Source organism: Paenibacillus sp. P4_A9, assembly GCF_056402415.1.
Map to the genome: position 1 here is coordinate 1 of NZ_JBFUHL010000002.1, position 57671 is coordinate 57671.

General features: G+C 44.0%; 55 protein-coding genes, 1 tRNA gene, 1 rRNA gene and 1 riboswitch. Of the genes, 42 read left to right on the forward strand and 15 right to left on the reverse strand.

Going from position 1 to position 57671, the window contains the following annotated elements:
* From AC1DVJ_RS02295 to dnaA, 9 genes are all read right to left on the reverse strand, one after another.
* A 16S ribosomal RNA gene (locus tag AC1DVJ_RS02295) occupies positions 1–246 on the reverse strand; the annotation flags it as partial.
* Positions 247–620: 374 nt separating this feature from the next.
* A complete protein-coding gene (locus AC1DVJ_RS02300) occupies positions 621–1688 on the reverse strand; it encodes an HD-GYP domain-containing protein (protein ID WP_477588479.1) in 1068 nt (355 codons plus the stop codon).
* 89 nt (positions 1689–1777) lie between these two features.
* Positions 1778–4270: a DNA gyrase subunit A gene (gene gyrA / locus AC1DVJ_RS02305; protein ID WP_477588063.1), complete on the reverse strand. Its 2493-nt coding sequence runs from the start codon at positions 4268–4270 to the stop codon at positions 1778–1780.
* Positions 4271–4318: 48 nt separating this feature from the next.
* Positions 4319–6235, reverse strand: a complete 1917-nt coding sequence (gyrB, locus tag AC1DVJ_RS02310) for a DNA topoisomerase (ATP-hydrolyzing) subunit B (protein ID WP_477588065.1) — start codon at positions 6233–6235, stop codon at positions 4319–4321.
* A 35-nt stretch (positions 6236–6270) separates the two neighbouring features.
* Positions 6271–6519 (reverse strand): extracellular matrix regulator RemB, encoded by a 249-nt coding sequence (remB, locus tag AC1DVJ_RS02315; protein ID WP_477588066.1) that lies wholly within the window; start codon positions 6517–6519, stop codon positions 6271–6273.
* Between the two features lie 5 nt (positions 6520–6524).
* Entirely contained in the window at positions 6525–7643 is a 1119-nt protein-coding gene (gene recF, locus AC1DVJ_RS02320; protein WP_477588068.1) for a DNA replication/repair protein RecF, read from the reverse strand.
* A 27-nt stretch (positions 7644–7670) separates the two neighbouring features.
* Positions 7671–7886 (reverse strand): S4 domain-containing protein YaaA, encoded by a 216-nt coding sequence (gene yaaA / locus AC1DVJ_RS02325; protein ID WP_477588070.1) that lies wholly within the window; start codon positions 7884–7886, stop codon positions 7671–7673.
* A gap of 14 nt (positions 7887–7900) precedes the next feature.
* Positions 7901–9043, reverse strand: coding sequence for a DNA polymerase III subunit beta (dnaN, locus tag AC1DVJ_RS02330; RefSeq protein ID WP_477588071.1), 1143 nt, complete (start codon positions 9041–9043; stop codon positions 7901–7903).
* Between the two features lie 180 nt (positions 9044–9223).
* A complete protein-coding gene (gene dnaA, locus AC1DVJ_RS02335) occupies positions 9224–10591 on the reverse strand; it encodes a chromosomal replication initiator protein DnaA (protein ID WP_477588073.1) in 1368 nt (455 codons plus the stop codon).
* Between the two features lie 638 nt (positions 10592–11229).
* Between dnaA and rpmH the strand changes: the two genes are divergently transcribed.
* The 12 genes from rpmH to AC1DVJ_RS02395 all read left to right on the forward strand — a co-directional run bounded on the left by rpmH (position 11230) and on the right by AC1DVJ_RS02395 (position 22261).
* Positions 11230–11364 (forward strand): 50S ribosomal protein L34, encoded by a 135-nt coding sequence (gene rpmH, locus AC1DVJ_RS02340; RefSeq protein ID WP_028557239.1) that lies wholly within the window; start codon positions 11230–11232, stop codon positions 11362–11364.
* Positions 11365–11499: 135 nt separating this feature from the next.
* A complete protein-coding gene (gene rnpA / locus AC1DVJ_RS02345) occupies positions 11500–11859 on the forward strand; it encodes a ribonuclease P protein component (protein WP_477588074.1) in 360 nt (119 codons plus the stop codon).
* A 71-nt stretch (positions 11860–11930) separates the two neighbouring features.
* Positions 11931–12704: a membrane protein insertase YidC gene (gene yidC, locus AC1DVJ_RS02350; protein ID WP_477588076.1), complete on the forward strand. Its 774-nt coding sequence runs from the start codon at positions 11931–11933 to the stop codon at positions 12702–12704.
* Positions 12701–13318: an RNA-binding cell elongation regulator Jag/EloR gene (jag, locus tag AC1DVJ_RS02355; protein ID WP_477588077.1), complete on the forward strand. Its 618-nt coding sequence runs from the start codon at positions 12701–12703 to the stop codon at positions 13316–13318. The genes yidC and jag overlap by 4 nt, the downstream gene beginning before the upstream one ends.
* Before the next feature lie 74 nt (positions 13319–13392).
* Positions 13393–14769: a tRNA uridine-5-carboxymethylaminomethyl(34) synthesis GTPase MnmE gene (gene mnmE, locus AC1DVJ_RS02360; RefSeq protein ID WP_477588078.1), complete on the forward strand. Its 1377-nt coding sequence runs from the start codon at positions 13393–13395 to the stop codon at positions 14767–14769.
* Between the two features lie 46 nt (positions 14770–14815).
* A complete protein-coding gene (mnmG, locus tag AC1DVJ_RS02365; protein ID WP_477588079.1) occupies positions 14816–16711 on the forward strand; it encodes a tRNA uridine-5-carboxymethylaminomethyl(34) synthesis enzyme MnmG in 1896 nt (631 codons plus the stop codon).
* Between the two features lie 3 nt (positions 16712–16714).
* A complete protein-coding gene (rsmG, locus tag AC1DVJ_RS02370; protein ID WP_477588081.1) occupies positions 16715–17440 on the forward strand; it encodes a 16S rRNA (guanine(527)-N(7))-methyltransferase RsmG in 726 nt (241 codons plus the stop codon).
* Between the two features lie 460 nt (positions 17441–17900).
* Entirely contained in the window at positions 17901–18716 is an 816-nt protein-coding gene (gene noc, locus AC1DVJ_RS02375) for a nucleoid occlusion protein (RefSeq protein ID WP_477588082.1), read from the forward strand.
* 164 nt (positions 18717–18880) lie between these two features.
* Positions 18881–19639 (forward strand): ParA family protein, encoded by a 759-nt coding sequence (locus tag AC1DVJ_RS02380; RefSeq protein ID WP_056622827.1) that lies wholly within the window; start codon positions 18881–18883, stop codon positions 19637–19639.
* On the forward strand, positions 19636–20508 hold the full coding sequence (locus AC1DVJ_RS02385) for a ParB/RepB/Spo0J family partition protein (RefSeq protein WP_477588083.1): 873 nt from the start codon (positions 19636–19638) through the stop codon (positions 20506–20508). The genes AC1DVJ_RS02380 and AC1DVJ_RS02385 overlap by 4 nt, the downstream gene beginning before the upstream one ends.
* Before the next feature lie 84 nt (positions 20509–20592).
* Complete coding sequence (locus AC1DVJ_RS02390; protein WP_477588085.1) at positions 20593–21753, forward strand: aminotransferase class V-fold PLP-dependent enzyme; 1161 nt, start codon at positions 20593–20595, stop codon at positions 21751–21753.
* 16 nt (positions 21754–21769) lie between these two features.
* Positions 21770–22261 carry a DUF4446 family protein gene (locus AC1DVJ_RS02395; protein ID WP_477588086.1) on the forward strand — a complete coding sequence of 164 codons (492 nt, stop codon included), beginning with the start codon at positions 21770–21772 and terminating at the stop codon, positions 22259–22261.
* On the opposite strand, the gene yyaC is transcribed toward AC1DVJ_RS02395, so the two are convergent.
* A complete protein-coding gene (gene yyaC, locus AC1DVJ_RS02400; protein WP_477588087.1) occupies positions 22236–22859 on the reverse strand; it encodes a spore protease YyaC in 624 nt (207 codons plus the stop codon). The genes AC1DVJ_RS02395 and yyaC overlap by 26 nt on opposite strands.
* Before the next feature lie 95 nt (positions 22860–22954).
* On the opposite strand from yyaC, the gene AC1DVJ_RS02405 reads away from it, so the two are divergent.
* The 5 genes from AC1DVJ_RS02405 (at position 22955) to AC1DVJ_RS02425 (ending at position 25066) form a co-directional block, all read left to right on the forward strand.
* Positions 22955–23197 (forward strand): putative Se/S carrier protein, encoded by a 243-nt coding sequence (locus AC1DVJ_RS02405; RefSeq protein WP_477588088.1) that lies wholly within the window; start codon positions 22955–22957, stop codon positions 23195–23197.
* Between the two features lie 12 nt (positions 23198–23209).
* Positions 23210–24097, forward strand: a complete 888-nt coding sequence (locus AC1DVJ_RS02410) for a mechanosensitive ion channel family protein (protein WP_477588089.1) — start codon at positions 23210–23212, stop codon at positions 24095–24097.
* Position 24098: 1 nt separating this feature from the next.
* Entirely contained in the window at positions 24099–24326 is a 228-nt protein-coding gene (locus AC1DVJ_RS02415; protein ID WP_477588091.1) for a DUF951 domain-containing protein, read from the forward strand.
* A gap of 76 nt (positions 24327–24402) precedes the next feature.
* Positions 24403–24490: transfer RNA gene (locus AC1DVJ_RS02420), tRNA-Ser, on the forward strand.
* Positions 24491–24661: 171 nt separating this feature from the next.
* Positions 24662–25066, forward strand: a complete 405-nt coding sequence (locus tag AC1DVJ_RS02425; RefSeq protein ID WP_477588092.1) for a hypothetical protein — start codon at positions 24662–24664, stop codon at positions 25064–25066.
* Between the two features lie 81 nt (positions 25067–25147).
* Here the strand turns inward: AC1DVJ_RS02425 and AC1DVJ_RS02430 are convergent, their stop codons facing one another.
* Complete coding sequence (locus AC1DVJ_RS02430; RefSeq protein ID WP_028557224.1) at positions 25148–25339, reverse strand: YjzC family protein; 192 nt, start codon at positions 25337–25339, stop codon at positions 25148–25150.
* A gap of 243 nt (positions 25340–25582) precedes the next feature.
* Between AC1DVJ_RS02430 and rpsF the strand changes: the two genes are divergently transcribed.
* The 16 genes from rpsF to AC1DVJ_RS02510 all read left to right on the forward strand — a co-directional run bounded on the left by rpsF (position 25583) and on the right by AC1DVJ_RS02510 (position 42324).
* Positions 25583–25870, forward strand: a complete 288-nt coding sequence (gene rpsF / locus AC1DVJ_RS02435; RefSeq protein ID WP_436239400.1) for a 30S ribosomal protein S6 — start codon at positions 25583–25585, stop codon at positions 25868–25870.
* A gap of 34 nt (positions 25871–25904) precedes the next feature.
* On the forward strand, positions 25905–26387 hold the full coding sequence (gene ssb, locus AC1DVJ_RS02440; protein ID WP_477588094.1) for a single-stranded DNA-binding protein: 483 nt from the start codon (positions 25905–25907) through the stop codon (positions 26385–26387).
* A 25-nt stretch (positions 26388–26412) separates the two neighbouring features.
* Positions 26413–26700, forward strand: coding sequence for a 30S ribosomal protein S18 (gene rpsR / locus AC1DVJ_RS02445; protein ID WP_028557221.1), 288 nt, complete (start codon positions 26413–26415; stop codon positions 26698–26700).
* A 151-nt stretch (positions 26701–26851) separates the two neighbouring features.
* On the forward strand, positions 26852–27163 hold the full coding sequence (locus AC1DVJ_RS02450) for a MazG-like family protein (RefSeq protein ID WP_477588095.1): 312 nt from the start codon (positions 26852–26854) through the stop codon (positions 27161–27163).
* A 6-nt stretch (positions 27164–27169) separates the two neighbouring features.
* Entirely contained in the window at positions 27170–28084 is a 915-nt protein-coding gene (locus AC1DVJ_RS02455; protein WP_477588096.1) for a DUF2232 domain-containing protein, read from the forward strand.
* A gap of 18 nt (positions 28085–28102) precedes the next feature.
* Positions 28103–30064, forward strand: a complete 1962-nt coding sequence (locus AC1DVJ_RS02460; RefSeq protein WP_477588098.1) for a DHH family phosphoesterase — start codon at positions 28103–28105, stop codon at positions 30062–30064.
* Positions 30061–30510 (forward strand): 50S ribosomal protein L9, encoded by a 450-nt coding sequence (rplI, locus tag AC1DVJ_RS02465; RefSeq protein WP_477588099.1) that lies wholly within the window; start codon positions 30061–30063, stop codon positions 30508–30510. The genes AC1DVJ_RS02460 and rplI overlap by 4 nt, the downstream gene beginning before the upstream one ends.
* A 128-nt stretch (positions 30511–30638) precedes the next feature.
* Positions 30639–32012, forward strand: coding sequence for a replicative DNA helicase (gene dnaB, locus AC1DVJ_RS02470; RefSeq protein WP_477588101.1), 1374 nt, complete (start codon positions 30639–30641; stop codon positions 32010–32012).
* Positions 32013–32616: 604 nt separating this feature from the next.
* The gene (locus AC1DVJ_RS02475; RefSeq protein WP_477588103.1) at positions 32617–33903 is read left to right on the forward strand and encodes an adenylosuccinate synthase; all 1287 of its coding nucleotides are present in this window, start codon (positions 32617–32619) and stop codon (positions 33901–33903) included.
* A gap of 150 nt (positions 33904–34053) precedes the next feature.
* A complete protein-coding gene (locus tag AC1DVJ_RS02480; RefSeq protein WP_477588105.1) occupies positions 34054–34728 on the forward strand; it encodes a hypothetical protein in 675 nt (224 codons plus the stop codon).
* 333 nt (positions 34729–35061) lie between these two features.
* A complete protein-coding gene (locus AC1DVJ_RS02485) occupies positions 35062–36603 on the forward strand; it encodes a peptidoglycan DD-metalloendopeptidase family protein (protein ID WP_477588106.1) in 1542 nt (513 codons plus the stop codon).
* Positions 36604–36784: 181 nt separating this feature from the next.
* Positions 36785–37504, forward strand: coding sequence for a response regulator YycF (gene yycF, locus AC1DVJ_RS02490; protein WP_477588107.1), 720 nt, complete (start codon positions 36785–36787; stop codon positions 37502–37504).
* A gap of 2 nt (positions 37505–37506) precedes the next feature.
* Complete coding sequence (gene walK, locus AC1DVJ_RS02495; protein ID WP_477588109.1) at positions 37507–39342, forward strand: cell wall metabolism sensor histidine kinase WalK; 1836 nt, start codon at positions 37507–37509, stop codon at positions 39340–39342.
* Complete coding sequence (locus AC1DVJ_RS02500; RefSeq protein ID WP_477588110.1) at positions 39339–40628, forward strand: YycH family regulatory protein; 1290 nt, start codon at positions 39339–39341, stop codon at positions 40626–40628. Before walK ends, AC1DVJ_RS02500 begins: the two co-directional genes overlap by 4 nt.
* Positions 40629–40658: 30 nt before the next feature.
* Positions 40659–41474: a two-component system regulatory protein YycI gene (gene yycI, locus AC1DVJ_RS02505; RefSeq protein WP_477588112.1), complete on the forward strand. Its 816-nt coding sequence runs from the start codon at positions 40659–40661 to the stop codon at positions 41472–41474.
* A gap of 49 nt (positions 41475–41523) precedes the next feature.
* Entirely contained in the window at positions 41524–42324 is an 801-nt protein-coding gene (locus tag AC1DVJ_RS02510; protein WP_477588114.1) for an MBL fold metallo-hydrolase, read from the forward strand.
* Here the strand turns inward: AC1DVJ_RS02510 and AC1DVJ_RS02515 are convergent.
* Positions 42293–42502 carry a hypothetical protein gene (locus tag AC1DVJ_RS02515; protein ID WP_056622608.1) on the reverse strand — a complete coding sequence of 70 codons (210 nt, stop codon included), beginning with the start codon at positions 42500–42502 and terminating at the stop codon, positions 42293–42295. The two genes, AC1DVJ_RS02510 and AC1DVJ_RS02515, sit on opposite strands and share 32 nt — an antisense overlap.
* 329 nt (positions 42503–42831) lie before the next feature.
* Here AC1DVJ_RS02515 and AC1DVJ_RS02520 point away from each other — a divergent pair, with 329 nt between their 5' ends.
* The 3 genes from AC1DVJ_RS02520 to rlmH all read left to right on the forward strand — a co-directional run bounded on the left by AC1DVJ_RS02520 (position 42832) and on the right by rlmH (position 45014).
* Positions 42832–44061, forward strand: a complete 1230-nt coding sequence (locus tag AC1DVJ_RS02520; protein WP_477588116.1) for a S1C family serine protease — start codon at positions 42832–42834, stop codon at positions 44059–44061.
* Between the two features lie 90 nt (positions 44062–44151).
* Positions 44152–44319 carry a CxxH/CxxC protein gene (locus tag AC1DVJ_RS02525; protein WP_063795715.1) on the forward strand — a complete coding sequence of 56 codons (168 nt, stop codon included), beginning with the start codon at positions 44152–44154 and terminating at the stop codon, positions 44317–44319.
* 215 nt (positions 44320–44534) lie between these two features.
* Entirely contained in the window at positions 44535–45014 is a 480-nt protein-coding gene (rlmH, locus tag AC1DVJ_RS02530; RefSeq protein WP_477588118.1) for a 23S rRNA (pseudouridine(1915)-N(3))-methyltransferase RlmH, read from the forward strand.
* 1069 nt (positions 45015–46083) lie between these two features.
* On the opposite strand, the gene AC1DVJ_RS02535 is transcribed toward rlmH, so the two are convergent.
* Positions 46084–46509 carry a DUF2752 domain-containing protein gene (locus AC1DVJ_RS02535; protein ID WP_477588119.1) on the reverse strand — a complete coding sequence of 142 codons (426 nt, stop codon included), beginning with the start codon at positions 46507–46509 and terminating at the stop codon, positions 46084–46086.
* Positions 46472–46810 carry a DUF4234 domain-containing protein gene (locus tag AC1DVJ_RS02540; RefSeq protein ID WP_477588120.1) on the reverse strand — a complete coding sequence of 113 codons (339 nt, stop codon included), beginning with the start codon at positions 46808–46810 and terminating at the stop codon, positions 46472–46474. The genes AC1DVJ_RS02535 and AC1DVJ_RS02540 overlap by 38 nt, the downstream gene beginning before the upstream one ends.
* Positions 46811–47157: 347 nt before the next feature.
* Positions 47158–47244, forward strand: a riboswitch (cyclic di-GMP riboswitch).
* Positions 47245–47337: 93 nt separating this feature from the next.
* Between AC1DVJ_RS02540 and AC1DVJ_RS02545 the strand changes: the two genes are divergently transcribed.
* Positions 47338–50829, forward strand: coding sequence for an OmpL47-type beta-barrel domain-containing protein (locus tag AC1DVJ_RS02545; RefSeq protein ID WP_477588121.1), 3492 nt, complete (start codon positions 47338–47340; stop codon positions 50827–50829).
* A gap of 193 nt (positions 50830–51022) precedes the next feature.
* On the opposite strand, the gene AC1DVJ_RS02550 is transcribed toward AC1DVJ_RS02545, so the two are convergent.
* Entirely contained in the window at positions 51023–52114 is a 1092-nt protein-coding gene (locus AC1DVJ_RS02550) for a substrate-binding domain-containing protein (protein WP_477588123.1), read from the reverse strand.
* 360 nt (positions 52115–52474) lie between these two features.
* On the opposite strand from AC1DVJ_RS02550, the gene AC1DVJ_RS02555 reads away from it, so the two are divergent.
* The 5 genes from AC1DVJ_RS02555 (at position 52475) to AC1DVJ_RS02575 (ending at position 57603) form a co-directional block, all read left to right on the forward strand.
* On the forward strand, positions 52475–54091 hold the full coding sequence (locus AC1DVJ_RS02555) for a xylulokinase (RefSeq protein ID WP_477588480.1): 1617 nt from the start codon (positions 52475–52477) through the stop codon (positions 54089–54091).
* A gap of 3 nt (positions 54092–54094) precedes the next feature.
* The gene (locus tag AC1DVJ_RS02560; protein WP_477588124.1) at positions 54095–54790 is read left to right on the forward strand and encodes an L-ribulose-5-phosphate 4-epimerase; all 696 of its coding nucleotides are present in this window, start codon (positions 54095–54097) and stop codon (positions 54788–54790) included.
* Between the two features lie 42 nt (positions 54791–54832).
* Complete coding sequence (araA, locus tag AC1DVJ_RS02565; RefSeq protein ID WP_477588126.1) at positions 54833–56257, forward strand: L-arabinose isomerase; 1425 nt, start codon at positions 54833–54835, stop codon at positions 56255–56257.
* Positions 56258–56439: 182 nt separating this feature from the next.
* Positions 56440–57051 carry a class I SAM-dependent methyltransferase gene (locus AC1DVJ_RS02570; RefSeq protein WP_477588127.1) on the forward strand — a complete coding sequence of 204 codons (612 nt, stop codon included), beginning with the start codon at positions 56440–56442 and terminating at the stop codon, positions 57049–57051.
* Positions 57052–57141: 90 nt separating this feature from the next.
* Positions 57142–57603, forward strand: a complete 462-nt coding sequence (locus tag AC1DVJ_RS02575; RefSeq protein WP_477588128.1) for a phage tail protein — start codon at positions 57142–57144, stop codon at positions 57601–57603.
* The last annotated feature ends 68 nt before the right edge of the window (positions 57604–57671 follow it).

Consider the following 57671-nt stretch of genomic DNA (forward strand, 5'->3'; position numbering starts at 1 on the left):
TAATGCGCCGCAGGCCCATCTTCAAGCCACAGATTGCTCCGTGTTTTATGATTCTCTCATGCGAGAAAACCAGTTATCCGGTCTTAGCTATCGTTTCCGATAGTTATCCCAGTCTTAAAGGCAGGTTACCTACGTGTTACTCACCCGTCCGCCGCTAGCTTATCCCGAAGGATAAACCCGCTCGACTTGCATGTATTAGGCACGCCGCCAGCGTTCGTCCTGAGCCAGGATCAAACTCTCCATAATAGTTTGGACAATTGCTTGTCCGTATATCTGAAAGCTTAATTGCTCATTTGCGTTGCTAGCGAGATTTTGCAATCTCTTTTTTGAACGATTTCTCGTCCGTGCTTACTCACTCGTTGTTCAGTTTTCAAAGATCAATTATTTCCTTTTTAATCCTTCGCCTCTCAAAGGCGACTTGATTAATATACCACATCGGCCTACTCAATTGCAAGAACTTTTTTGGAATTCTTTCGTTCTTTCGTTCGACCGCCGAAGCGACAAGGAGTAATATAACAAATATCCCATAGGATTGCAAGCTTTATTTTCATACTCATTCGAAAATGTTCTGGGATAAAAGAAACCCTCACTCTAAACGAGTAAGGGCTGATAATATCCTTTTAAATATGGCCAATCACATCTTGAATAAATAGATTTCTTTCGACAGTTAAGTTAACGATTGTACCATTTACATTAACCCATGGTCTTGTAGGATGCGAACGATCGGAGAAAACTATCTCACCCACACGGTTGTCACTTAATTTAACAAGTGTTCCGTTACTAATTTGCGTGGATTTATTCATAAAGACTTGGACGAGAGTAGGATCTACTTTGCCGAAGGATTCGGTCAACAACTGTTCTAATACAACGTAAGGCGATAGAGCAGCTTTGTAGTAGCGTTCATTCGTCATCGCGTTATAGATATCAGCAATGGCTACAATTTTCGCATAGATATGAATTTTATCGGCTTTCACACCTAATGGATAGCCTGAGCCATCCTCACGTTCATGATGTTGAAGAGCTGTTAGTTTCACACCCTCATTGATACCAGACATATTTTTGAGAATTTGATAGCCAATCAGTGTATGCTGTTTAACTTCATCCATTTCTACAGCTGTTAGAGGCTTCTTCTTCTCCAGTAGTGTACGATCCACCTTGCTGATGCCAATATCATGTAGTAAGCCCGCTAGTGCGATTTGAACTAAATCCTTCTGAGGAAGACCTGCCCATCTAGCAAGCGAATAGGAGGTTAAGCTGACTAAAATGCTTTTATGATAGATATATTCATGAAGATTTCGATTTTTGGGCGTGAAGGTGAGCACTTTATAGGCATCAATATGGCGAATAAGCGTTTCGAGGCCTGTCCGAATTTCTAATATAGGAAGCTGTTGTCCGCCATTAGCTAGAAGAAAGACTTTCTTTAGCAGTTTCACCATATTCTGATATTCCACATAAAACGGATGAACCGCCTCAGGTTCTTTCACTTTTGGCTCTTCGCTTGCTTGTTCCACTTCGTTGCTGTTCTTAGATTCAATATAAATAGATGGAATGAGAAATGCTTTCAGAATTTCAAGTTCCCTCTCCTGAATGATCCTTCCTTTATGAAAAAGCGTATTACCCATCCTGGTTATTACGTTATCGCCTAATCTTTCACCATATTTTAATTGCGAAACGGCTACTGTCGGCACGGTCATTCACTCACCTTACTAATTCGTATACTCCATATTGTAAAGTAAAAGGGATGGGTTTGTAAGCCCCCATCCCTACATTTTATATTTTATTCCTCTGACTCTGTAGCTTCAGTTGACTCTTCCCAGTCGCCGTCTTCCTCAGACTCGTTCTGTTCTTCATTCTTCTGAACGCGAGCCAATGTTCCTACTTCATCGTCTTCACGTATGTTAATTAGACGAACACCTTGCGTATTACGTCCCATGACAGAAATACCGTCCATACTCGTACGAATAACTGTTCCCGATGCCGAAATGATCATCAGATCTTCGTCTTCTTGTACCACTTTGAGACCGACAATCGGACCATTTTTCTCCGTGACATTCAAAGTTTTGATACCTTTACCACCACGCGATTGAATCCGATACTCGGAAACAGGTGTCCGTTTACCAAACCCTTTGGACGTTACGATTAGTACGCTATTATCTTCATGGACGACGTCCATATCGATGACAACATCCTCATCATCCAAGTGTATCCCTTTCACTCCCGTAGCCGATCTGCCCATTGAACGTACATCACTCTCTGGGAAGTGAATGGACATTCCTAATTTGGTCCCCATAATTATACCCTGGTTACCGTCCGTTAGTTTAACCCCAATGAGATCATCATCTTCTCGTAAATTGATGGCGATTAACCCACCTTTTCGGATGTTTGAATAATCATCGATTGGCGTCTTCTTCACAACCCCTTGCTTCGTTGCAAAGAATAGATATTGCTCTGTTTCAAAACTTTCAACAGGTATGACCGCATTCACGGTTTCCCCTTGTTCGATTTGAATCAGATTTATAATCGGCGTCCCACGAGCCGTACGGCTCAAATCTGGAATCTCGTAAGCTTTCAATCGATAGACTTTACCTTTATTCGTAAAGAACATCAGATAATGATGTGTATTCGTAACAAACAAATGTTCTACGAAGTCATTATCTTTCGTATCCATACCGACGACACCGCGTCCTCCACGCTTTTGGTTCCGATAGGTCGTAACCGGCAGACGCTTAATGTAGCCTGTATGGGTAATCGTAATTACGACATCTTCACGAGGGATTAGGTCTTCGTCTTCAATGCTTTCTTCACCAACTGTAATTTCAGAACGTCGGTCATCACCGAACTTTTCTTTAATTTCATTTAGTTCTTCGCTAATGATCGCGAGAATCAGCTGCTCATCGGCAAGAATGGCTTTAAGTTCAGCGATTCTCTTCATCAGCTCGGCGTACTCCGCTTCAATTTTCTCACGTTCTAAGCCAGTTAAACGCTGTAGACGCATATCGAGAATGGCTTGTGCTTGATCCAGGCTCAGACTAAATGTCGTTATGAGTCCTTCTCTAGCTTCATCCGTTGTTCGAGATGAACGAATTAATGCGATTACTTGATCCAGGTGATCAAGTGCAATACGCAAACCTTCTAAAATGTGCGCTCTAGCTTCCGCTTTACGCAGATCAAATTCGGTTCTACGGCGAATGACTTCTTGTTGATGCTTAAGATAATAATGCAACATCTCACGAAGATTCAAAACTTTTGGTTCTCCGTTGACGAGAGCGAGCATAATAATTCCAAAATTCGATTGCATAGCCGTCTGTTTGAACAAGTTGTTCAGAACTACATTAGGATTAACATCGCGTCGCAGCTCAATGACTACACGCATCCCGTTACGGTCAGACTCATCTCGAAGATCAGTGATGCCATCAATCTTCTTCTCACGCACAAGCTCAGCAATTTTCTCTACTAATCTTGCTTTATTTACTTGATAAGGCAGCTCATTCACAATGATTCTAGCCTTGTTATTATTTTCTTCGATGACCGTTCTAGCTCTCATCGTAACAGAGCCTCTACCAGTGGTGTAGGCTTGTCTGATGCCTTCGCGTCCAAGAATGAAACCGGCCGTTGGGAAATCAGGTCCTTTGATCGCCTGCATTAACTCCATTGGTGTGATATCTGGATTTTGGATCATCATCTGAATCCCCTCGATAACCTCTCTCAGGTTATGTGGGGGAATATTCGTCGCCATACCTACGGCAATCCCTGAGCTTCCGTTTACGAGTAAGTTCGGGAAACGAGAAGGGAGAACAACAGGTTCGTTTTCTTCGCCATCGTAGTTTGGTTTATAGTCAATTGTCTCTCTGTTAATATCCCGAAGCAGCTCCATAGCAATCTTCGATAAACGAGCTTCGGTATAACGCATTGCTGCTGCCATATCACCGTCGATAGATCCGAAGTTCCCATGTCCATCAACAAGCATATAACGCAGGGAGAAATCTTGTGCCATCCGAACCATGGTCTCGTAAACAGCCGTGTCACCGTGTGGATGATACTTACCGATAACTTCACCAACGATTCTAGCTGATTTCTTATGTGGCTTATCTGGAGACATGCCTAGTTCAGACATCGCAAACAAGATACGACGATGAACCGGCTTTAGACCGTCTCTAACATCTGGCAGTGCGCGACTGACAATGATACTCATCGCATAGTCTAAGAAGGATGTACGCATTTCGGTCGAAATGTCAATTTCTTTGACTTGCGAATGTAATTCTTCGCTCATGAATGTTCCTCCTGAAAGCTTACATCGTTTGCAACGTCTCGGACGACGTTAGATATCTAAATTTTTCACATATTTCGCATGTTCCTCGATAAAATCACGTCTAGGCTCTACATTATCGCCCATCAATGAATCAAAGAGTGTATCTGCTTCTATAGCATCTTCGATCGTTACTTGCAGAAGTGTACGGCTCTCCGGATCCATAGTTGTTTCCCATAGCTGGCCCGGATTCATCTCACCAAGTCCTTTATACCGTTGGACATTGACTTTCGTACCTTCACCAAATTCTTGCATAATGATTTCACGTTGCTTTTCGTTATACGCATATCGAATTGTTTTATTACGCTCAAGCTTAAAGAGTGGTGGTTGTGCAATATACACATAGCCAGTCTCAATTAGTTTTTTCATGTAGCGGTATAAGAAGGTAAGCAGCAAGGTACGAATATGCGCACCATCTACATCGGCATCCGTCATAAGGATAATTTTGTGGTAACGCGCTTTGGCAATATCGAAATCATCGCTAATTCCTGTGCCGAAAGCTGTAATCATGGCACGAATTTCGGTATTGGATAGAATACGATCCAGACGCGCTTTCTCAACATTTAGGATTTTCCCACGCAGAGGCAGAATTGCTTGGAAGTGACGGTCACGTCCTTGCTTAGCTGAACCACCTGCAGAGTCACCTTCTACAATGTAAATCTCACTTATCGAAGCGTCCTTAGAAGAGCAATCTGCTAGTTTACCTGGCAGGGCACTAACTTCAAGTGCGCTTTTGCGGCGAGTCAATTCTCTGGCTTTACGTGCAGCTTCTCTAGCTCTAGCTGCCTGTATCCCTTTTTCAAGGATTTTGCGAGCTACAGCTGGGTTTTCTTCAAGGAACTCTTGCAACTTCTCCGCAAATAGAGATTCCACAATACCACGAACTTCACTGTTTCCAAGTTTCGTTTTGGTTTGACCCTCGAACTGAGGCTCTGGAATTTTCACGGAAATAATCGCAGCAAGCCCCTCACGAACGTCATCCCCAGAAAGATTAGAATCACTTTCCTTGATGGAGTTATTTTTACGGGCATAGTCAWTCAGAATCCGTGTCAGTGCGCTCTTGAAGCCGGACTCGTGCGTTCCGCCCTCATGGGTATTAATATTATTGGCAAAAGAATAAATGTTCTCGGTATAGCTATCGTTGTACTGAAGAGCGATCTCGATCGAAATATTATCCTTTGCTCCCTCAACATAGATAGGCAATTCATTTACAACCTCACGGTTACGGTTTAAATGCTGTACAAAGGACACAATACCACCCTCGTACATATGAGTCGCCACAGTATCCGTACGTTCATCAATTAAGTTAATCTCAATTCCCTTATTCAAGAAAGCAAGCTCTCGAATTCTGGATTGCAATGTATCGAAGTCGTACTCCGTCGTTTCCTTGAAAATCTCTGGATCTGGTTGGAACGTAACTTGCGTACCTGTTTCTTCTGTCTCGCCGATAACCTTTACGTCATACTGAGGCACACCGCGGCGATATTCTTGTTGATGAATTTGGCCTTCACGCTTAACTTGAACCGTAAGCAGCTCTGACAAAGCATTTACAACAGAGATACCAACCCCGTGAAGTCCGCCTGAAACTTTATAACCAGAATCCTCCCCACCGAATTTACCACCAGCATGAAGCACGGTAAGAACAACTTCGAGTGTCGGTCTTTTCAGTTTGGCATTCTCACCAACAGGAATCCCACGTCCGTTATCGATAACGGAAATGCTGTTATTTTTATGAACAATGACATCGATCTTTGTACAAAAACCAGCCAGGGCTTCATCGATACTGTTATCTACAGCTTCCCAAACGAGATGGTGAAGTCCCCGGGCACTGGTTGAACCAATGTACATACCCGGTCTTTTGCGAACGGCTTCTAAACCTTCCAGAACCTGAATCTGACTGTCATCGTACGCATTTTGATTCACAGACATGCTACTCTTCACCTGCTTTTTTATATTAAAAGAAGTTAATTCGTCAATAACTGGTTAGCTCTTTTCTTGAGCGTTGTTGAGGAAATCGGAGAATAGTACACTTTACTTTTGGTCACGACCAGTGACTTGCAATCTTCCTCGCCGATTTGCTCGGTTTTCTTATCTTGTAATGCTTGTTGAATGAACTGCTTCGATATTTTGGACGACTTCTCAATCGAAATATCAAATATGGCAATTAACTCAGACGCTCTAATAATTTTCTCTCCACCCAAATGAATAAACATGCTCCTCAGCTCCTGCCGCTTACATTTCCTTTCAACACATGAAACACGGAAGCATGATCCAGTTGGTCCAAATGAACACTCTCTAGACCTGTTGTCGTAATAAATGTTTGGACTTTCTGCTGAAATGTGCGAATTAATTGTGTCTGTCTATATTCATCCAACTCTGATAGGACATCATCTAGCAATAGCAGGGGATATTCGCCCACTTCCTCATGAATGAGCTCAATCTCTGCGAGCTTGAGTGATAGCGCGGTTGTGCGCTGCTGACCTTGGGAGCCGTACGTTTGGACTTCTTTGTCATTAATGAAAAAGAGAAGATCGTCACGATGAGGGCCTACTAAAGTGACACCTCTTCGGAATTCCTGATCTTTCACCAAAGATAACTTTATCATAAATTGGTTTAATAAAACAGATTCATCTTCAAATGGCTCCATCTCAAACGAAGGGGAGTAGCGAATTACCAACGCTTCACTATCGTTCGTTATCCCTCTGTGGATGTTCTCGGCCCATTTTTGAAGCTTCTTTATAAAGTTTTGACGCTTTTTCATAATTTTAACACCATACTGTGCTAATTGTTCATTCCAGATGTCTAGCATAGCGTCAGGAGAGCTTTTTCCAGGGTAATTTTGCTTTAAATAGTTATTGCGCTGTACCAGAATTTTTTGATACTGCGATAGGTCATGAATATAGGAGGGCTGTACTTGACCTATTTCCATATCGAGAAAACGGCGTCTAATTCCCGGTGTTCCTTTAACAATCTCTAAATCTTCTGGCGCAAACATGACAACATTTAATGCACCAATAAAATTACTAAGCTTTTTTTGCTCAAGGCCATTAATCTTCGCTTTTTTCCCCTTTGTTGAGATGGAGAGATCCAGCTTGCAGCTTCCATACATTTTCTGAATCTCCGCATGCAGCAGCGTTTGATCACCATTCCAACCGATTAATTCTTTATCTTGGTGTGTGCGGTGGGATTTGGTCATCGCCATGACATAGATGGATTCAAGTAAATTGGTTTTCCCTTGTGCATTGGGTCCGACGAAAATATTTACGTTGTTCGATGTGGTTAATTCAATCTGTTCGTAATTTCTATAGTGACTGAGTACGAGTTTATTAAGAAACATTAGCCGATCATCCTCCTGTTAATCCGATCAGGAGCTTATGACCTCGAATTGCCCGAAACCTTCCACTTTCACTACGTCCTGCGGCACAAGTTTCCGACCTCTGCGATTTTCAGCTTGCCCGTTTACTTCAATTTTGGTTTCCACAACAAAAAATTTAGCTTGTCCACCTGTGGATATACAGTCCGATAATTTTAGAAATTGCCCAAGCGTGATGTATGGGGTGTTGATAACTATTTGTTTCATTCGAGCGCACTCCCTTAATTCGTTGTTCGATACGGCAAAATCAGTTGTAAAATGTTTGTGGAATCTTGTGGTTTCATGATGATTGGTTGCATAGCCCCTGTAAATCCAATTTGAATAAACTCGGAATCGAGTACCTTAAGTGCATCCAACATGTATTTGGAGTTAAACGAAATCTTAAGTAAATCGCCAACAATATGCTGCAGGGCGATTTGTTCGGTTACTTTACCTAGCTCTGAGGAGCTCGATGAGATTTCGATAGATTTATCTTCAAGCATCATCATCTTAACAATATTCGTTTTATCTTCTTTGGAGAGGAGGTAGGCGCGATCGATCGCTTCCGCCAATTCTTTGGTTGGAACAACCATTTCGGTTTGAAAGGATTGCGGAATTAGCTTCGATGTATCTGGGTAAGTACCGTCCAATATACGCGAATAAAATAAAATGGATTGAATTTTGAATAAAACCTGGTTGTCCGCAATAACTATATCTATAAGGGTGTTTTGATCAGGCAAGATTTTGCTTAGCTCGTTCAAAGTGCGACCTGAAATAACGATATTAGGCAAATTTTGTGCAAGGTCATTATCAACAGTTACTTCTCTACTTGCCAGGCGATGACGATCGCAAGCGATAAATTTCAACTTATCTCCTGTAATGTTCCAAAGTACACCTGTAAGAATGGGCGTTGATTCATTCGTGGATACAGCATATGACGTTTGTTTAATCATCGTTTTAAGCAAATCACTCGGAAGACGAAGCATTTTGCTTTCTTCGATTTCTGGAAGCAGCGGATACTCATCGGGATCTAAGCCCATAATTTGAATTTCGGAAGAACCTGAACGAATAATTGTTTGGAAATTTCCTTTAACTTCAATTTCAATCAATTGCGCAGGCAGTTTACGAATGATTTCAACGAAAAATTTAGCAGGAAGTACAACACTCCCAGCCTGGATAAGATCAATAATTTTAATTGTGCTGTTTTCACTTGCTGTAAAGCTTTGAATGGAGATGTCAGTATCACTAGCGGTTAATGTTACACCGCTTAAGGTTGCATCTATTTTGATCCCTGTAAGAATGGGTATCGTTGTTCGAGAAGATATGGCTTTGGAAACGTGACCAATGGATTCAATTAAATGGTCCTTTAGGATAGTTAATTTCATGACTTCACTCCTGCAATTCTTTTTTGACGGTGCGTTAGCATAATCATTATATAATATCATTCTTTATTAGTAATAGCAGTAGGGGCTGTAGATATGTGGATATGTGGATGAACCCGAGATAGAGCAAGCCTATCCACATGTGAATAGATTGTGCATAGGCTTATTAATAAAGTGATGTTATTAAGAGGGGTTTTTGATGCGTTCCGTTAGGTTATGGACGATCTTATATAACTCCTGATCAACTTTTAGCTGCTGCACAATTTTTTCATGCGCATGTATGACGGTTGTATGATCACGACCCCCAAAATTATCTCCGATTTTCGGCAATGAGAAGTCTGTGAGCTCTCGTGATAAGTACATCGCTACTTGCCTTGGGAAAGCCACGGCTTTGGTACGTTTACGCGCTTTGAAATCCTCGAGCTTTAAACCATAGAATTCTCCAACTCGCGCTTGAATATCCTGTATCGTAATGACCCTTGGACGGTTGGATGGGATGATATCTTTCAACGCTTCGGCTGTCAGATGAACGGTAATATCTTGATTAATAAGGGACGAGTATGCAACAACACGTATTAAGGCGCCTTCCAGCTCTCGAATGTTCGTATCAATTTGGTTGGCGATATAGATCATAGCTTCATTCGGGATCTCGAGATTTTCAGCTTTTGCTTTTTTGCGTAAAATTGCTATACGCGTTTCTAAGTCAGGCGGTTGAATATCCGTTATAAGTCCCCATTCAAAACGTGAACGTAATCGATCTTCCAACGTTGGAATTTCTTTCGGTGGACGGTCACTTGAGATAATAATTTGCTTTCCTTCTTCATGAAGCGCGTTAAATGTATGGAAAAACTCTTCCTGTGTTCCTTCTTTCCCTGCAAGGAATTGAATATCATCGATGAGCAGCACATCAATTGTACGATACTTATTACGAAAGCCTTCCCCGCGGTTATCACGGACTGCATTGATAAATTCATTGGTAAACTTTTCGGAGGATATATATAGAACCCGAGAACCTGGGTTATGTTCGAGTACATAGTGTCCGATCGCATGCATGAGATGAGTCTTACCTAGTCCAACACCTCCATATAAAAAGAGGGGATTATACGCTTTTGCCGGCGCTTCAGCTACTGCGAGGGAAGCTGCGTGAGCAAATCGGTTGCCAGATCCGATAACGAAGGTATCAAAGGTGTACCTAGCGTTCATCATACTTGTAAAGTTTTCTTCACCCGCGACGATAGCTGGCCCTTTGGGTGGAATGATAACAGGTGGAATCGTCGTCATCGAATTGGATTTATGTTCTTCGGTTTCGATAACGAATTTGACGGAAACATGCTTACCCGTAAAATCGTAGATCGTTCCTTCGATTAGTTTCGTGTATCTACTCTCTAGCCATTCCTGCGCAAAATTATTAGGCGCGCAAATGATAACGGTAGAATCGTTGAATACAGTGGCTTTGGTCGATTTGAGCCAAGTGTCAAAGCTCGGCTTACTCAGCTTCGTTTGAATAATCGTTAAAATTTGTTGCCAAAGGTCCGTAGAATGGCCTTCCACAGTACTTCACTCCTTTTGAATCAAACATGTGGCATAGGCCAGGGAAAACATTGCTTATCATATATGGATAAAACGCAAGAATGAACAACTCACGTTGTAATCTCAATGGAATAGCTAGTTAGCATTTATTATGTCCATATTTCGGCAAAAAGAATCTTATGTCTTGTGGGGTCAAAAAAGGATGACTTTTGTCGGTTTTATCCACACTATTAAGGATTCACAGAAATGACTTATGCTTGTAGAGGGTAGTTTGTGCACATTATTATCCACAGGGTGTTGATAACTTTGAGGATTAGTGGCGTATATCCACAGCAGAAACATTACTATCTTAACAAAAGATACCTTGTTAATCAACGGATTGTTTTGTATTATCCACAATAACAACAAGTTGTGGGTAGAAGTTGTTCACAACACAAGATATTGTTGATATTCTGTTGATTTTCGACAAAGTTTGTTCTTTCTCGTCAAAATTTTATACACAGCTTATTCTTTTGTTATCCAATGAGAGCTGCTGAGGAAAGTCCATCATCCAAATACTGCACACTTGGGTAGGTTGACTTTCTTCTGTGAAAATGATTTAATGAGTAGTAGAAATTTTGTAGGATGGATATCCTCAGCCAGGTAGGGAGGTGCTATAGATGGGTCCAACATTTAACCCGAATACGAGAAAGCGTAAGAAGAACCATGGTTTCCGTAAAAGAATGAGCACTAAGAACGGTCGTAAAGTTCTACAAGCTCGTCGTCTTAAAGGAAGAAAAGTCCTTAGCGCGTAAGAAAAGGCTCCGAAAGGGGCTTTTTTTTTTGCATTTTAGTGGATGGTTTACATTGAACTGGTTTTGTTAAAACTAGATAAGATATGTAGTGTTCTTTCAACTAATGAATGTGATCTGTCTGGAGTGTACATTGCTGTGGAGAAACAATATCGGTTAGCGAAAAGAGAAGATTTTAGTAAAGTGTATCGGTATGGGAAATCCATGGCCAATCACCAATTCGTGCTTTATTATTTGCCGCAATCTAAAGCAGAAGAGTTTCGGTTCGGTGTTTCGGTTTCTAAAAAGATTGGTAATGCAGTCGTACGCAATCGGCTGAGACGGATGATGAAAGAAATCATTCGTTTAAAAAAAGAAAACATGACACCTCAATATGACTACATTCTGCTGGCTAGAAAACCAGTTGTTGATATGACTTATGCAGACATGGAGAAGAGTATATGGCATGTCATTCGAAAAGCTTCTTTATATAAAAAAAATGACGCTACAAAAAAGTAACGCATTATTTCCTTGCGGGCTGAAGTTGTGTTATAGTTTATCTTGGAAAAGACATTTAGGAGGATCTCATTTTGACTCGTCGAATTTATTTGCTAGTAGCACTGTCTTCGGTGATTTTGCTTTTGTCGGGATGTAGCACGTCAGGTGCAGCATCAGCGCCAATCGACCTGAACACGGCTAATTTTTTCACCAAGTACTTTACGTACCCGCTTTCGCAAACACTTGACTGGTTCGCTGATCATTTATGGGGTCAATATGGTTTGTCCATCTTGGTCGTAACAATCATTATTCGATTGATTATTTTGCCGCTTACGCTTAAGCAATACAAAAGCTCCAAACGGATGCAGGATCTGCAGCCTGAAATGAAGAAGCTTAAAGAGAAATATAAAGATGATGCAAAAAAGCAACAAGAAGAAACAATGAAATTGTTTCAGCAAAATGGTGTTAATCCACTAGCGGGTTGTTTTCCTATCATCGTTCAAATGCCGATTCTTATCGCCTTGTATCAAGCGATTATGCGAAATCAAGAAATTCATGAACACACATTCCTATGGTTGAATCTTGGTAAGCCGGATCACTTGTACATTCTTCCTTTGATCGCCGCGGCTACAACTTTCGTTCAACAAATGTTTATGTCATCTCAAATGAATCAACAAATGAAAAGTTTAATGTATATTTTCCCGGTTATGATTTTCGTTATGTCCATGAATTTTGCGTCAGCTCTTCCGTTATACTGGATATACGGTAACATTTTCACAATCATTCAGTCTTATTTCATCTATGGTGCTCCTGGTTCACAAAAGAAGCCTGGATCTCAAAATAATAAGGGTGGCCTGTCTAAATGAAGAAAATCGTGGTGACTGGAAAGACAATTGAGCTAGCGGTTAAATCTGGTCTAGCGCAATGGCAAGTTTCGGAGGATCGTGTACATATTCATATTTTGGAACAGCCCTCACGAGGGTTGTTCGGGTTTATTGGATCCAGAGTTGCTAAAGTTGAGCTCGAATTGATACCCGATCCACTTGAGGAAGCGATAGCTTTCTTACAAGATATGTTCGAAGCGATGCAAATTTCCATCACCATAGATACTCATAAAGATCGTGAAGGCTATGTCTTAAACATGAGTGGTTCGGAATTAGGTATTTTGATCGGCAAAAGAGGACAAACGCTCGATGCACTTCAATATTTAGTGAATATTGTTGGAAATCGATATGCGAATTCTCATTTCCGCATCATCTTAGATGCGGAGAATTTCCGTGATCGACGGAAGAAGACGTTGGAGGAGCTTGCTTTAAGACTGGCTAACCGCGTCATTAAGTCGAAAAAAGAAGTTATTTTGGAGCCTATGAACTCACAAGAACGTAAAATTATTCACGCTGAATTACAAGGTCATCCAGTTATCAAAACATACAGTAAAGGCGAAGAACCGAATCGTCGGGTTGTCATCGCTGTTAAATAACACAGATCGCAATGACTTGGTTCATATGTCATTGCTTTTTCTTTACAATGAGGTAAATTCGAGGTGCAAACACTATGTTAAATGATACGATTGCTGCTATTTCTACACCGCTTGGTGAGGGTGGGATAGCGGTTATTCGTGTGAGCGGTGAGGAATCTGTCACATACGTTGAACGTATTTTCCGCTCAAAAACGAAATTATCTGTTGCTGATACGCATACGGTACATTATGGATTCATTATAGAACCTGCTTCTGCCGAAAAGGTAGAGGAGGTTCTAGTTACGTTAATGAAAGCTCCGCGTTCCTTCACGATGGAGGATGTTGTTGAAATCAGCTGTCACGGCGGGATTGTTTCCGTTAAGAATGTGCTTGATTTGCTACTTTCGCAAGGGGTCCGCTTAGCAGAACCAGGTGAATTCACGAAGCGAGCATTCTTGAATGGTCGTATTGACTTAACACAGGCGGAAGCGGTCATTGACTTGATTCGTGCTAAATCTGATCGAGCTTTCAAAGTCGCTTTGAAGCAAGTGGAAGGTAATTTATCCAAGCAAATTAAGCATTTGCGGTATGTTCTCGTGGAGTTGATGGCCCATGTTGAGGTTAACATTGATTATCCGGAACATGATGTCGAGGAAATGACGAATGCTTTCATCAAAACGAAGTGCGATGCGGTCATGTTTGTAATTGATCGTTTATTGGTGACCGCGGAACAAGGCAAGATTTTACGTGAAGGCATTGAGACGGCGATTGTCGGCAAACCTAATGTTGGGAAGTCATCGCTGTTGAATGAATTAGCACAAGAGAATAGGGCTATTGTTACCGATATTCCAGGGACAACGCGGGATGTTATTGAAGAGTTCGTGAATATTGGTGGCATTCCCTTGAAGCTGCTGGATACGGCAGGTATTCGTGAAACTTCAGATATTGTTGAACAAATGGGTGTTGAGCGTTCGAAGACGGCGTTAACTGAAGCGGATCTCATTTTGCTTGTATTGAATAGTAATGACGAGCTTCAATTCGATGAAATTGCTCTGATGAAGCAGTTGGCGGATAAGCAAACGATTGTTATTCTGAATAAAATTGATTTGGAACGCAAACTTGACGTGGAACAAGTGCTCAGTTATTTTCCAAAAGAGCGTATTGTGGAGTTATCGCTGATTGAGAATAAAGGTATTGAGGATTTGGAAAAAGCGATCGCTGCGATTTTCTTCGAAGGTAAGCTTGAATCCAGTGATCTGACGTACGTGAGTAATGTACGTCACATTTCTTTATTGAAGCAAGCAAAGCGTTCTTTACAGGATGCATTGGATGCGAATGAGCAATATGTACCGATTGATATGATTCAAATTGATATCCGAGCAGCATGGGAGCAGTTAGGAGAGATTATCGGGGATTCCGTAGGAGAGTCCTTAATCGATCAAATTTTTACACAATTCTGCTTAGGTAAATGAAAATCGACGGCATTCGCGTTTTCATAAAAGAGGGAGGGACGTTTCTATGGGATATCACGCAGGAGATTATGACGTTATTGTTATCGGCGCCGGGCATGCTGGCTGCGAAGCCGCGCTAGCTTCAGCTCGCATGGGTTGCAATACGTTACTATTGACGATCAACTTGGACATGGTTGCTTTCATGCCTTGTAACCCATCCATCGGTGGTCCGGCGAAAGGACACGTTGTTCGTGAGATCGACGCACTTGGCGGAGAGATGGGTCGCAATATTGATAAAACCTATATTCAACTTCGTATGTTGAATACAGGTAAGGGTCCAGCTGTTCATGCGCTGCGCGCTCAAGCGGATAAGTTTTCGTATCAGCATAAAATGAAAGAAACCATTGAAGCTACGCCTAACTTAACTTTGCGTCAAGGGATGGCTGAGGAGCTTATTGTTGAGGACGGCGTTTGTAAAGGGTTAATTACTAAAACCGGTGCTGAATATTACGCAAAATCTGTCGTTTTGACGACGGGTACGTATTTACGCGGAAAAGTCATTATGGGCGAACTTATGTACGAGAGTGGACCTAATAATCAACAACCATCTGTAAAATTATCTGAGTCCTTGCGCAAGCTGGGCTTCGACCTAGTTCGTTTCAAAACAGGTACGCCACCGCGCGTTCATGGAGATACGATTGATTTTAGTAAAACTGAAATTCAGCCTGGCGATGAGCAACCTAAGTTTTTCTCGTTCGAAACTAAGTATGGCTCTAATCATAATGAACAGTTGCCTTGCTGGTTAACGTATACGTCTGCAGAAACTCACCAAATTATTAATGATAATCTACATCGCGCTCCGATGTTCTCAGGTGCTATTGAAGGGACCGGCCCGAGGTATTGTCCTTCTATTGAGGATAAAATTGTTCGTTTCGCTGATAAGGCGAAGCATCAAATTTTCCTTGAGCCAGAAGGCCACAGTACTTCAGAGTATTATGTGCAAGGTCTTTCCACAAGTATGCCGGAAGATGTACAACTTGGGATTTTGCGTTCTATTCCTGGCTTAGAGAAAGTTGAAATGATGCGTACGGGCTATGCCATCGAATATGATGCTGTTGTACCAACGCAATTGAAGCCTTCATTGGAAACGAAGTTGGTTAGCGGTTTATTTACTGCTGGACAAATCAATGGAACATCTGGGTATGAAGAAGCTGCGGGTCAAGGTGTCATGGCGGGTATTAATGCAGCTCGTAAAGTGCAGGAGAAGGAAGCCATCGTATTGGATCGTTCGGAAGGCTATATCGGCGTTCTGATTGATGATCTAGTGACAAAAGGGACGAGTGAGCCGTATCGCTTACTTACTTCACGTGCAGAATATCGCTTGTTGCTTCGTCATGATAATGCGGATCTACGATTGACACCTATCGGTCATGAAATCGGATTGATTTCTGAAGAGCGTTATGCGAAATTTTTGAACAAAAAATCACTAGTTGAACAAGAAATTGAACGGTTATCGGAAGTGAAGGTAAGACCTGAGCCTCATGTTCAGGAATTACTACTAAGCTTGGAAAGCGTGCAGCTGACGAACTCGGTACCGGCGATTTCCTTATTGCGTCGACCTGAGATTGAATATAAGCATATTGAACAAATGACGATGTCTCCTTTTGACTTAGATGAAGATATGAAGGAACAAGTTGGTATTCAAGTGAAGTATGCCGGCTATATTGAAAAGCAGAGTAATCAAGTAGATCGTTTGCGCAAAATGGAAAAGAAAAAGATTCCCGACGATATTGAGTATAGCTTGATTCATGGTATTGCGACAGAGGCGAAACAAAAACTCGCGAAAATTCGTCCTATCTCTATTGGTCAGGCATCCCGGATTAGCGGGGTTACTCCTTCGGACATTTCGATCTTGCTTGTTTATTTAGAACATTACAATAGAGTCATAGCGGCTAGAGGTTAAGATATGGATGCTACACAGCAACAATTCATAGAGTTATTAAAAAAAGAAAATATCACGCTATCTACACAACAGCTAGATCAGTTTGATCAGTATTACAAGACACTCGTTGAGTGGAATGAGAAAATGAATCTAACGGGTATCACAGAGAGAGGTCAAGTTTATCTTAAACATTTCTATGATTCTCTTTCTGTGGCTTTTAACTACGATATGTCGAAGGCGATGTCACTAGCTGACATCGGTTCAGGCGCTGGGTTTCCAAGCATTCCGCTCAAGATTGTCTTTCCTCACCTTCAAGTCACGATTGTTGATTCGTTGAATAAGCGGATTCTATTTTTAAAAGAAATTGTCTCTCAACTCCATCTAACAGATATGGACTGTGTGCATGGCAGGGCAGAGGATGTGGCGAGATTACCTCGTTACCGTGATCACTTTGATCTCGTTACCGCAAGAGCAGTTGCTAAGTTGCAAGTTCTGAACGAGTTTTGTCTTCCTTTTGTTAAAAGCGGTGGGACCTTCATTGCTATGAAGGGTTCTGAGGTAGATGAGGAGATTAAGGAAGCTTCTTTTAGTTTAGTAGAACTGCGTGGGAAGGTTACAAAGGTTAATCGGATGATTTTGCCAATCGAAGAATCTGTGAGACACTTTGTGGAGATTCGAAAAACAGCTGCTACGCCTGTTAAATATCCTCGGAAAGCTGGTATCCCGCTAAAGGAACCGCTCTTTAAATAAGGCAAATGTTTCACGTGAAACATTTGCTAGCTTGCTTAACGAATAGAAGGATTATCGCCTTCGATGGAGAATACTTATATAAGGTGAAAGCTTGGCTGTTACTGGCTTCGCCTTAGTTTTTATTTGTGATGTTGTAGTGTTGGATATTCGCAATTGATAGATTAAATTTACTAGAATCATACAGCATGAGTGGCAGCGTCCCGGAATGTCGAGTTGATCTTTTCACCATAACATGGGCTGTAATTTTTAGATAAACGCGCTCGTCCTAAGAGGGATGTAGTAGCCGTTTATTGTAACCACTTAAGAATTGATAGTTTCCGGTACACGGAAGAACGAATTCTTAATGGCGATAAAAACAACATCTAAAACGCGGTCGCTCCTCCTCGAATTTACTTCGATAGAAGGTTTCTCACTGTACTGATCGCTTAAACTACGGGAAGAGTTGGTGGTAAGTTTTCCTATGAAAGAACAAATATCGAAGCTGTTTGGCCTATCAGATCGTTCCACGACGGATGAGGTCAAAAACATACCCGTAAATAGTATTATTCCAAGTCCCTATCAGCCAAGAACGCTGTTCGATGATGATCGAATTGATGAACTATGTCAAACTATTCGTACACATGGTATTATTCAACCCATCGTTGTGCGAGTCATAAATAATACATTTGAATTGATTGCTGGCGAACGGCGCTTGCGTGCTGTTAAAAAACTTGGTATGGATACAATCCCAGCGATTGTTCGTGATTTCAATGATTCACAAGCAGCATCCATTGCTCTTATTGAAAATTTACAACGTGAGGGACTTACTGCAATTGAAGAGGCTGCAGCTTATCATCAATTGATAGAGATGCATGATCTCACGCAGGAGAGCCTTGCACAGCGTCTTGGTAAGAGCCAATCTACGATTGCGAATAAGATTCGACTTTTACAGTTGTGTGAGCCAGTAAAAATGGCTTTGATGGAACGTAAAATTACTGAGCGCCATGCACGAGCTTTATTAGCCTTAGATCAAGAAGAACAACAGGTTAAGCTTCTTGAGGAAATCATTACAAAAGAATTAAATGTTAAACAAACGGAAATTAAGATTAGCTTTCTGAAGGAAGCGGCAAAGATTAAGAAGACGCGTCGCGTATCTTTTACGAAAGATGTTAGGCTTGCTCTAAATACGATTCGACAATCGGTTGAAATGGTTTCGAGCTCAGGTTTACATATTAATACGTCTGAGCAAGATCATGAAGACCATTATGAAATTATAATTAAGATTCCTAAGCGATAATTTAGGCATTCATGCTACCTAAAACGGCGCAAGCCGTTTTTTTTGCATCTAATGGCACTAATCTATCAAATATTCATGAGGTAACTGATTGATAGTTATGGTAAGATAGTACTACTGCTTGTTAAATAGCATTATGGAACATAAGCGATAGAGGTGAAATGGTTTTGTCTAAAATTATTGCAATAACGAATCAGAAGGGTGGCGTCGGCAAGACGACGACTTCTGTGAATCTAGGCGCTTCATTAGCTTCGCTTGGTAAACGCGTTCTTTTGGTTGATATTGACCCGCAAGGGAACACGACAAGTGGTATTGGTGTAAACAAAGCTGATGTAACAAATTGCATCTACGATGTATTAATTAATGATGTGCATCCGAAGGATGCAACTGTTGAAACAAATGTTCCAAATCTTAAAATTGTTCCGGCAACGATTCAACTAGCTGGAGCAGAGATTGAATTGGTTCCGACCATTTCAAGAGAAGTTCGATTGAAGAAGTCACTTCAACTTGTCAAACACTTATATGATTATATTTTGATAGATTGCCCTCCTTCACTTGGTCTTCTAACGATTAACTCCTTAACTGCAGCTGATTCTGTAATTATCCCCATTCAATGTGAATATTACGCATTAGAAGGTTTGAGTCAACTTTTGAATACCGTGCGATTGGTGCAAAAGCATTTAAATACAGGACTTCAAATTGAAGGCGTGCTATTGACGATGTTTGATGCGAGGACTAATTTAGGTATTCAGGTCATTGAAGAAGTTAAAAAGTATTTCCAAACAAAGGTATATCAAACGATTATTCCTCGTAATGTACGTTTAAGCGAAGCGCCAAGTCATGGGCAATCTATTATTACGTACGATCCTAGATCAAAGGGCGCGGAAGTTTATTTAGAACTTGCTAAGGAAGTGATCTCAGTATGACCAAAGGCCTCTCTAAAGGTTTAGGTAAAGGATTAGACGCATTAATTACGTCCTTGCATATTGATGAGAGCGATAAAGTCATTCAAATTCCACTAGCTCAATTAAGAGCCAATCCGTATCAGCCAAGAAAACACTTTAATGAAGATAGCATCAAGGAGCTTTCGGAATCGATCAAGGAACATGGTGTTATTCAGCCAATCATTGTTCGCAAGGTTCTTAAGGGCTATGAAATCATTGCGGGTGAACGTCGTTTCCGTGCTTCTCAAGTTGCAGGGACGCCAACCATTCCAGCTGTTGAAAGGATTTTATCCGATCAGCAAGTGATGGAGATCGCTCTGATTGAAAATGTTCAGCGTGAAGATCTTAATGCGCTTGAGATTGCTTTTGCTTATCAAGGCATCATTGATCAGTTTTCTTTGACGCAAGAAGAGCTTTCAGCAAAGGTAGGTAAGAGTAGGTCTCACATTGCTAATTTCTTAAGATTACTTTCTCTGCCGGAAGCCATTAAACAATATGTTTCACGTGGAACATTATCTATGGGTCACGCAAGAGCAATTGTTGGTGTAAAGGACGATAAGATTAAGAAAGAACTAGCGGAATCAACGATCTCTAAACAATGGAGTGTTAGAGAACTTGAAGAAGCGATTAAAATGTTAGAAGAACCGCCCGGCCCTGAAAAAGAAAAGGCGAAGCAAAAAGAAAAAAACAGAGACCCGTATATCAATCAAGCTGAAGAGCAATTGCGAGATATTTATCGGACATCGGTGAAGATTAAAAGTCAGCAGGACAAAGGGAAGATCGAGCTACTCTATTACTCGAAAGACGATCTCAACCGACTGCTAGAGTTATTGCAAGGTAAAATCTCATAAAAATTGCTAGCATACCTATGTTTTTCTTTCGAGCAGAAAGAAGAAACTAAGGTATGCTATATTTTTGACTTAGGGGCTGAAAACATGAAGGGCGTTATGTATTTCGACCAAGCGGCATCCTCGTGGCCTAAGCCGCCATCGGTGATGGATGCGATGATGCAATGCATGCAGGAGTATGCAGCCAATCCCGGTAGAGGCAGTCACCAGATGGCCGTAAAGGCTAGCCGTGCACTATTCGTGACAAGAAGGAATCTGGCGAAATTATTTGGTGTTAGAAACCCCAACGATATTTCATTTGCATTAAATACGACACATGCACTGAATCAGGCAATCAAAGGATTTGTGAAGCCTGGCGATCATGTGATTTGTACCAATGTTGAACACAATTCGGTAAGAAGACCGCTAGAATATTTGAAAGCTAGTGCCGGAGTAGAGCTTACATACTTAAAACACGATGAGCAAGGAAATATGCAATTAAATGATCTGAAAGAAGCACTTCGCTCGAATACAACACTCGTCGTTGTGAATCACAGTTCCAATCTTCTGGGCACTATTATGCCAATTGGTGAGATCGGTGAGCTCTGCAGAAGTCACGGCGCGAAGCTGCTCGTTGACGCCGCTCAGAGTGCCGGTGTACTGCCCATTCATGTCGCAGATATGAATATCGACATGCTCGCCTTCCCTGGCCACAAGGGGCTTCTGGGGCCTCAGGGGACGGGTGGTCTATATATCCATCCAGACATTGATTTGGAACCGTTGCTGCATGGAGGTACAGGAAGTCAATCGGAGGCGATCCACCAGCCTACGGTGCGTCCTGATCGCTACGAAGCAGGGACCCAGAACACGGTTGGCATCGCTGGATTGAACGAAGGCGTGAAGTTCGTGCTTGCCGAGACAGTGAACAAGATTCACGAGAAAGAGTGGGCGCATACCCAACAATTAATGGAAGGCTTACTGGGAATTGAAGGAGTAACGATTCTAGGGCCGAAGCTTGGACAAAATAAGACAGGAATCGTGGCCTTTAATATTCAGGATGTGGATTCATCGGAAGTTGCCTTTATTCTCGATCAGTCCTTCCAAATAGCGGTGCGAGCTGGCTATCATTGTACGCCGCTTTCTCATGAAATTGCAGGCACATTGGCTAAGGGTGCCGTTCGGGCGAGTATCGGCTATTTTACAACGGATGTAGAAGTGACAGCTTTGATTGAAGCCGTAAGAGAGATTCAAGCGCAATATGCAAAGTAGAAAGAGGGATTTGGGCATGGGGGAACTGTTTGGCTTGAATGCAGAATATGTGATATTAGTGTGCTTCGCATTCATTCTGGTGTTGTTTATTACGATCATTATTATTTCAATTCGGTTGTCATCCTTACGGAAACGATATACGCAAATGATCAATGGTTCTAGTGCTGAAAACATGGAGCAGCTGCTAATCGGCATGCAGAACGCCTTGAACGAGCAAAAGGCCGAATCCGTTAAGGCTTCAGCCAATATCTTTAGTATTCGTCAAGCCATGACAAAGATGACATCCAACATAGGAATTCGTCGCTACAATGCTTTTAATGAAGGCGGTAGTGATTTAAGCTTTTCAATGGCCTTGCTGAATGAAGAGCAGGATGGTGTGATCCTCACAGGGATACATAGTAGAGAGCAAATGTATGTATATGCAAAGCCGATTGCAAAAGGTCAATCCAGCTATACGTTAAGTCCAGAAGAGAAAGAGACAATTACTCAAACTTTAAAGCAGTCGTAGCACTCGGTGTAAATGATTGAGTCCGTCTGATCGCAGCGTAGAGGGCATCGCCAATGACGGTAGCCATATTCATAACGAGGCTTAGCCGCGTATTTTGCAGGACGAAATATTCCATGAAGCCGCCAACATTCACGATCCCAGTGACATGAATATCACCAACTGGAGGCAGGTCTTTATTGACTCCCGCACCTGGCTTAAGCGGTCCATGCGCAACCTGAATGCAGCCGACACTAGCCACTTGCCCCAAACAAGCATCTACGGCAACGATAAAGGGGTTCTGGAATTGCTTATGAATCGTATCCACAGTTTCGGCTAAATTCATGGCGTGGACTGGTTCATCCAAGGTGCCAAACAAATGAAGATTGCGGAGTGTAGTCGTGCGATTTAAATGGGAACCAACCAGTGGTCCCAGAGAATCACCTGTGGATCGATCAGTTCCTACACAAATCACTACGATAGGTTGATAGGTTGGTAGTTTACTGAAAATCGACTGTAAATGCTTTGCGAGAAGATAGGGTGTATTGGAATCGGTATGTTGAATCTTCAAAGGTTCTTGCACTGGGGTTTTATCGCCGTCGAATCCAAAATGGAATTTCATGATATCCCTCCAAAGTAGTAAATCTTTTTACTAGTATATGGAGAGAGAGGTACATTTATACGTAGAGAGGAGAGCTTTCTCTGGAATTTTCTATCATGTTGATAGCTTTTGATTCTACCCAACAGGCACTAAGAGCTGAGATGCTGCTAGAATATGCGGATATTGAGATAGATATCAGGCCCACGCCGAAGGAGATTACAGCCGGATGCGCTCTTTCTATTGAATTTCCTGGCGCAGATCTTACTCAAGTTCAAGAGATTATAGAGAGCGAGAACGTAGAGATTAGAGGAATATATTTTAAAAAAGAAGATGGATATGGTACTATAGTAGAAAATTAAGGAGGTTTGCTAGTGACTTTGGAAACACATTTCTTCGAAAATCTGATGCAATGGATTCGTGAACATATCAGTAAACCTGAGATCATTGCTTCGGTATTCTGGATCGTTATCAAAATAGTCCTAATATATATCATTGCTAGAATTATCATTAAAATTGCTGATAAAACTATTGCTCACATGGTCATTGCGAGAGAAAAATCACCACTCAACATTGATAGACGTAGATCGAATACCATTTCTATTCTCATACATAACCTCATCGCGTATACCGTAAATCTAGTTGCTATCATGTTAATTTTAGGTCAAGTAGGTTTAAATTTAGGACCCTTACTCGCTGGTGCAGGTGTTCTTGGGTTAGCCATAGGTTTCGGAGCACAGAGTTTGGTGAAGGATGTCATTACGGGGTTCTTTATCATTTTCGAGGATCAATTCGGGGTTGGCGATGTGATTCAAATTGATCAATTCAAAGGGACCGTTGAGGAGATCGGGATTCGTGTGACGCGGATCAAAAGCTGGACAGGCGAGGTTCACATTATCCCAAACGGAAACATCAAACAAGTGACGAACTTTTCAACCTACAATTCGATTGCGGTAGTAGATGTATCTATAGCCTATGATGCTGATATTGATCGTGCGATGGACTTATTGCGAGAAATTGTCGGTGAAGTGAATGAGCGTACAGAGAATATCGTCAAAGTGCCTGAGGTGCTAGGTGTGCAAATGATCGGGAATTCCGAGTTGAAAATACGGGTCATTGCTGAGTGTAAGCCTAACACCCAAGGAGAAGTAGGAAGGATTCTGAACGCGGAAATTAAAAAATATTTAGATGCCAACGGTATCGAAATCCCGTATCCTAAGGTCGTGACTTACGTTAAACAGGAAAAGGTGGAGGGGAACTAAGATGGAGAAGAAGGAATACCAACTTGGCGATGTCGTACAGATGAAAAAGCCCCATCCATGCGGTACTAATGAAATGGAAATTATTCGAATGGGGATGGATATTCGGATCAAGTGTGTAGGTTGTAAGCACAGTGTCCTCGTGCCGAGAACGAAGTTCGAAAGCAAGCTTAAGAAAATATTACGCAGTAATGCCGTGACAGATGCCATGATGGACGAAGAGACGAGCTAAGTTTCCAATAAAAATAGTAAAACACTTGCGAGAGACAGACTTTTTTGATACAATAAGTCCTGTTCTCATTTTCCTTGGAAAGGTACCCAAGTGGTCCAAGGGGGCTGACTCGAAATCAGTTAGGCGTCGCGAGGCGTGCGTGGGTTCGACTCCCACTCTTTCCGTACTAGAACACATAAGATGGATGAAAGCCGTTTATATCCGTAATGGGTATAGGCGGTTTTTTTTTGTTTTTAGAAACGATGTAAAAAGGGATAAAGAAGCCAAATGCAGGAAAACTAACCGTTAGGATTGAGAACTGAAGATCAAGGAGGTAAATAGTTATTAAGATATGGATGATAGTTCTTGTGGTGTTTGCAATGGTGGCCTCAGGTTGCTCCAAGAAGGACGGAAACAGCGTAGCTAGTCCAACTGCAAGTGTGACTGTTCAGACCTCACCTGGGGCTTCTGCGACGCCTAGTGGCACGAATACGGGTGGGACAGTGACAGCTACGCCGAAGGCAACTGGTGGGGTGGCAGAAACAACCTCCACGATTACGAGGGAACAAGTCGAGAAAATTCCAATGACGAGTACCTATGATGATTTGGTTAAGGAGACAGGATCTAAAGGGAAGTTAGTGAAAGAAGAGAATGGGAAACAATCATATGAATTTGCCATCTCGAATCAACCAGGATACTATGCCTTATTCGTTTACTTTCCGGATGGAAAGATTTCAGAGAAAAATGTGTATATGAGGTAAAAGTATCTGAGTGTATATGAAAATGAACACCCCGCAGCTAAGCTAGAGGGTGTTCATTTTCATTCATTTTAATAGAAGTAGTTACATCCGTTTGCCGCCTTTTTTATGCCATTTGCGATTATGATTGCTCGTTGCTGGAAAAGTGTCGCCTTTGCGCAGTGTAACTGTCTTGGGATTGTTAATTCCCATATGGAAGGCATTCTCGCCAATTTCCATATATTCGCCGTCGTTAGGAACATGATCGCCTTCATTAAAATGTGTCCATTCACCCACGATTGAATCACCTCTTCATAAGAATAACAATCATAGTTATGATTGCCCCAAGAGGGCGAAAGCATGTACCTCATCACTTACCAGCTTCCACCTATGCGAAGCCTGTGATAAAAACTTGTAATTTGCCGCATGATTTGCTATAGTATTCAGGTGCGAGTTTTGAAAAGAATCCTCGCTCCTTGCTCCTTCGCTTGCCTAGCAAGTTTGAACAGGAGCCGCTTAGTCCAAAAGGAGGTGAAATACATGCGCAAATATGAATTGATGTACATCATTCGTACTGACATTGAGCAAGAAGTTGTTCAATCTACGGTTGAAAAATTTCAAGGCATCATCTCGAACGGTGGGGGAGAAATCTCCAAACATGACCTGATGGGTAAACGCCGTCTTGCGTATGAGATCAAGAAGTTCCGTGACGGGCACTATGTGCTTGTACACTTCAACGCAGAACCTGCTGTTGTAACTGAACTTGATCGCGTACTTAAGATTTCGGACGAAGTTATTCGTCACTTAATCGTAAACGACGTAGCTTAATCAAAGCCAGTATTTTCGTCAGGAGGGTTATTCCATGTTGAACCGTGTCATTCTTATCGGTCGATTGACCAAAGATCCAGAACTTCGTTATACACCAGCTGGGGTAGCAGTTACCCAATTCACACTTGCTGTGGATCGTCCTTTCACGAGCGGTGGCTCGAAAGAACGTGAAGCGGACTTTATCAATATTGTCACGTGGAGGCAGCTTGCCGAAACATGTGCGAATTACTTGCGTAAAGGTCGCTTAACAGCAGTTGAAGGACGCATTCAAGTTCGTAACTACGACAATAATGAAGGAAAACGTGTTTACGTGACTGAAATTATTGCCGATAATGTACGTTTCCTTGAATCTAGCGGCGGCGGAAATCGCGAAGAAGGCGGATCACCTAACGCAAACGCAAGCTACGGCGGCGGAAGCGGCAGTGGCAATCGTGGCGGTGGATCGCGCGAGCAGCAGGATCCTTTCATAGATGACGGAAAACCGATCGATATTTCCGATGATGATTTGCCATTTTAAACGTAGAAAGGACTGAAGAGACACAATGGCTTTCCAAAAAAGAGACAATAATGGTGATGATCGTGCTGATCGCAAATTTGCTCCTCGTGGCAAAGGCGGTAAAGGCAAGCGCCGTAAGGTTTGTTACTTCACTGTAAACAAAATCAAGCATATTGATTATAAAGATATCGAGACTCTTAAAAAGTTCATCAGTGAGCGCGGGAAGATTCTTCCTAGACGTGTAACTGGTACTTCCGCTAAGTACCAACGTGCTTTGACGATTGCGATCAAACGCAGCCGTACAATCGCGTTGTTGCCTTACACAACGGAATAGGTTTTATCAAAAAGACAGCTGGTCAAACGGCTGTCTTTTTTGTATGCCCAATGACGTGATCGAATACCTATGTAGAGGCTTTCTTTTCTAGTACCTATTTGTGGTATAATTGAACAATATCGTTTCTTTGTGAGATGAGGAGAGATGACGGTTGCTGAATAGGGAAAAAGATATTGACCTAGCCAGACGAGCCAAAGTCATTGAGTGGCTCAAAACAGAAGTCGTAGATCATGTAGCTCATCTGCTCAAGGGCATGTGGGAAGGTAGTCATGCCAAGATGATCGATGGATTGGCCAGCTTGATATCGAGCGGCTATATTTTAGGCCGAAGACTGGGGATTTCTTATCGCAGTTTGGACGAAGCTATTGTTGAGAAAATGAAGAAGCACCGCCAAGAGGGACATCAACTTGAGGACTGGTACGGCGACATTTCATCGCTCGAAGAACATTTACGTAAGAGGTGAGCCCGGTTGGGGAATCGAAGTTGGCAAAGTGTCATCTGGAGCGTAGTTATGATTATTTCGTTGCTATCGCTGATGACGCCATTTATTATTTTTACATGTAGTTTTCTGTTGGTTCCAGTGCTTATGTTATATGTCAAAACAAGTACAAAGCGTTTCGTCGTTAGCTATGTGCTCAGTCTGTTCGTTGTTTTTATTCTTACTCAGTGGTTAGGCCTTTATTTAGTAACAATTGCGTTGTTTATATTACCACCTGTGTTAGTGATGGGGAATCTATATAAACGCAAAGCGCCAGCCAGATCCGTACTAACCGCGGGTATCGTAACCATACTAGCGGAGTCGTTGTTAGGTTTAGTTTTAGGCTTTGCATTAGGACTTGATCCGGTTTCCAAGTTTAAACAATTCATGATAGATAGTATTGCAACCATGCCGCAAAGCATTCAAGAGATTTTGCCGAAGGATCAAGACTGGTATGTGAGCTTCATTGTACAGGTCATTCCGTTGTATCTGATTTTCATGGCGTTGTTCCTGACCTTCGTGACGCATGGCGTAACGCGCTGGTTTTTGAACAAATCTGGCGAAGGTATCCCAGGTTTGCGCCCGATGAGGGAATGGATGCTGCCCAAATCGCTGGTTTGGATTTATCTAATAGCGTTCGTTTTAGAATTGTTCACGAAGCCTGATTCGAGCTCGCTAATTTCGACACTATTGATGAATGCGATGCCGCTATTGATGCTCGTATTCGCTATTCAAGCAATAGGCTTTCTATTTTATGTGGCTCATGCGAATAAATGGAAGCCAATATTACCCGTCGTAGCGATTATCCTCTTAGTTATTATTTCGCCGCTATTCTTTGTTTACAGCCTATTAGGGGTATTTGATGTTGCGTTTCCAATCCGTGAACGGTTCAAGAAAAATTTATAGGATTAGGAGCTAGTTCGAATGCCGAAGTTCCTTTTGAAGCGGTGGCACGGTCAACATATCGTGTGGATGTTCATTCTCCTCATCGCCTTGACAGCCATTATCTATATGTTCAAATGGTGGCTGGGCCTAACGGCTTTCTTACTCTGCGGAGTCATGGCGTACTTTACGCTGCAAGCCGAGACAGCTTTTCGCCGTGAATTGAATACGTACGTCGGAACGATATCCCATCGGGTAAAAAAAGCGGGCAATGAAGTCATGAGCGGCCTGCCCATCGGCATTATTTTATATAATGAAGAGAAACGCATTGAGTGGCATAATCCTTTTGTAGCAAAAATGCTAGGGCATGACTCGGTCATTGGTGAGTCGCTTCTTGATTATTTCCCTGATCTCAAAAATAAGAAAGACAAAAGCGATAAAATGGAGTTAAAGGTTGGCCAATTTATTTATCAAGTCTGGTTCAAACCCGAGGAGAGACTCCTCTATCTACGTGAAATTACGGAGCAAGCGTTGCTGGCGAAGAAATACGAAGATAGCAAACCGGCGATTGGGATCGTCATGATGGATAATTTGGATGAGGCCACGCAGGGACTGGATGATCAAGCGCGCAGTATTATGCTGGCCAAGGTCACGGGTGAGATTACGGAGTGGGCTCAGAAGAATCAACTGTATCTACGCCGGACATCATCAGATCGCTTCCTGATCCTGATGGATCAGAAGGCATTGCGTCAATTAGAACAAACACGCTTTGAGCTGTTGGATGATGTTCGTGATCTAACGATCGAGAACAAGCTGCCACTAACGCTTAGCATTGGGATTGCATCAGGAGCCGACCAGCTGGCTGAACTTGGTCAAATGGCACAAATGGGATTAGACATGTCACTCGGCCGCGGCGGGGATCAGGTGACGGTGAAGGTTGGGCAGCGACTGTCCTTCTATGGCGGAAGAACGAATGCGGTTGAGAAACGTACACGGGTTAGAGCTCGGGTGATCTCGCATGCGCTGCGTGATCTGATGAAGGACAGCGATAAGGTTATCATCATGGGTCATCGTTTTCCGGATATGGACTCTATCGGCGCGGCGATTGGTGTGCTCAAAGCTGTACAGGTTGTGGGCAAAGAAGGCTACATTGTTCTAGAGGGCATTAATCCTTCCATTCAGAAGGTGATGGAGACGATTTCGACGGATGAGCGACTGCACCGTTGGTTCATTACACCGGAGCAAGGGATGCAGATTACGACACAGCGTTCCCTTGCGGTTGTCGTTGATACACACAAGGCTTCGATGGTCGCGGAGCCAAGGCTGCTGCAGCTGACTCACAGGGTCGTAGTGGTTGATCATCATCGTAGGAGTGAGGAGTTCATCCATGATGCTACGCTCGTCTACATGGAGCCGTACGCGTCCTCTACGTGTGAGCTTGTGACAGAGCTGCTGCAATATATCAACGAGAAGTTATCGATGGAGGTACTTGAGGCCACGATGCTGCTGGCTGGTATCGTTGTAGATACGAAGAGCTTCAGCCTTCGGACGGGGGCCAGAACCTTCGAAGCAGCGTCGTACTTACGACGTAATGGGGCAGACTCTGCTCTTATTCAGAAGCTGCTGAAGGAAGATCTTGATTCTTATATTGAGCGTGCCGAAGTTATTAAACACACAGAAACGATCTATGATCATATCGCATTGGCAGTTGCAGAGCCATCACGCAAATATTCTCAGTTGATGATTGCTCAAGTTGCTGATACATTGTTAAATATGACGAATATTATGGCTTCCTTCGTAATTGCCGAACGACCAGATGGATTAATTGGGATTAGCGCGAGATCGCTAGGTCAAATGAATGTTCAAGTGGTCATGGAGCGTCTTGGCGGCGGCGGGCATCTAACCAATGCAGCCACACAGACGGACGGTACATTAGAGGAAGCAACGAATCGATTAAAACAAGTACTAGCCGATATGCAGGAAGAGGAGGGACTTTTCGAATGAAAGTAATTTTACTCAAAGATGTAAAGGGCCAAGGTAAGAAGGGCGAAGTTAAAGAGGTATCCGAGGGTTATGCGCAAAATTTCTTGATCGCACAAGGACTTGCTGCTCCAGCTACACAGGGCACTGTCAAAGTGTTGGATAATCAGAAAAAAGCCGAGCAACGCCGCAAGGATCAAGAGAAGGCTGATGCACAGGCATTGGGTGAGAAGCTTGGTGAAATGACCGTTCAAATTAAAGCGAAGTCTGGCGAAGGTGGACGTTTGTTCGGAGCCATTCCTAGTAAACAAATCGCTGAAGTGCTTGAGAAGCAATTTAAGATCGTGATCGATAAGCGTAAAATCGTGCTGGAAGAGCCGATTCGTACACTGGGTGTAACGAAGGTTCCCGTTAAACTGCATGCGGAAGTAACAGCTAGCTTGAATGTTCAAGTAACGGAAGAGAAGTAAACTTGTGGGTCATGAAGATTCGAATAGCAGGTAGAGAGAACGAGAGTCCCAGTCTGGGACTCTTCTCTCTTGTAGACGCAAAACTAGTAAACTATTAAATAGCGAAAATGAAAGGCGGGCACAGTAGCATGAGCAACGGAGATAATATGTTTATGGATCGTGTTCCGCCTCAAAATATAGAAGCCGAGCAAGCCGTCCTTGGTGCGATTCTGATCAACAGTGAGGCTTTGATTACCGCGATGGAGCGGATATCCAGCGATGACTTCTATCGCGGTACGCATCAGCGGATATTCGAGGCGATCGTGGAGCTCGCTGAAGATCAAGAACCTGTCGATTTGATTACACTAACCGCGCTTCTCCAAAACAAGTCGCAGCTTGAGGAAATCGGCGGTGTGACGTATTTGTCGGAGCTGGCGAACGCGGTGCCAACCGCTGCCAACATCGACTACTACGCGGCGATCGTCGAAGAGAAGTCGATGCTTCGCCGTTTGATCCGCACCGCGACCCAAATCGTCACCAATGGCTACGCCAATGAGGATGATGTCGGGGCGATGCTCAGTGAGGCAGAGACGAAGATCCTTGAGATTTCGCAGCGCCGTAGCTCCAGCGGATTCGTCGTCATCCGCGACGTGCTCATGGAAGTGTTCGAAAAGGTTGAAAGCCTATACTCGAACAAGGGTGGGTCAACGGGAATTCCGTCAGGATTTATTGACCTGGACAAGATGACGTCTGGCTTCCAGCGTTCGGATTTAGTCATTCTGGCCGCCCGACCTTCTGTTGGTAAAACCGCGTTCGCACTGAACGTGGCGCAGAATGTAGGCGTTCGGGCCAAAGAGACCGTCGCGATCTTCTCGCTCGAGATGGGCGCGGCGCAACTCGTACAACGTATGATCTGCGCCGAGGCCAACGTCGATGCGAACCGTATGCGGACGGGTTATCTCGAAGGCGACGACTGGGAGAAGCTGACGATGGCCATCGGTGCCTTGTCAGAGGCGAATATCTATATCGACGATACTCCGACGATTACGGTCGCGGATATCCGGGCGAAGTGTCGTCGTTTGCAGCAGGAAAAAGGGCTCGGCATGATCCTCATCGACTACTTGCAGCTGATTGCTGGCCGTGGTGGTAAAGGCGGCGACAACCGTCAGCAGGAGGTCTCTGAAATCTCCCGTACGCTGAAGCAAATTGCCCGTGAGCTGAATGTACCGGTTATCGCGCTCTCGCAGCTGAGCCGGGGCGTTGAGCAGCGGCAGGACAAACGTCCGATGATGTCTGACCTTCGGGAATCCGGTTCCATTGAGCAAGATGCCGACATCGTAGCGTTCCTCTACCGGGACGATTACTACGATAAGGAATCCGAGAAGAAGAACATTATCGAGATTATTATTGCCAAACAGCGTAATGGTCCCGTAGGAACCGTCGAGCTGGCATTTCTGAAACAATTCAATAAATTCGTGAATATGGATCGCAGTCATCAAGAAGCAGCAGCCGGGCAGTATTGACGGCTGTTTTTTCTTTGTTGAATTGAGGGAATTTATATGAGGGGTTCCCCTTAAATGAAAAATTTGCATTTTCCACAGCAATCAGACATAAAAAAAGCCCTGAAGTGGAATCTTATGGGGAAGAGAATCAATGAGGAATAGGCAAAGCCAGAGCTTTTTCTTCTTTTAGCGGCAGCAATGAAATAGTTAACGTAAATTCCGAACAATTATACAGACACCCCTATAATCGTTCGTTTTTCATTGACTTTGGCATGGGGGACTGCTAAACTAAAGACGGTGAAAAAACCTTGATCGACAAGCCGGCTTCAAGCAGGTAACTCGAAATAAGGTCGTTTTTTCATGCCGAAGGGCGGGTTTCCTTTCTGCAGATCACTGCCGAAAGAGACCAGATATTCCTTTGCGGTGAGTAAGTGAGAGTTAGCTCTCTTATCTGTTGCCGCGTGTAGCAGTGAATAGAGGTAGATGCATCACCAGAATCGCCAGAGGGAAAGTGCAATGGACGCTGAACGCTTTAGCGCTTTAATGAAGTCCAACTTTCCTCTGTGGTCTTACAGCCATAACGGCTCATTATGGGTGACTTGTCACCGTACGGAGGTAAGTGCATATGTCAACGGTTGTTGTTGTCGGTACGCAATGGGGAGATGAAGGAAAAGGTAAAATCACGGATTTCTTAGCGGAATCTGCTGAGGTTGTTGCGCGTTATCAAGGTGGTAACAATGCAGGTCACACGATCATTATTAGCGGGAAAAAGTACAAGCTGACGATGATTCCTTCCGGTATTTTTTACAGAGATAAAGCTTGTGTGATCGGGAATGGGATGGTTATTAATCCGGCTGCACTCATTGAAGAAATTAATTATATTCATGATAATGGTTTTACAACAACGAACCTGAATATCAGTGATCGCGCGCATGTCATTATGCCGTATCATTTGGTTCTTGACGGTCTGGAAGAAGATCGTAAAGGTGATAGCAAAATCGGTACGACCCGCAAAGGGATCGGTCCTTGTTATATGGATAAAGCAGCACGTAACGGTATTCGTATCGCGGATTTGATGGATGCAGAAGAGTTCGAATTGAAGCTTCGTCGTATCGTTGCTGAGAAAAATGTTTTGATCGAGCAAGTCTACGGTTCGACAGGTCTTGATGTGGAGCCAATCCTTAAAGAGTACCTAGCGTACGCTGAAGTGATTCGTCCTTACGTGAAAGACACTTCCGTCATCTTGAATGAATACATCGACCAAGGTCGCAGAGTGTTGTTCGAAGGCGCGCAAGGCGTCATGTTGGATATTGATCAAGGCACATACCCGTATGTAACTTCTTCGAACCCAACGGCTGGCGGTGTGTGTATCGGTTCTGGTGTTGGCCCGACGAAGATTCACAACATTATCGGTGTAGCTAAAGCGTATACGACACGTGTCGGCGACGGTCCTTTCCCAACGGAATTGGACAATGAAATCGGTGCTTGGATTCGTGAAAAAGGCTTCGAGTACGGCACGGTAACAGGTCGTCCTCGTCGTGTTGGCTGGTTCGACAGTGTTGTTGTGCGTCACGCAAGACGCGTTAGCGGCATCACGGGCTTGTCCTTGAACTCGATCGACGTTCTGACAGGCCTAGAAACGGTCAAAATTTGCACAGGCTACATGTACCGCGGTGAGTTGATTGAGCACTACCCAGCGAGCTTGAAAGCTATCTCCGAGTGCGAAGCGGTGTACGAAGAGCTTCCAGGGTGGACAGAAGACGTTACTGAAGCGCGCACATTGAGCGATCTGCCTGAGAACGCGAGACACTATGTTGAGCGTGTATCCCAGCTGACAGGTATCCCAATCGCGATCTTCTCCGTTGGCCGTAACCGTGAGCAAACGAATTTGGTTCGTCCTATCTACGCTTAAATCATAGATAACCTAAACAATCCCTTAGGCTGTTCAGCAGCTTAGGGGATTTTTCTTTTTGCTTATAGGGATATAATGGCAAGGTTTTCGTCCATACTGAGAGGAGGAGCATATCTATGCGCAAGTAATGTTAGGAGTGATACGAAACGAATGAAACTGTTAACTTGGTTAAGTAAAATCGTCATAAGCACCGTCCTTATTACATCAATTACGATGTTTACAACGTGGTATGTGGTAAACATGTACGTGGAGGATATATTTCGACAATATCAGCTACCAGCTATGGGTAAAAAGATTCAATTTGGTGAATTTGCGTCAAGATTGGCGGAAGAGCTGAATATAGTTAAGGGGAAAGACGGGGGGAAGAAGACAGCATTAGGGGAAAACCCTGCAACGACGCCGTCGCCAACTCCTAGTCCCAACCCGTCAGGGGCCTTTCCAAGCCCGAGTTCAAGTCCAAATCCGAATGATCATCAACCTGTAGGCGGTATTAGTTCGTCTGGCGATGTAGATACATCGACAGTAAATCAAGACGATGCGATAGCCGTGATGGGAAGCGCTCGAACGGAGGAGAGCGAGAAGAAGGAGCTTGTCATGTCCACAGAGGATTTTGCGAAAAAGAAAGAAGCCCTCTCGAGTGATGATAAAATGAAAATATTTTCACTTGTGGTCGCTAAGCTGCCGCAGACTGAGGTGCAAACACTCTCCGCGATCCTGGAGGATGGGATTACAACGCAAGAACTTGAAGAAGTAAACACGACACTCAAGAAATATTTGAGTGACAAAGAGCTAACGCAGTTAACGGATATTTTAAATAAGTACTAGGTTTAGGGAAGTTGCTGACCGATAGATCTACATCCGTAGCTTCCCTTCTAAGTTTCACGCCCTTCGTCACTTTATGTAAAAATATGGGTAAGGGCAGTTGGGGTTTCGAACAAAAAATAGTATTTTAGCGGCTTCTTTTGGTGGTGGACACGAATCTATCACATGGAGATCGAGTATTTTGTTGAAATGAGCACAGAAAGTGTGTTAAATTTAACAAAAGAAAGACAACATAATGGATATTATGTCTAATCAAGGTTTATTTATGTATCTTCGGAGCAAATCCAAGGATGCAAAACCGTTCAAAGGGAGAAGATCATGACAGGTTTCAGGGGAATGCGTTTTGTCATGGATCTCATTAAGAGATTCAAGCCTAAGCGAGAAAGCTTGACCGGAAATGAATCATTATCAGACAAGCAGCTAGAAGCAGTTCAGCTAGACGAAGTTACGACATCCACGACACTAACGGTTATTAAACGACATAAATGGGCTATTGGACTAGGTGTAGGTGCCATTGCACTTACGGGAGCGATTACGTTCACCGGACATCAGTACGTAGAAGCAGGCATGGACAATGTCTATCATGTGATGCTTAACAACGAAGAAATAGGTATCGTAAGCGACTATAAGATAATTGATGAATATAAGAAGAACAAACCGTTAGATGTACAGAAGAATTTTCCAGATGTTCATGTTGTGCTTAAAACAGATAGTATCACCTATACGTCTGAAAGGGCTTACAATGTAGAAACGGACGATTCTGCTGTGATTTCCTCGTTGGATCAATTGCTCATACCACAACCTGTGGGTGTTGCACTAAAGGTGGATGGCAAGACAATTGCGATTGTGAAGGATCAGGCAACAGCCGATCAAATCCTTAACCAAGTCAGCGAACCATTTACACCCAAAGGGAAAAACAGTGAAAAAGTAGCTGCCTTGTCTACCGGTCTAGGTGAGGATATTTCAACAGCACCATCCGAGCTTGAAAAGGTGGAATTCGTTCAGACGGTCGACAAAGAGGAAGTTCCCATCGATCCTACAGAATTAGCTAAGCCTGAGGATGTTGTGAAGACCTTGCAAACTGGCGATGTTGCACCTGCCAAGTACACGGTGGTTGAAGGTGATTGTGTATCCTGTATTGCAAAGAAATTAGGCATCACGAAGCAATTTATTTATGATAATAATCCAGGCATTCAAGATGATAAGCTTAAGATTGGCAATCAGTTGGACGTTACGGTGCTAAAGCCGACGCTTTCTGTGAAAACGACGGAGAAGATCGTAAAGAATCAGGAGATTCAGTACGATACCGAGTATGTGAAAGACGATTCGATGCGCTTAGGCGTGGTCCAACCAATTTCACCAGGAAAGAATGGACTGAAGAAAGTAACGATTCAAGTGACCAAGGTTGATGGCTTATTGACGGAAGAACAAGTCGTAAACGAAGAAATTATTGATGAACCCGTTACCGCTAAGGTGAAAAAGGGAACGAAGGTCATTAAAGGTGAAGGTACCGGGAAGTTCGCATGGCCCGTGATTTCTCCTAGTATCTCAAGTACATTCGGTTATCGTTGGGGCAAGCTGCATAAAGGCATTGACATCACAGGTAACAGAAATATTATGGCAGCAGATAATGGCAAAGTCGTCGAAACGGGCTACAAATCAGATTACGGCAATTATATTATTATTAATCACTTAAATGGTTATGAGACCTTATATGGACATCTTAGCCAAATCATCGCGAAGTCAGGCACCATCGTCGAGAAGGGCGATAAAATTGGAATTATGGGGAGCACAGGTGATTCTACTGGCGTGCATTTGCATTTTGAAGTGCACAAAAGCGGAGGCTTGGAAAATCCTTTGAAATATTTGAATCGGTAAATAAAGATTGAGGCAAGGTCGAACCGGACAACTCGGGGGCCTTGTCTCTTTTTAGTTAAATGTATGTTAAAATGTAGAAGAGTATGAAGGAAATAACTGGCTAATACATGGATATAACTCTGGCAGCTGCGCTCGATTAGGAGATGGCGGTGTCAGTTACTTTATAGTGGGCGGTGGACGCATGTTTGGGAAAATTCTTGTGGTGGATGATGAACAACCAATTGCAGATATTTTGAAATTTAACCTGGAGAAAGAAGGCTATCAGGTCATCTGTGCGTACGATGGTGGAAGCGCTGTAGAGCTTGCGTTCTCGGAGCAGCCAGATCTGATCCTGCTTGATCTCATGCTGCCAGTCAAGGATGGCATGGATGTATGCCGTGAGGTGCGCTCTAAGCTCAATACGCCGATCATTATGCTGACAGCGAAGGATACGGAGCTGGACAAGGTACTGGGCTTAGAGATGGGCGCAGACGACTATGTGACGAAGCCATTCGGCACGAGAGAGCTTCTGGCCCGTGTTAAGGCGCATCTGCGCAGACAAACGAAGGTGCAATCGGCACCGAATGAGCCGGAAGCGCAGCGGAACGGGATGCGCATTCATGCGCTGTTCATCGATAACGACATGTATATGGTTTACAAGGATGGAACGCCGCTTGATCTGACACATCGGGAGTTCGAGTTGATTCAATATTTGGCTAAAAACTCAGGCAAAGTGATGACCCGTGAGCACCTGCTGCAAGCGGTGTGGGGCTTTGAATATTTCGGCGACGTACGGACCGTCGATGTGACGATTCGTCGTCTACGCGAGAAGCTCGAGACGGATCCAAGCCGTCCGGAGTATATCATGACGCGCAGGGGTCTTGGTTATTTGATGCGCAGTCCTAAAGCCGGAGGCTTCTAAAGATGAAGGGCATCCGCTTCTTTCAATCGATTCAAGCGAAGCTAATTATTATTTATGTTCTGCTGATCCTTATCGCAATGCAGCTGATTGGCGTTTATTTCTATAAGACGGTAGAGACATATTTTAAAAATGATTTCCTAGCATCCCGCAATAGTCAGGTTACGCTGCTTGCTGGCTTCGTTGAATCGTATTTGACGGGGGACCAGGATAGCAAGAATGCCACTGAGGGTAAGAAAACATATGCGGACTTAAATGAATTCGTTAGCAATCTTTTCTCCATTAATAATGCGGAAATTCAAATCATTGATGCAAATGGGAACGTAATCAGCACGTCAGTTCCGAGCCATTTGAAGCAGAAAAACACTCAGCCGGAAGTGATTCGGGCTTTGCAAGGGATTAAGGATAATCAGCGGATTTTCACGGATGAAGACGGGTATCGGAAGGTCATTATCGCGAAGCCGGTCGGAAACGGAGCACGTGTCTTAGGGGCTGTTTATATTATCGCCTCGATGGAGGACGTCTATAAGACTATTCGCTCGATTAACCGCATTCTCATTTCGGGTACGTTGATTGCCTTGGGGTTAACGGCGCTACTCGGGGTCCTCTTAACGAGCACGATTACCAATCCAATTAAAGAGATTACCAGACAGGCGACAGCTGTAGCCGAGGGGAACTTCGATCAGCAGGTCGTCATTCAAGGGACCGATGAGATCGGGCAGCTGGGGCAGACCTTTAATTTCATGATGAATCGGCTGAAAGAGGCGCTCTCGCTCAATGAAGAAGAGAAGGAGAAGCTCGCCTCGATTCTGACGAATATGAATGATGGCGTCATCGCTACGGATGACAGAGGTCAGGTCATCGTTCTGAATCGTCGGGCGAAGCAGATTCTCCAGGTCGAGGAAGAGACAACGCTCGGCTTGGAAATATCTGAGGTCATCGGGATACCGCTGGCTACGATTCGAGAACTCGTGACAGGAGAAGTGAACACGACTCTGCTGGACATTCAGTTGCCCGACGATGAGGACGAGCAGCTGTCGGTTCGTATTACGTTTACGCCGATTCATAAGCGTGGAGAGGGCCAGCACGGTATCATTGCGGTGCTTCAGGACGTAACAGATCAAGAGAAGCTCGAGCAGGCGCGCCGCGAGTTCGTCGCGAACGTCTCGCATGAGCTGCGCACCCCGCTGACGACGATCAAGAGCTATCTCGAGGCGCTCGATGACGGAGCGATCGAAGAGCCACAGCTCGCGTCGCGCTTCATCAGCGTGACACGGAGCGAAACCGAGCGGATGATCCGCTTAGTGACGGATCTCTTGCATCTATCGCGACTGGATTCGAAGCAGTCGATGATGAGCAAGTCCTCGACGCTCGTCAGCGAGATGCTGGAAGAGGTCGCGGACCGATTTTCTTTTCAGCTGCAGCAACGGAAAATTCGGATTGTGTTACACGTGGAACATGGCGTAACGAACTTACTATTGGATCGTGACAAAATCGATCAGGTTCTCGATAATTTGGTATCTAATGCGATTAAGTATACAGGCGATGAAGGTGCGATTCGGTTGGAAGCGCGCAAGATTGACAAAGAGATGCTGGAAATCTCCGTTCAAGATAACGGGATGGGGATTCCGAAGAAGGATCTTTCCCGTATTTTCGATCGTTTCTATCGGGTGGATAAAGCGCGTTCTCGCAACATGGGGGGTACAGGCCTCGGTCTGTCCATTGCCCGGGAAATAGTGAAAGCGCACGGAGGAACGATTGCGCTAGAGTCTGAACTGGGACAAGGAACACGTGTCCTATTTACGCTGCCGATACAGCAGGAAGAGGAGGATGGGGTATGATTGAGAGTTTGAAATCGGTCTTTCTTGTCCTGTTGATTGGGACGAGCTTGTATCAGAGCTATATTCTCGCTTCCTACAGTCCTCCGAAGATTGAGCCGATTCAGCAAAGTAATTATGTCCAGACGGAGACGTTGGGTAAGCAATCGGAGCTGGCGGATATGCTTTTTCCGGATCAGCTCATCATTCACCTGGGTAATCAGCAGCACTCGGTACTATATCCGAACAATTACTACTACACCCGATTGCTAGATAATATTAAACAACGTAGCTTCAAAGGCTTCCGTAAGACGTCGATGTACCTCGTCAATGTGAACTGGGAAGAGGTACGAACAAAGCAGCTAGGTGTGGAAATTCGTTTTCGCGATGCGATACCGTTTACCATTTTGCAGCAGTTGCTCCGAATCGAGGGGGAAATCCCTGTTGATAACGATAAAATTACGAAAATTTGGATTTACTCCAAGGGGACAGATGATGAGGTTCGTGCGTTCTTTTTCACGGATTCGCCAGGTGTTGGTTATGAGGTCATCGGGGCAGATTTCACGAGTAAGGACGTAGAGAATTTCGTTGCTTATGGGGAACCGACCAACTTATACAAAACAACGAATAGCGGAGATTACTATCTACCATTAAAGCCGTTGCATCTGCCTAATTATACGTTCACGTATTCGCAGCTTACGGCGGATCAGTTGAAACAAAGCTTGTTCGTGGATCCAGGTATCACCCGCTATCTGAAAGAGCGCGATGGTTCTGAAATTTACACGGATAGCAAGCGCGGCTTCCAGCTCAATCGAGATCAACGATGGGTTACGTATTTCGATCCGGTGGCACCAGCAGCGAGCAAAACCGAGGTATTGGATGATTTGCTGACGGGCATTAAATTTATCAACCAGCATATCGGTTGGGATGGGAAATACATGGTAGCTCACACACCGGAAAAACAGCTCATGGATAACCAGACCTTCACTTTCCGCCAGTACTATGAATCACTTCCGATTGTAACCGCACAGCCAGAAGGCTTTGGTACGATGAAAATGCAAGTGCAGAAAGGTGTTATCTCCGGATTCGAGCGATCCATGGTGATTCCGGATCTGAAGTCGGGGCAACGACGCGAGAACGAGTTAATGTCTGGCGAAGCGGTAGAGCAACGATTACAGTACTATCAACGTCGATCTAGTATTGTATCTATATTCCCGGCGTATCGTCCCGTTATCTCAGATAAGACGATAACCTTAAACAGTGCATGGGCACTTGAGTTGCGCGATGGTACGTATGATTTTATTGAATAGACAAGATGTCAGGGAAGGGTTGGTGAGATTATGAATTGGAGTAGGGCTAAGTCGATTCTGATTGCTTCTTTTTTATTGTTGAATATGATTCTCGGCTTCCAGCTGTGGTCCACCAATCGTTCCAATATGACGGGAACTTCCCTGGATCCATCCAGTACTGTGGAGGATTTGAATCGTGCCCTCCGCAATAAAAATATTCGCATTACGGAGGAGCTGCCGACAGATTCGCCTAAGCTGAAGGTGATCACGGTGAAATACGATGATAACATCAAGCCGGGCGAGGAGCGGAAGCTCAAAACACCAATTTACATGAGCACGCTGCTCGGTAAAGGGGCTAGTAAGGAAGTTCAGTCGCTGTCGGAGATTCCGAACTTCGCTATGTATCAGGTCGATTCGGCCATAAGCCGAAATGGTATTTATGCGTTCTCCCAATTGTATGGGAAGATTCCGCTTTTCGATGTAAGAGTCGAATTGAATGAGGAAAATGGAGAAATTACCAGTTACCGTCAAGCTTTCGTTGAAGTAGAATCAGAGGTAGAACAGACAGAGCAGCAGAAGTTGATTTCGGCCCAATTAGCGGTTCGAAGCTTAGTGGACAATTATTTAAGCGATGGTTCGATTATTACCGAGGTTCGCTTGGGCTATCACGGACAACCCTATAACTCGCAAACACAGCCGATGTTTCCGCATTGGCGGATTACGATCGATAACGGAGATATTTATTATTTGCAGGCGTTCAATGGCGCGGTGGAAAAAGGGGCGGCGCTTGCGCCATTTGCACCAGAGGGAGACGGAGGGGCATCAGCTTCTCCAGCTCCTAACGATAAGAGCACGCCTAAGAAGTAGCAAAACGAACAACCAACTGGCACACAGGTAGGATAGAGGAGCAGGGAAGATGGGCATTCGATTTACGGTGTTATCAAGTGGTTCAACGGGGAATGCAACGGTCGTAGATAACGGTGAGGTTAAGCTGCTGATCGACGTAGGCTTCAGTGCGAAGAAGATGGAGTTGTTAATGAAGGAGCGGGAGCTTGCCGCGAGCAGTATTGATGGCATTCTCGTCACACACGAGCATTCGGATCATATCAAAGGGCTGGGTGCGTTCGCTCGGAAATATGATGTGCCGATTTATGCAAATGAGAAGACGTGGGTGGAGCTAGATCGCCAGATTGGCGTGATCGCCGAAGGCAACAAGCGTGTGATGGACACGGGCGGTGTACAGGAGTTCGGGACGATGAAGGTGGAGTCCTTCGGGATTTCGCATGATGCGGCGGAGCCGGTGGGTTATGTTTTTTATGAAGGGGAACAGAAGTTAAGTGTTGTAACGGATCTCGGGTATATGAGCGAAAAGGTGAAGGAAAAGATCATCGATTCTGATGCCTTGGTCCTGGAGACGAACCATGATGTGGACATGCTGCGCGTGGGGCATTACCCATGGAGCATTAAGCGCAGAATTCTCGGAGATAAAGGACATTTATCCAACGAAGCCGCAGGGGAAGCGCTCTGTGATATCATGACGAATAAGACGAAATCTGTCTATATGGCGCACCTTAGCCGTGATCATAACTTAATGGATTTGGCCAGGCTAACCGTGAATAACATAGTACAAGAGCGAGCGCCCGAGGCGAAACAGCTGCGGCTGATGGATACGTATTTTGACCGTTCTACGAAATGGGATGTATTGGATTCGGAGTAAGTGCAGCGTCGAGTTCCTGTGACTTGAGCTGAATTTCCTGTGCGGTGATGAGACCTTTATCAATCAAGACCTGAATGAGAGATGAGAGGACGAGGGACTGGTGATAGTGGCTTTCCTTGAGGTCAGCGAGCTTACCGATCATATTAATTTCTTCAAAATGGGAAGGAATTCGGTTCATAGTGGCATTCTCCTTTTAAATAAGGTCTAGTGATAAAACTTATATCGAAGCCACTCGAAGATGAGCGACCGCGTTTAGAGGTAAGTTTTATCGCCAATAAGAAAGCAGTTTTCGGGAACCGAAAATTTATACTTTCTTATGTGGAAAAGTTTTCATAAACTCTAGTAATTCGGTAAGAGATTTGGTTTACTATTATTGTAGGCAAGAAGCGAGCGAAACATTCCTATTATTTGCAAAAAACCAATCGCAGGATGACTTGAACGTATCCATGGATTGAAATAAAGCAAGGCGAGTGAGCTTCAAACCCTGTCAGCGAGGAGGAACCCGAAATGAGTTTGTTTGATGATGATTTTTATTCGACCAAAAGATCCAGAAGGCGCGAGCCGGTCTGGCGTCCCAAAGGGACAGGGAATTTCACAAGTTTCACGAGCTTTGCTGGTCGAAAACGGTATGTCGCCCTCATCGCAGGGTTCGTCGGGGCATTAGGCATGCTCATCGTGGTAGGGATTGTTCATGCAATTGGAGGCAGTGCTTCGTCAGCCAAAGATCTTGCGATTCCTGTGGTGGCCAAGGCTGATGTACATCCAATGAATAGCAATGACTCGGTTGTTGCAGCAACGGACAGAATAAAACCAGCTGTGGTCAGTGTCATCTCCTCGAAGAAGGACGAAGCCGGCCAAGAAACAGGCATTGGCATTGGATCTGGCGTCATGTTCGCACGGAGCGGGGATAAAGTTCGCATTGTGACGAATAGTCATGTCGTGGAGAACGGGAATCAGTTCGAAATCGTGAACTTCGAAGGCGAGCATCGCAAGGCTACGTTGGTTGGTCGGGATCGGATTACCGATTTGGCTGTGCTGGAGGCGGATGGTAAAGATGTTAAAGTACTTGCCGAGTTCGGAGACTCCGACAAGCTGCGAGCGGGTGAAATGGCGATTGCCGTGGGTAATCCGCTGGGTCTTGGCTTCTCACCAACGGTGACGCAAGGCATCGTTTCTTCGCCGAAGCGGACGATACCTGTCGCGCTTTCACGCGAAGGCACCGATTATGACTGGGAAATGGACGTCATCCAAACGGATGCCGCGATTAACCAAGGCAACAGCGGGGGACCGTTGGTTAATATTGAGGGCAAAGTGATCGGCATCAATTCGATGAAGATCTCGGATACAGGCGTTGAAGGTTTGGGCTTTGCGATTCCCATTAATAGTGTGACACCGATTATTGATAGTCTGATCAAAGACCATAAGGTGAAACGGCCATTGATTGGTGTGTCGACGCAGGAGCTGCAAGCTTTTAAAGGGACGGATGTATTAAAGCTACCTGCAGATGTCAAAACTGGAGTTATCGTCTTCGACGTCTCAGGACCTGCGAAGGAAGCGGGGCTGAAGGCGCAGGATGTTATTGTACAGCTAGATGATCGCAAAATTGATAGCACGATTGGGTTGAGAAAATACCTTTACAATGAAAAGAAGATCGGCGATAAGATCAATGTGGTGTACTATCGCGGCGGGAAGAAGCTGACGACGGTGATTACGCTGGTTGAGGCGACGGATAAGTAGTTGTGGGGCAAGAGCTAAGGCAAAGATAAAAAAGAAGATCAAGTGAAAGAAAAGAAATCTACAGAACCGTTGCGGATGAGAGGTACTAACATGCATGTCGTTTGTAAAGATCATGTGGAAATAGCCATAGATGAATTTGTTGATGAGTATGAGGAAGCACCAGACGTTGTGGATTTGCAGAAAACCCACTTCGCCCACTGGGCACCGCCTGAGCATTGCGAGCATTGCCAGTCATTATCACGTTTTCTAATCGTTTGAGGGGGGCCTGAGGGCCTCTTTTTTCTTTGTCTTGGAGGGGAAATAGAAAATACAACAAGGATAGAGATTTACTAATGAAAACGAACATGGATAGAGATTACTAATGAAAGCAACATGGATAAAGAAAAAGAGAGTGACTAAGGAGTCAGTTTGGTGAGCTCAAGCAACGAATGGTATGATGGAGAGAATGATTTAGAGAAGAAAAGGGGCACGTCATGCACATACAGATACTGACTGTTGGGAAATTAAAGGAGCGCTATCTCGTGGACGGGATTGCGGAGTACGTGAAGCGTCTTGGCCCGTATGCCAAGATGCAGATGATCGAGGTGCCGGATGAGAAGGCACCTGAGAACATGAGCCCTGCTGAGGAGCAGCAGGTGCGGGTGAAAGAGGGCGAGCGGCTGCTAGCCAAGCTCGGCGCGGATGTGTATGTCGTGGCGCTGGCCATCGACGGGGAGATGTGGACGAGCGAGCAGCTGGCAGGCTCGCTCGATAAGTTGGCCACCTACGGGCGGAGCCAGGTGGCCTTCGTTATTGGGGGCTCGCTGGGGCTGTCCAGCGAGCTGCTGCGCCGTGCGGATATGCGGCTGTCTTTTGGCCGCATGACGCTGCCGCACCAGCTGATGCGGCTGGTGCTGGTGGAGCAGATTTATCGCGCGATGCGGATAAATCGGGGGGAACCGTACCACAAGTGACGCAAATTATAGTTAATGATTTAGTACGAAACACATAGCAAAATCCCAAATATAAAAGCACCAAATAATGGTCTGCATCATATAGTTTTTGATAGTGTTTTACAAGATTATCCTATTGGTGATAGAGTTTCAATACGGTGGGTTATTTTGGTAAAGACTCTGAAAGGAGTGGCTACATATGCAATGCAACTATGCAATATTTTGTGATGATGTTAATTACAATTCCACAACTAGAAAAATATCAGTAGAATGGCTTTTTTCTAGACTATATTTGGATGAACCCGGAACTTTGCGCAATTGGATGCTTTTTTATGGGTTGCATTTGCAGACTGGCTAATCGCAATTTTTCCCGGGGTCCACAATAAAAGCGCTAAGCGTTGGGATACATCATGGTCGAGATTTGCACAAGCCGCAGTTTCTATAATCCTAGCCTTCGGACTCTCACAAGTCCAATAAAGTGCTATAGAAACAGGCGCAAGCGGTGTAAATGGATGGTTTGTTAAGCATATATTTGGATGGGCAATGGGAGTAATGCTATCGATATATGCGACTAGAATGTTTTTTGGTTTTTTTAAATTGGTCTATCGAGAGAGAGCACCTAAAGTTTGGGGGAAAATGGTCGAGATGTTACCCAAGAAAGCTCAGCCTATTTTCAAAAACTTTCTTGATTCATAGATTTAAACTGATCAAACTAAGGCATCCGACGAGGGTGCCTTTTTATTTGCCGTTAGGGACAACTCAGGGAACCTTACCAAATGCAATGCGAAATTCTATAACTGTATTACTTACCTTTTTCCAAGTGTGTTACAGAAATTTAGTCTTACAAATATTTAAATAAAAACAAGTTACAATAAAGAATCCACTCCAATGTTACGATGTTAGGAGTGGATTTGTCTGTTTGCTTGCTCCACAAGCTAAGCTTCGAATTCGTTTACAATTCTTCATGCTGTTCTTAAAAATTCGCGGTTACAATGATAAGGTGAACCGTATCACAAATAGTGGAAAAGAGAAGGGTCGAAATGGTAGTTTGTAGAGAAGTACTTTACTGATTAGCATAAAATGGGTCATATCAATCGTTTGTTGGAGCTAACCAATTAAATGCCGGGATATTCCTCAAAATTCCAAACGTAGCGGTCAAGATTAACATTACGGTCATCATTAGATTGCTTGTACGCCGCATCTGTTTCTTATTTGCCAGTGCGTAAGTAATATATAAAGGGAGAATGAACAACAACAAGGTATTATACCTATAAGCCTGAAGGAAATCTAATTGCAACAAGGAAAAAGCAGCCCTCGTTATTCCGCATCCGGGACAATAGAACCCTGTCAACTCGTGAAATACACAAGGAACTCCAATTTTCATTACCGGTAACCATACTTCTAGATACAATAACCCACCAACGAAAAGCGAGGAACCCCAAACAAGTTTGGTGTTCCTCTTTGGATTCACCTTAAACTTATGCAAGTTTATTGATATCCGATTGCACCAATGCATGGGTCACGATCCCCAATCCGACGATTGTAAGTATGAGGTAAAGGGTGGAATTATCGGATACGAGCGCACCGCGTTGACGTTGTGCTTCTGCAACTTGCTTACCGATCTGATAAGACCAGACGAAACTCCAAATACCACAAGTAACCAATGTCAGGAGGAAATGTTTTCCCCCTGTAAATGAGGAGTCTCCACTCAATTTACCAGCATCATTTGTCATAACAATGAACCAATAGATACCGTAGATACCGCATGTGATAAGTGATAGAACGATTGCTAAGCCAACACTTCTTTGTTGAATCATGATACACCCCTAATGTTTTAGTATTTCCAAGCATTAAATTCATGCCATGAAATCGAAATTGATATATAACATCAACATTAAATGGCAAAAACCGACAACAATAGTATTATATGAAAATATGAATACAAAAACCATAAGTATTTTCGCTTTAGTAATGATATGGTGAACCGAAATAGTTCACGCAGTAGGGGGCTCCCTTATGGCTTTATGGATAGCCGTTTTCTATTTTGATACGAATGATTTGTGCGAGAAAATATCCCGACATTTTGTGATAAATTTCACGAAAAAAATTCTTTGATTGACAACTAAGGACTATAATTCTATTGTTGATTTAGGTATATTTTACTAAGTGAAAAAGGCAAATCATAAGAAATTGTGAGACGCAAAGCCCAGGGCCTAAATCACCTCCGGTGACATGGTAGTCGGTTGCCACAAGAATATTGACTTTTATCTGAGTCCAATTCTTGTTGGACTCTTTTCGTTTTGGTAAAACAACCAAAAAATAATAGTTTAGGGAGTGAAATGTGATGAAGCATTGGTTGTTGCGATTACTGATTTTAAGTATTTTTACTTTGCAAGCAGTAATTTTATCGGATGGAAAGGCAACTGCTTCAGAGTCGAATTTTGGCCAAAAGCCAATCTTGTCAGGAGGTCTATATCATTCTTATGCGGTAAAAGAGGATGGGACGATCCGGGCATGGGGCTATAATAATGTGGGACAGTTGGGTGACGGAACGGTTACCAAGAGAAAGGTCATTGGACCGGTCAAGAACATAACAAATGCTGTGTCTATAGCCTCTGGCAACAACTATGGGGTGGCTCTATTAAGTGATGGAACTTTAATGAGTTGGGGAACGAATACTAGCGGTCAGCTAGGAGACAATTCGGTTACCACACGTAAATTACCTGTAAAGGTGTCTGGTCTGACTAATGTTACTGCCGTGGCAGCCGGTGCAACCCACAACTTGGCTCTCAAATCGGACGGCACTGTGTGGGCGTGGGGCTCTAACAATGTTGGACAATTGGGGGATGGGACTGTAACAGTTAGAAAGACGCCAATCCAAGTGAAGGACCTTTCCTCTGTTATAGCAATCTCAGCGGGGACAAATGCCTCGTATGCAGTTACGGCGGATGGTAGCGTATGGGCGTGGGGTGCGAACAATTACGGACAAATGGGTGATGGCACTACCGTAACAAAGAAAACGCCTGTTAAGGTTCCAAATTTAACGGATGTAAAAGCAATTTCAGCCAGCTATTATACAGTAGTTGCATTAAAAAATGATGGAACCGTATGGGCGTGGGGAAGCAATAAGTACGGCCAAATTGGCGATAACACAGTAGTTACTCGCAAAATCCCTGTTCAAGCGCAAATAACTAATGTTACATCCGTAGGGGTTGGCTATAATCATACCATTGCTTTGTTGAATGACGGTACTGTATGGGCATGGGGTGTAAATAATTACGGTCAACTTGGTGATGGGACTACAACAGCTAGAAAGTTACCGGTTAAAGTGAAAGATTTAGCAGGAATCACTCAAATTTCAGCTGGACGCAATCACAATCTGGCACTGAAAAGTGATGATTCGGTAGCATCCTGGGGCTATAATAACAACGGACAATTAGGTGATGGCAGTGCAACTACTAGGAAACTCTCTGTACTCGTCAGTGGGTTAACGATCAATCTTCCTGATGGACAAGTTGTAGAAGAGCCAGATTCAGGTACAGAAACCCCTCCTTTAGAAGATGAGGCATTATTGGCTGCACAAGATGCAGTGGTTATTTCGGAAGAGGCCGCAAGTGCAGATCTTACAGTTCAAAACAACTTGGAGCAAGCACAGTATGCATACGATGATGCATCACAGCTCGTTGCTGATCTCCCAGATAGTTCGGAAAAATCAGATTTGATGACGCGTCTGGACAGTGTTAAACAAATTCTAGATAGTGCACAAGAATTGATGAATGCAGCAAATGCGGTTATAGCGGCGGAGTTGCTAGCTAATGGTGATCTTAGCACACCAATACTTATTAACGCGGCAACAGGTGCTTATAACCAAGCTCTAGGACTAGTTAATAGTTTGCCAAATAGCACAACTAAAACAGATTTGGAGAGCCGTCTGAATATTGTGCTTGAAAAATTGACAGCAGCGCAGACAGTAAAAGATACTGTTTCTCCGGTAACTACAGATAACGCACCAACCGAATGGGTAAACAACGAGGTAACGGTAAGCCTAAGCGCTAGCGATAGCGATTCAGGAGTAGCAGCTACCTACTATCAGGTTGATGGCGGAGTTCAACAGGCAGGGAATACGGTTGCTCTGGCAACAGAAGGTGTTCATACACTTGTTTACTGGAGCGTAGACGTAGCGGGGAATGCAGAAGCGCCACACACTGTAATCGTAAAAGTAGATAAGACAGCACCGGTAACTACAGATAACGCATCAACCGAATGGGTAAACAACGAGGTAACGGTAAACCTAAGCGCTAGTGATAGCGGTTCAGGAGTAGCAGCTACCTACTACCAGGTAGATGGCGGAGTTCAACAGGCAGGAAATACGGTTGCTCTGGCAACAGAAGGCGTCCATACACTTGTTTACTGGAGCGAAGACGTAGCGGGGAATGCAGAAGTACCACACACTGTATCCATAAAAGTAGATAAGACAGCACCGGTAACGACAGATAACTCACCAACCGAATGGGTAAACAACGAGGTAACGGTAAACCTAAGCGCTAGCGATAGCGGTTCAGGAGTAGCAGCTACCTACTACCAGGTTGATGGCGGAGTTCAACAGGCAGGAAATACGGTTGCTTTGGCAACAGAAGGCGTCCATACACTTGTTTACTGGAGCGTAGACGTAGCGGGGAATGCAGAAGCACCACACTCAGTAAGCGTAAAAGTAGATAAGACAGCACCAATAACGACAGATAACGCAGCAACTGGATGGGTAAACAAAGAGGTAACGGTAAACCTAAGCGCTAGTGATAGCGGTTCAGGAGTAGCAGCTATCTACTATCAAGTTGATGGCGGAGTTCAGCAGGCAGGAAATACGGTTGCTCTGGCAACAGAGGGCGTCCATACACTTGTTTACTGGAGCGTAGACGTAGCGGGCAATGCAGAAGCACCACACTCAGTAAGTGTAAAAGTAGATAATACAGCACCAATAACGACAGATAACGCAGCAACTGGATGGGTAAACAAAGAGGTAACGGTAAACCTAAGCGCTAGCGATAGTGGTTCAGGAGTAGCAGCTACCTACTACCAGGTTGATGGCGGAGTTCAACAGGCAGGAAATACGGTTGCTCTGGCAACAGAAGGCGTCCATACGCTTGTTTACTGGAGCGCAGATGTAGCAGGGAATGCAGAAGCACCACACACTGTAATCGTAAAAGTAGATAAGACGGCGCCGGTTACCAGTGCATCATCAAGTGATGTGAATGGTCAAAATGGTTGGTACGTAACAGATCCAATGATAACTCTTTCTTCAAGTGATTATTTGTCAGGTGTTGCGCAGACGTTATTCCGTATTAATGGAGGTCAGTGGACAAATTATTCGACACCAATTACGATTTCTACGGAAGGCATTTATACAATTGAATACAAGAGTGTTGATAAAGTCGGAAATACTGAAAACGTAAAATCTTTGACAATTAAGCTTGATAAAACATTGCCTAATCTTAATATTGCTCTTGATAAGACAACATTGTGGCCGCCAAATCATCAACTTATAACAATTAATGCTGTGATTACAACAAATGATGGCATTTCACAAACCAATCAGGCAATTCTAACTTCAATTACAAGTAATGAGCTGGATAATGGACTTGGGGATGGGGATGAGCAGAATGATATTCAAGATGCTCAGTATGGTACAGCAGATACATCGTTTAAGCTTCGTGCGGAAAGATCAGGAAAAGGTAGCGGACGTGTATACACAATTATATATACCGTTATGGATAAAGCAGGGAACAAGGCGTCTAAGTCGGTAACTGTAACAGTAGCTCATGATCAATCCAAGAAGTAAACAGTAGCTTTACAATAAAGGAGGGTGTCCCAAAGCCATGAATTGGCTGGGGCACCCTATTATTTTTGCTACGTACGTATAATCTAAGTTTTTAACCGATAGAGGGACATAATAATTAAACAAACAATAGGCTGCCGTGAGGCAGCTTTTTCAATGTAAGAATTCGCTTTGTTTGTGATAACACATTTCAAGACTATTCCACTTCAATCGCTTTTACGGTTTCACCCTCGATTAATACGGGCTGGTAGTAGGTGTTGGTGGGCAAGTCTTTTTTGCCTTGTAAATTCTTAATGATCCAGTCCGCTGCGTCGCGTCCCATTTGTTCTTGGGGGTGGGTCAGTGTCGTTAGTTTGATATTCGCGTTTTTGGCGATATATGAATTGTCCTGGCCGATGATGGATAGGTCATCTGGAATGGAGATACCCAGTTTTCTGCAGACATGTACGACTTCCAAGCCTACCTCGTCGTTGTAACACACAAGCGCAGTCAAGTCATCCCGATTGTCGTTCAGATACTCTTCCAAGTTAGCGGACAGGTCCGACTTCGTCGCCGTATCGAAAGAAAGCACATGCTCTTGCTGGAACCGTAATTTGGCTTCCCCCAGAGCCTTTATAAATCCTTTCATCCTAAACTTCCCTTGCAAATCATCCATTTTCGCGATGATGCCGATCTGAGTATGTCCTTTGGCAATCAGTTCCCGAGTTGCTAGATAGCTAGACTGCACGTCATCCAGACAGAAGAAAGGAACCTCCAACTCTTCATAATAGGCATTGATCATCGTGAAAGGAACCTCCTGCTCCTTAAAAGACAGGTAGTAAGCGATATTGGGGTTGTATACATTGCTTCTGGTAGGTTCTATAATCAGTCCATCCACGCCGTAGGACAGCATCATTTCTAACGCCTTTTTCTCCTGGGAGATATCGTTATTTGTACTGGCTAACAGCAAGGAATAGTTATCTTCATTTAATCGGCTTTCAATGCCGCGGATAATGGAGGGAAAGATGTAATCCGAGATATAGGTCGTGATGACGCCAATCGTTTTATTCATGGTTTTCCCACTCGCTCTGGACCGGTATAGGGTGCTAACGTACGTGCCGGATCCTTTCTCGCTTCGTAGGAACCCCTCGTTCGATAAATCCAGAATAGCCTTTCTTATCGTCTGCCGGCTAACATTGTATTCCTCCTGCAAAGCGAATTCCGAAGGGATTTTCTCGCCTGCTTTGTACGTTCCCGAAAGGATATAACTTTTTAGATCATCTATGATGACCTGGTACTTTGGCTTCATGAAATCCACTTCTTTCATCGTTGTTCAATAAGTTGTACGTACACATTTTAACATAAATTGCATGGAATGCAAATGCAGTCCTATTTGTTTATGATTTCAATGGTACAAGTTCTATACCTATCATATTAAGACACTATTCCGAGACAAATAGGGGTGGTATTGCAGCTTGTGTAAGTATAACTATTTGACTATATTGACAAGTGTACGTACAGAAAATATACTAAATTTATCAATTAGAGAAAGCGCCTTCTTGCGGTCGAAATCTTCCATTTGTTTCATCGAGTGACTGGTTCGATCGGGAAATAGCTATTATACGAATCAAAATTGTTTAGGTTAAACAGAGAGGGGACATATGTGATTATGAATCATGTGGACTTGAAAGAAGCGATAACCAAGGGCGAAACCTCGCTAGGGATTGAATTCGGATCTACCCGGATCAAAGCAATATTGATCGATCGTCGTTTCGAGACCATCGCATCAGGAAGCTATGAGTGGGAAAATCTGTTGAAAGACGGATTTTGGACGTACAACCAGAAGGATATTATTAAAGGCCTCCAAACCGCGTATCGTGAAATGAAGCAGGAAGTGGAACGGAATTACGGGGTCACCCTCCGGACCGTGGGTTCAATCGGGTTTTCCGGTATGATGCACGGTTATATGGCATTCGACAGCACGGGTGAACTGCTGGTGCCGTTTCGGACTTGGCGCAACGCAACAACCGGCGCGGCAGCTAGGGAATTGACGGACTTGTTCCAATTTAATATCCCCGAGCGCTGGAGTATCGCTCATTTGTACCAAGCGATATTAAATAAAGAGGAACATGTGCCTAGCATTGATTACGTAACGACACTGGCTGGATATATTCACTGGCTGCTGACCGGCAATAAAGTGATTGGCATCGGAGATGCTTCCGGGATCTTCCCAATTGATGAAGCAAGCCGTAATTACCATCCATCGATGGTTAAGCAATTCGATGAACTTATCGCAGCCAAAGGCTATCCGTGGAAGCTTAAGGACCTTCTTCCTAATGTATATCTCTCCGGCGAGCAAGCTGGTGAACTAACGAAGACGGGAGCTGGCATTTTAGACCTGGACGGGGATTTGCAGCCTGGTATTCTGCTATGTCCTCCAGAGGGCGATGCCGGCACAGGCATGGTTGCGACGAATAGCGTCAAGAAGCGTACGGGTAACATTTCCGTGGGCACTTCCGTTTTTGCGATGATTGTATTGGAGAAGGAATTATCCAAAGTTTATCCGGAGATTGATATAGTCACGACGCCAAACGGTAGTCCGGTCGGCATGGTGCATGCCAACAATTGCTCCAGCGATCTCAACGCCTGGATGGGATTGTTCCGTGAATTCTCCGAAGCTATGGGATATGGCGTAGATTCAGGCAAATTGTTCAGCGTGCTGTTAAACAAGGCATTGGAAGCTGACCCGGATGGCGGAGGTTTGCTTAGCTACGGTTATCTCTCGGGTGAGCATATTACGGGAATCGACAAAGGACGGCCGTTGTTCGTTCGCTCGCCAGAGAGCAACTTTAATCTGGCTAATTTCATGCGAACGCACTTATTCACTGCTTTCGGAGCATTGAAGCTCGGAATGGATATTTTGACCGAAAACGAACAAGTCGCGATTGACAGCATTTTGGCTCATGGAGGTCTATTCAAAACTCCTGTCGTCGGACAAAAAATCTTAGCGGGGGCGCTGAACGTACCGATCTCGGTCATGTCCACGGCTGGCGAAGGCGGGGCATGGGGCATGGCGCTTCTGGCTTCCTATATGATTAACAAGGATCAAGATGAGAGTCTGGATAACTTCCTCGAGCAGAAGGTCTTTAAAAATGTTGAAGGACAGGAGATTACTCCGGATTGGGCGGATGTACAAGGGTTCCAAGCATTCATCCAACGATACCAAGCAGGGTTGGCCATCGAACAGGCCGCAGTAGACCATCTGCTAGAGAACGGGAGGGACTAACCTTTGTTAGAACAACTGAAAGAAGAGGTATATCAAGCGAATCTGGATTTGCCGAAGCACGGACTCGTAAAATTTACTTGGGGCAATGCGAGCGCCATCGATCGGGAAAGCGGCCTGTTCGTGATCAAACCGAGCGGAGTCAGCTATGAAAAGATGAAACCAAGCGACATGGTCGTTGTGGATCTTGACGGTAATGTGGTTGAAGGAGAGATGAGACCTTCCTCCGATACCGCGACTCACGCCGTGTTGTACAAACACTATCCGCAAATCGGCGGTATCGTGCATACCCACTCGACCTGGGCAACCATTTGGGCGCAAGCGGGACTGGATGTACCCGTTATGGGAACTACGCATGCGGACACATTCTATGGTGCCGTGCCCTGCGCCCGTTTCTTGAATCAAGCGGAGATAGACCGGGGGTACGAAGCGGAGACGGGCCGTGTCATCATCGAAACATTTGAGGAGCGCGGACTGGATGTCATGGCAATTCCGGCCATCCTTCTTCAGGGACATGCGCCATTTACTTGGGGGAAAGATGCGAAATCGGCAGTCGTGAACAGCGTCGTGCTGGAGGAAGTTTGTAAAATGAATTTGTACGCGCGGCAGTTGAATCATTTTGCAAAAGAACTGCCCCAAGGCATTCTGGATAAGCACTATCTTCGGAAGCACGGGAAAGATGCTTACTACGGGCAGAAGTAATAGCTGTACTCATTCATAAATTAAGAAAAGAGGATGATTAAAATGTCAACAACAGCAGCTAAACAGTTTTGGTTCGTCGTAGGTTCGCAGCATCTATACGGAGAAGAAGCGCTCGCAGAAGTAAAAGCTCACGCGCAGACTATGACCGATGCCTTGAATAATAGCGGTGTGCTCCCGTATCCGCTTGTTTTGCAGGACCTGGCGGTAACCGCGGATAAAATTACAAACCTCATGAAAGAGGTCAACTATCGCGATGAAGTAGCGGGTGTCATCACATGGATGCATACGTTCTCACCTGCAAAAATGTGGATTCGCGGTACTAAAATGCTGCAGAAGCCTCTACTTCACTTAGCAACACAATTCAATGAAAGCATTCCTTGGGCAACGATTGACATGGACTTCATGAACTTGAACCAAGCCGCTCACGGTGATCGCGAATACGGCTTCATTAATGCCCGTCTGAAGAAACAAAATAAAATCGTCGTAGGCTACTGGGGACGTCCAGGCGTGCAGCAGCAGATTGCGGATTGGATGGACGTAGCGGTTGCCTATAACGAAAGCTTCAACATCAAAGTAGCCCGTTTCGGCGACAACATGCGCAATGTTGGCGTAACGGAAGGGGACAAGGTCGAGGCTCAAATTCAATTCGGATGGACCGTGGACTATTACGGCATCGGCGACCTCGTGCAATACGTGAGTGCCGTTACAGAGCAAGAAATTGATGATCTGATGGGCCAGTATGCGGAGCTCTACGCGTTCGATTACGGCACGAACAGTAAAGAAGCTTGGGAAGCGAGCGTCAGAATCCAAGCGGGCTATGAAATTGCTATCAAACGGTTCTTGGATGAGAAAGGTTATAATGCCTTCACGACAAACTTCGAAGATTTGCATGGCATGAAACAGCTTCCTGGTCTTGCTGTTCAACGTCTGATGGCGCAGGGCTACGGCTTTGCTGGCGAGGGCGACTGGAAGACGGCCGCGCTCGCTCGCTTGCTGAAAGTGATGAGCCACAATCAAAATACAGGCTTTATGGAGGATTACACTTACGAGATGGCGGCTGGTCAGGAAGCGATTCTGCAATCCCATATGCTCGAGGTAGATCCGACCTTTGCAAGCAACAAGCCCAAAATCATCGTTTCCCCACTTGGAATCGGCGGTAAAGAAGATCCGGCGCGTCTGGTATTCGACGGTAAAGCCGGAGAAGGCGTCGTCGTATCCATGGCGGACTTCGGCACTCATTATAAATTGCTGATTAATGAAGTTACCGCTTTCGAGCCGACGGTTCCGGCTCCTAAGCTCCCCGTAGCTCGTGTACTCTGGAGCGTGAAGCCGAATTTTCAGGATGGGGTGAGAGCTTGGATAGAGAATGGTGGCGGCCACCATACCGTTGTTTCATTGAACTTGACGACAGACCAAATCGTGACCTACGCCAAGCTGGTTAACTTGGAATACGTCGTTATTAAGTAGGCTATAATTAATGAAAAACCGATTCTTTCGTAAATAGATGATTCTATTTGCTGAGAAACGGTTTTTCTGTTTTTCAGAATAACTACAATTCGAAGGTCGGTGAGTTGTACAAGCTTATGTTGTACGGGCTGATTGGTCGTTAGTGTCCAGGCTTTATTATTAAGCAGATTGGAGAGATAATAATGGGAAATACAGATAAGTTTGAAATGATAGCTAATAGTTATGACACGTCAGAAAGAATCCAAATTGCAAAGGTATCGTCTGATGCTATTCGTGAATATGTAGTTGATGCGAATAGTAAGTATGCTATTGATTTTGGGTGTGGAACGGGCCTTGTCGGAATGAGCTTGTTAAACGAGTTTAATTCTATGCTTTTTCTGGATACGTCACCCAACATGATTAATCAAATTAAGCAAAAAATTACTGATTTTAATATTCAGAATGTAGATACATTATGCTTTGATTTTGAAAAGGGCGGTCTATTGGATTTACATGCTGACTATATTTTTATGGCTCAGGTTCTCCTCCATATTCCTGATGTTGAATTCGTTTTAACAAGATTATTTGATGTTTTAAATGAAGGAGGACATTTACTCATCGTAGATTTTGATAAAAATGAAAAAATAGTCTCGGATATTGTTCATAACGGATTTAATCAAGGTGAGCTAACTGACATTATGACCAAAATAGGGTACAGGAATATTCAGTCCAAAACTTTTTATCATGGAAGTAAAATTTTCATGGGACAAGATGCATCTATGTTTATTCTTGACTCTCAGAAGGGCCACCCGTAATGGATGGTGTCAAAATTCTCTATTTGAATTATTTTTGGTATAATATTTTGATAATAGGATGTAAATAAAGAGAGAAAACGAGGGATGAAAATGTCGTATATCGTTGATTTCAAGAATGTATCTACGGTTGGTTTAGAATCTTCACCTGTAGTCGAAGCGCTTGCTGGTTTACGTGCCAATGAGGCCCGTTACTTTATGAACAAATACGAGCATGAATTTACGGTTGTACCAGCTAGCGAAAGTCAAGAGACCCTTGAGTATGTGAACCGCGTTTTGCAGGAACGTAATATTGAGTTTGCGGCCAAGCCTTTAGAAACGTCGCGTTTTCAAGTGGAAAACATCCAATTTGCCTACGTTTTTTATGAGGATGGTCTTAGCATCAATGTCATGTATACGGTTGATGACCCTAAGAAGCGGGCCGTTGGTTTTAAGCTTTCCGAGGGGATGGAGATCCCAAAGGAGTTAGCAGAGAAGTTTAAGTTTGCTAGACAGAAGTCTAAGCTAGCCGGAACAATTCGGGGCTCGTACTTTGTAATTAAAGGACAATATTAAAGTAAGTAGAAGCGCAAATGGAGGAATCAAGCCATTGTGGCGCAATAAGGAAGGGCCATCCGCCGAAG

Excerpts from the sequence above, each read along its gene's own strand:
- AC1DVJ_RS02525 (WP_063795715.1), top strand. The coding sequence starts at position 44,152 with ATGCATGTCGTTTGTAAAGATCATGTGGAAATAGCCATAGATGAATTT.
- araA (WP_477588126.1), top strand. The coding sequence starts at position 54,833 with ATGTCAACAACAGCAGCTAAACAGTTTTGGTTCGTCGTAGGTTCGCAG.
- gyrA (WP_477588063.1), bottom strand. The coding sequence starts at position 4,270 with ATGAGCGAAGAATTACATTCGCAAGTCAAAGAAATTGACATTTCGACC.
- yaaA (WP_477588070.1), bottom strand. The coding sequence starts at position 7,886 with ATGAAACAAATAGTTATCAACACCCCATACATCACGCTTGGGCAATTT.
- AC1DVJ_RS02540 (WP_477588120.1), bottom strand. The coding sequence starts at position 46,810 with ATGATTCAACAAAGAAGTGTTGGCTTAGCAATCGTTCTATCACTTATC.
- AC1DVJ_RS02520 (WP_477588116.1), top strand. The coding sequence starts at position 42,832 with ATGAGTTTGTTTGATGATGATTTTTATTCGACCAAAAGATCCAGAAGG.
- AC1DVJ_RS02555 (WP_477588480.1), top strand. The coding sequence starts at position 52,475 with ATGAATCATGTGGACTTGAAAGAAGCGATAACCAAGGGCGAAACCTCG.
- AC1DVJ_RS02405 (WP_477588088.1), top strand. The coding sequence starts at position 22,955 with ATGTTGATAGCTTTTGATTCTACCCAACAGGCACTAAGAGCTGAGATG.
- AC1DVJ_RS02550 (WP_477588123.1), bottom strand. The coding sequence starts at position 52,114 with ATGAAGCCAAAGTACCAGGTCATCATAGATGATCTAAAAAGTTATATC.
- yycI (WP_477588112.1), top strand. The coding sequence starts at position 40,659 with ATGAATTGGAGTAGGGCTAAGTCGATTCTGATTGCTTCTTTTTTATTG.
- AC1DVJ_RS02570 (WP_477588127.1), top strand. The coding sequence starts at position 56,440 with ATGGGAAATACAGATAAGTTTGAAATGATAGCTAATAGTTATGACACG.
- rplI (WP_477588099.1), top strand. The coding sequence starts at position 30,061 with ATGAAAGTAATTTTACTCAAAGATGTAAAGGGCCAAGGTAAGAAGGGC.
- dnaB (WP_477588101.1), top strand. The coding sequence starts at position 30,639 with ATGAGCAACGGAGATAATATGTTTATGGATCGTGTTCCGCCTCAAAAT.
- dnaN (WP_477588071.1), bottom strand. The coding sequence starts at position 9,043 with ATGAAATTAACTATCCTAAAGGACCATTTAATTGAATCCATTGGTCAC.
- rsmG (WP_477588081.1), top strand. The coding sequence starts at position 16,715 with ATGGATGCTACACAGCAACAATTCATAGAGTTATTAAAAAAAGAAAAT.
- AC1DVJ_RS02385 (WP_477588083.1), top strand. The coding sequence starts at position 19,636 with ATGACCAAAGGCCTCTCTAAAGGTTTAGGTAAAGGATTAGACGCATTA.
- AC1DVJ_RS02485 (WP_477588106.1), top strand. The coding sequence starts at position 35,062 with ATGCGTTTTGTCATGGATCTCATTAAGAGATTCAAGCCTAAGCGAGAA.
- AC1DVJ_RS02475 (WP_477588103.1), top strand. The coding sequence starts at position 32,617 with ATGTCAACGGTTGTTGTTGTCGGTACGCAATGGGGAGATGAAGGAAAA.
- mnmE (WP_477588078.1), top strand. The coding sequence starts at position 13,393 with ATGTTAAATGATACGATTGCTGCTATTTCTACACCGCTTGGTGAGGGT.
- AC1DVJ_RS02500 (WP_477588110.1), top strand. The coding sequence starts at position 39,339 with ATGATTGAGAGTTTGAAATCGGTCTTTCTTGTCCTGTTGATTGGGACG.
- AC1DVJ_RS02575 (WP_477588128.1), top strand. The coding sequence starts at position 57,142 with ATGTCGTATATCGTTGATTTCAAGAATGTATCTACGGTTGGTTTAGAA.
- AC1DVJ_RS02425 (WP_477588092.1), top strand. The coding sequence starts at position 24,662 with ATGATAGTTCTTGTGGTGTTTGCAATGGTGGCCTCAGGTTGCTCCAAG.
- mnmG (WP_477588079.1), top strand. The coding sequence starts at position 14,816 with ATGGGATATCACGCAGGAGATTATGACGTTATTGTTATCGGCGCCGGG.
- rlmH (WP_477588118.1), top strand. The coding sequence starts at position 44,535 with ATGCACATACAGATACTGACTGTTGGGAAATTAAAGGAGCGCTATCTC.
- AC1DVJ_RS02395 (WP_477588086.1), top strand. The coding sequence starts at position 21,770 with ATGGGGGAACTGTTTGGCTTGAATGCAGAATATGTGATATTAGTGTGC.
- AC1DVJ_RS02510 (WP_477588114.1), top strand. The coding sequence starts at position 41,524 with ATGGGCATTCGATTTACGGTGTTATCAAGTGGTTCAACGGGGAATGCA.
- rpsR (WP_028557221.1), top strand. The coding sequence starts at position 26,413 with ATGGCTTTCCAAAAAAGAGACAATAATGGTGATGATCGTGCTGATCGC.
- ssb (WP_477588094.1), top strand. The coding sequence starts at position 25,905 with ATGTTGAACCGTGTCATTCTTATCGGTCGATTGACCAAAGATCCAGAA.
- jag (WP_477588077.1), top strand. The coding sequence starts at position 12,701 with ATGAAGAAAATCGTGGTGACTGGAAAGACAATTGAGCTAGCGGTTAAA.
- walK (WP_477588109.1), top strand. The coding sequence starts at position 37,507 with ATGAAGGGCATCCGCTTCTTTCAATCGATTCAAGCGAAGCTAATTATT.
- AC1DVJ_RS02515 (WP_056622608.1), bottom strand. The coding sequence starts at position 42,502 with ATGAACCGAATTCCTTCCCATTTTGAAGAAATTAATATGATCGGTAAG.
- AC1DVJ_RS02535 (WP_477588119.1), bottom strand. The coding sequence starts at position 46,509 with ATGCATTGGTGCAATCGGATATCAATAAACTTGCATAAGTTTAAGGTG.
- remB (WP_477588066.1), bottom strand. The coding sequence starts at position 6,519 with ATGTTTATTCATTTGGGTGGAGAGAAAATTATTAGAGCGTCTGAGTTA.
- AC1DVJ_RS02460 (WP_477588098.1), top strand. The coding sequence starts at position 28,103 with ATGCCGAAGTTCCTTTTGAAGCGGTGGCACGGTCAACATATCGTGTGG.
- AC1DVJ_RS02390 (WP_477588085.1), top strand. The coding sequence starts at position 20,593 with ATGAAGGGCGTTATGTATTTCGACCAAGCGGCATCCTCGTGGCCTAAG.
- noc (WP_477588082.1), top strand. The coding sequence starts at position 17,901 with ATGAAAGAACAAATATCGAAGCTGTTTGGCCTATCAGATCGTTCCACG.
- AC1DVJ_RS02545 (WP_477588121.1), top strand. The coding sequence starts at position 47,338 with ATGAAGCATTGGTTGTTGCGATTACTGATTTTAAGTATTTTTACTTTG.
- AC1DVJ_RS02415 (WP_477588091.1), top strand. The coding sequence starts at position 24,099 with ATGGAGAAGAAGGAATACCAACTTGGCGATGTCGTACAGATGAAAAAG.
- yyaC (WP_477588087.1), bottom strand. The coding sequence starts at position 22,859 with ATGAAATTCCATTTTGGATTCGACGGCGATAAAACCCCAGTGCAAGAA.
- rpmH (WP_028557239.1), top strand. The coding sequence starts at position 11,230 with ATGGGTCCAACATTTAACCCGAATACGAGAAAGCGTAAGAAGAACCAT.
- AC1DVJ_RS02480 (WP_477588105.1), top strand. The coding sequence starts at position 34,054 with ATGAAACTGTTAACTTGGTTAAGTAAAATCGTCATAAGCACCGTCCTT.
- rpsF (WP_436239400.1), top strand. The coding sequence starts at position 25,583 with ATGCGCAAATATGAATTGATGTACATCATTCGTACTGACATTGAGCAA.
- recF (WP_477588068.1), bottom strand. The coding sequence starts at position 7,643 with ATGTTTCTTAATAAACTCGTACTCAGTCACTATAGAAATTACGAACAG.
- yycF (WP_477588107.1), top strand. The coding sequence starts at position 36,785 with ATGTTTGGGAAAATTCTTGTGGTGGATGATGAACAACCAATTGCAGAT.